The following is a 56884-nucleotide window of genomic DNA, read 5'->3' on the forward strand; positions in this document are numbered from 1 at the left end:
AGCATGGCGGCCATGGCCGCGTGCTGGACGTGTCGGTGGCGGGCGAAATAGAGGCGCTGGTCGACGCGATCGCCAAGGACATCGGCGCGATCTCGATCCTCGTCAACAACGCCGGCATCACCCGCGACAACCTGCTGATGCGCATGAAGGACGAGGACTGGCAGGCCATCCTCGATACCAACCTCACCAGCGTCTATCGCGCCTCCAAGGCGGTGATGCGCGCGATGATGAAGGCGCGCCGTGGCCGCATCATCAACATCGCCTCGGTCGTCGGCGTCACCGGCAATGCCGGCCAGGCCAACTACGCCGCCGCCAAGGCGGGCGTGATCGCGTTCAGCAAGTCGCTGGCCAAGGAAATCGGCAGCCGCGGCGTGACCGTGAACGTGGTGGCGCCGGGCTTCATCGCCACCGACATGACCCGCGACCTGCCGGAGGCTTCGAAGGAAGCGCTGGTCGGGCAGATCGCGCTGGGGCGCCTGGGTGAAGCGGACGACATTGCCCGCGCCGTCGCGTTCCTGGCCGGGCCGGGCGCAAGCTACATCACCGGCGAAACCCTGCACGTCAATGGCGGCATGTACATGCCGTGACACTGAAAGGCCAAGCGCAGGGCCCCGGGATCCGGGGGCCGCGCGCGGCAAGCAACGTCCCACCCGTTTCCCTTACACTATCCACCGCAACTGCCTCCACCGGAGCCGAATACCCATGAGCAGCATCGAAGAACGCGTCAAGAAAATCGTCGTCGAACAACTGGGCGTCAAGGAAGACGAGGTCAGCACCAGCGCCTCCTTCGTCGACGACCTCGGAGCCGACTCCCTCGACACCGTCGAGCTGGTGATGGCCCTCGAAGAAGAGTTCGAGTGCGAGATCCCGGACGAGGAAGCCGAGAAGATCACTTCGGTGCAGCAGGCCATCGATTACATCAAGGCCCACGTCAAGGCCTGATGCGTCCATTGCGGCCGTCGGCCGCAGCGTGACAACCCGGGGCCGCTGATGCGGCCTCGGGCGTTTTCGGCGCGCCGGTTGGCGGCGCGCGCAACCGTCCAGGAGTCCATATGTCCAAGCGTCGCGTCGTCATCTCCGGCCTCGGCATCCTGTCGCCGCTCGGCAATGACCTGGCATCGTCCTGGCAGGGCATCGTGGACGGGCGTTCGGGCATCGGCCCGATCACCAACTTCGACGCTTCCAGCTTTGCCACGCGCATCGCCGGCGAGGTCAGGGGCTTCGAGCCGACGCAGTGGATCGCGCCGAAGGACGTCAAGAAGATGGACCCCTTCGTGCACTACGGCGTGGCTGCGGCGATGATGGCGATCGCCGACGCGGGCCTCGACGTGGCAGCCGATCCCGAGCGCATCGGTGTCGCCATCGGCGCCGGCATCGGTGGCCTCAAGGGCATCGAGGAAACCACGCTCAAGTACGCCGAGGGCGGCGCGCGCAAGATCTCGCCGTTCTACGTGCCCAGCACCATCATCAACATGATCGCCGGCCAGGTCTCGATCATGACCGGCGCGCAGGGCCCCAACATCGCAGCGGTCACCGCCTGCACCACGGCCACGCACAACATCGGCCTGGCGATGCGCATGATCCAGTACGGCGATGCCGACGTCATGATCGCCGGCGGTGCCGAGTACGCCACCACGCCGACGTCGGTCGGCGGCTTCTGCGCGATGAAGGCGCTGTCCACCCGCAACGATGACCCGGCCGCGGCCTCGCGCCCCTGGGACGAGGGCCGCGACGGCTTCGTCATGGGCGATGGCGCCGGCGTGCTGGTGATCGAGGAATACGAGCGTGCCAAGGCCCGCGGCGCGCGCATCTATGCCGAGCTCGCCGGCTTCGGCATGAGCGGTGACGCGTACCACATGACCGCGCCCAGCGAGAACGGCGGCGGCGGCGCGCGCTGCATGCGCGCGGCGATCAGCGACGCGGGCATCGACCCGTCCGCCATCGGCTACATCAACGCCCACGGCACCTCCACACCGGCCGGCGACCTCGCCGAGACCATGGGCATCAAGAGCGTGCTCGGCGAGCACGCGCGCAAGGTCATGGTGAGCTCCACCAAGTCGATGACCGGCCACCTGCTCGGCGCGGCCGGCGGCGTCGAGGCGGTGTTCTCGGCGATGGCCCTGCATGCGGGCGTCATCCCGCCGACGATCAACCTCGACAACCCGTCGCCGGGCTGCGACCTCGACTATGTGCCGCACACCGCACGCCAGCAGCAGGTGGACATCGCGATGTCCAACTCGTTCGGCTTCGGCGGCACCAACGGTAGCCTGGTGTTCCGCCGCATCTGACGCGTCGCCGCCGCGTCCGCGGCGGCACCGGCCTGCCTGCATGCTGATTGCCCGTACCCTGCCATCCGGCGTCGACCTGCTGGCGCTGCAGCGGCGCACGCCCGCGCGCTTCCCGCTGCTGCTCGAATCGGTCGCGTCCGGCACCGCACAGGGGCGCTGGGATATGCTGCTCGCCGCCGACGGCGCCCGCATCACCCTCGGGAGCGACGGACACAGTCGACGCGAAGACGGTCGCGTGGCCGGCGCCGGCTTCCTCGACGTGCTGGATGCCGACTGGCAGGCGCTGCGCGTGCCGCGCGAGGAGCCGCTGTGGCCATTCCGCGGCGGCTGGGCGCTGCTGCTGGGCTACGAGCTGGCGGCGGAAGTTGAGCTGGTGCTTTCGCTGCCCCCCGCGGAAGGCTCGCTGCCGGTCGCGGTCGCCTGTCGCTGTCCCGCGGCGGTGCTGCGCGATCGCGCAAGCGGCGAGGTTGTGGCGGTGGCCGAGCGCGGACACGAGGCGCTGCTCGAGGCCATCGTTGCAGATGCCCTGTCTGCCGCCGTGCCGCCGCCGCTCGCCTGGCCCGGTGTGGTCGCCTGCGCGGAAGATGCCGGCGATACCTATCTGCACGGCGTCGCGCGCGCGCTCGACTACATCCGCGCCGGTGACGTGTTCCAGGTCAACCTGTCGCGCGGCTGGGACGTGCGCTTCGACGCGCCGCTCGAACCCGCGGCGCTGTACCAGCGCCTGCGCGTGGCCAATCCCGCCCCGTTCGCCGGCCTGTTCGACCTGGGCGATGCCGGAGCCGTGGTCAGCGCCTCGCCCGAGCGCCTGGTCTCGGTGCGCGGTGACCTGGTGGAGACGCGCCCGATCGCCGGCACACGTCCAAGGCTGCCCGGAGATGACGACGCCGGCCGCATCCGCGAGCTGGTCGGGCATGCCAAGGAACGCGCCGAGCACGTGATGCTGGTGGATCTCGAACGCAACGATCTCGGGCGTGTGTGCCAGGCGGGCAGCGTCGAAGTCGACGAGCTGATGGTGGTGGAAAGCTACGCCCACGTGCACCACATCGTCAGCAACGTGCGCGGCCGGCTGCGCGCCGATGCGACGCCCGGCGCCGTGCTGCGCGCGGTGTTCCCCGGCGGCACCATCACCGGTGCGCCCAAGGTGCGCTGCATGCAGGTGATCGCCGAACTCGAGGGTGTCGGCCGCGGTGCCTACACCGGTGGGATGGGCTGGTTGAACCGCGACGGCGACCTCGACCTCAACATCCTGATCCGCAGCGCCGAAGTCACCGGCGCGCAGCTGCGCTTCCGCACCGGCGCGGGCATCGTGGCCGATTCGGATCCGGTGCATGAACTCGACGAAACCCGCGCCAAGGCGCGCGGCATGCTGCAGGCGCTCGGCCTGACCGGCGATGCAGCCGGCAAGGTATCCTGAGGCCATGCTTGCCATCATCCCCGCGGGTCCCGCCGCATGAGTGCCTGGTCGGCGCTGAAGCGCATCGCACTGGCCCTGTTCCTGCTGTCCGCGCTCATTGTCGGCGGCGCGGCGTACTGGGGCTGGACGCACTACACGAGCTTCGCGTCGGCGCCGTTGCCGGGTGTCGAGGAGGGTGACAGCCTGGTGGTCGAACGCGGCGATTCGCTGCGCCGCGTGGTCACCCGGCTGCGCGGGCAGGGCAACGCCGCGGGCAGCGACATCGAGTGGCGGCTGCTTGCGCGCCAGCTGGGTGCCGGCGACCGCATCCAGGTCGGCGAGTACGCGCTGGAGCCGGGCATCACGCCATCACAGCTGCTGCTCAGGATGCGCGATGGCAAGGTGGTGCACCATCGCGTGACGATCGTCGAAGGCTGGAACATCCGCGAACTGCGCGCGGCGCTCGCCCGTGCCACGCCGCTGGTACAGACCCTGCACGAGCTCGATGATGCCGCGTTGATGGCGGCGCTCGGCCGCGAAGGCGTGCATCCCGAAGGGCGCTTCCTGCCCGAGACCTACGCCTACACCACCGGCGACACCGACCTCGACCTGCTTCGCCGCGCGGCAGCCGATCTGGACAGCGCGCTCGACGCCGCCTGGGAAGCGCGCGCCGACAACCTGCCGATCTCGTCGAAGGACGAAGCACTGGTGCTGGCGTCCATCGTGGAGAAGGAAACCGGCATCGCCGAGGAGCGCGCGCGCATCGCCGGCGTGTTCACGCGCCGCCTGCGCATCGGCATGCGCCTGCAGACAGACCCCACGGTGATCTACGGCATGGGCAGCAACTATGCGGGCAACATCCGCCGCGCCGACCTGGTCGCCGATACGCCGTACAACACCTATACCCGCGACGGCCTGCCGCCGACGCCGATCGCCATGGCCGGGCGGGATGCGCTGCGCGCCGCGACGCAGCCTGCCGAGGGCGATGACCTGTATTTCGTCGCCGTCGGCGATGGCAGCGGCCGCCACGTCTTCTCGCCGTCGCTGGATGCGCACAACACCGCCGTGCGCGAGTACGTGCGCCGCTACCGCCAGCAGCACGCGCCGCGATGAACGCGTTGCCGATGCATCCGCGGCTGGTCTCGCTGGAAGGCGGCGAGGGCGCGGGGAAGACCACGGTGCTGGTCGCACTGCAGACCGAGCTGGCCGCTGGCGGCGACGAGGTGCTGGTGACCCGAGAGCCCGGCGGCACGCCGCTGGCCGAGATGATCCGCGAGCTGCTGCTGTCGCCGCGGCACGAGCCGCCGGCGGCGGAAACCGAACTGCTGCTGATGTTCGCCGCGCGCGCGCAGCACGTGCGCGAGGTGATCAACCCGGCACTCGCACGCGGCGCCTGGGTGCTGTGCGACCGCTTCACCGATTCCAGCTTCGCCTACCAGGGTGGCGGCCGCGGGCTGGATCCCGCGCTCATCGAAACGCTGGAGCGCGGCGTTGTCGGCCTGCGCCCGGGGCTCACCCTGCTGCTCGATCTCGACGTCGCCCAGGGCCGCGCCCGGACCCGTGGCCGCGATCCGCAGCCGGACCGCATCGAACGGGAGCGCGACGAGTTCTTCGAGCGCGTGCGCGCCGCGTTCCTTGCGCGTGCGGCGGCCGATCCGGCGCGCTTCCGCGTCATCGACGCGTCGCGCGCCGTAGGCATCGTGGCGGCAGACGCTGTGGCGCGGCTGCGCGAATGGCGACACGGCGCATGATGCCGACCGACGCCATGGCGCCCTGGCAGCAGCGCGTCCACGATCACGCCGCGGCCGCCATCGATGCCGGGCGGATGGGGCACGCGCTGCTGTTCTGCGGACCGGCACGGCTGGGCAAGCGGCGCGTCGCCGAGCAGCTTGCGCAGCGCGTGCTGTGCCTGGCGCCCGACACCGGCCTGCGCCCCTGCGGTGCCTGCCGCGCATGCCGGCTGTACCTGTCGCGCAGCCAGAAGGATCCGCTGGAGGAGCGCCCCGACAAGGCGCTGGCGCATCCGTTCGGCCATCCGGCGCACCCCGATGCGGTGTTCGTCAGCTATGCATGGCGCTTCACGCCCTCGCCGCCGCGGCAGATGACGCAGATCTCGGTCGACCAGGTACGCGAACTGTCCGAACGCCTGTCGACGACGCCGCAGTACGGCACCGCCAAGGTCGCGATCATCGAGCCGGCCGACGCCATGAACGAGGCGGCCGCCAACGCACTGTTGAAGACGCTCGAAGAGCCGGTACCCGGGCGTTACCTCTGGCTCGTCACCGACAACCCGGCTCGCCTGCCGGCGACGATCCGCAGCCGCTGCCAGCGCCTGGAGTTCCGCATTCCGCCCGCGGACGAAGCCGCGGCCTGGCTGCGGGCACAGGGCCATCCCGCGGCCGCTGCCGTCGAAGCGCTGGCTGCGGCCCGCGGCCATCCCGGCCTCGCCGACGCGTGGCTGCGCGACGGAGGGATGGCGCTCCGCAAGGCGGTCGCGGCCGAGCTTGGCCGGGTGGCGCGCAACGACGCTTCGGCGCTCGAGATCGCGAAGGCCTGGACCGGCGATGACGATGCCGACAAGCGCCTGCGGCACGCGGCGGACATCGCAGTTTCCGAAGCGGCCGGCTTGACCGATCCGCTGCGAATCCGGAAGCTGGCCGCCTGGTTCGATGCCGCCAACCGCACCAGGGACCTGCTGCGCACCACGGTGCGCGCGGACCTCGCGGTCGCCGAACTGCTGCTGTCCTGGCGCAGTGCGGCCGGTGGCGACACGGCAAGGGGAGTGGCGAAATGAGTTCAACCGGTGGTGCGCGGCAAGGCATCCTGTCCCTCGCGGTCAAGGACAAGGCGCAGCTGTATGCGGCCTACATGCCGTACCTGAAGCACGGCGGGATCTTCGTGCCCACGACTCGGCGGTACTTCCTCGGTGACGAGGTGTTCGTGCTGCTGACCCTCCCGGAATCCAGCGAACGCCTGCCGGCCGCCGGCAAGGTGGTCTGGGTGACGCCGCCGGGCGCGCAGGGCAATCGCACCGCCGGCATCGGCGTGCAGTTCGCCGACACCGCCGAGGGCGAGAACGTGAAGGGCAGGATCGAGACGCTGCTCGCCGGCACGCTGACCGCGGAAAAGCCCACGCATACGATGTAGGGGTTCGGGAGCGGCGCACAAAAGCGCGGGGCGCCGGGTACCAAGGCCCTTGAGGACTCATGTCCCCCGGCGATGGCCTGCGGCCACCGCCTCCTCCTTGACTTCGCCCTCAAGGGCCTTGGCACCCGGTGCGCAGCAATCCGCGGTGCTTTGAAGAGCACAAGCACACCCCGTAACCCGGCCGATGCTTTTCGGTACCCGCGGGCTACGCGGAGCCCCGGAGTGGCCGGGAGGCCTTCGCGGGGAAGTAAAGGAGGAGGCATCCGCCGCCAGGCGGATCCGGGGGACATGAGCCGCGAAGGCCTCACGGCCACCACAGGGGCCCTCCGAGCCCCGGCTCAGTAATCACCCTTCACGCCGGTGGCGAAACCGTTCCGCGGTCACTGACCGGGGCCCCACACAAGAGGGCGGAAGGGGCCAATCCGCGCGAGCGATGGCGCCTGTCCGCCCGCCATCCGGCACCGCGTTGTCCGGTGAGTGTCGTCCGTTGCCGGAGGCCTCCCATGGACCGTCGAATCCCCGTTTCCGTGTCGTGCGCCGTAGCGGCGCTGGCCCTCGCCTGTGCCGGCTGCGGCCAGCACGCCTCCACGGCGGACGCGCCGCGGTCGTCACCCCCTGAAATGGCCCTGGTCGGCGCGGTGCTGCTTGAGGGGCTGGGCGATTACAGCTTCCCCGTGAGTACTACCCATCCCGAGGTGCAGCGCTGGTTCGACCAGGGCCTGGCGCTGACCTACGGCTTCAACCACGACGCCGCCGAACGCGCCTTCCTCAAGGCCACCGAACTCGACCCGGCGTGCGCGATGTGCTGGTGGGGCGCGTCGCTGGTGCTCGGGCCGCACGTCAACGCCGCCATGGATCCCGCCGACAACGCCGACGCCTGGAGCCGGCTGCAGCGCGCGCGCGAACTGGCGCCAAAGGCAAGCGCGCGCGAGCAGGCATTCATCGAGGCGCTGTCGGCGCGCTACGCCGCGCAGCCGCCGGAGAATCGCCGCCCATTGGACGAGGCCTATGCCACGGCAACCGGCACGCTGGTGAAGCAGCGCCCGGATGACCTCGATGCCGCGGTCCTGCATGCCGAGTCGCTCATGGACCTGCAGCCCTGGGACTACTACGACGCCTCGCTGCGGCCCAAGGGCCACACCGCCGAAATCGTGCAGGTGCTGGAATCGGTAATCGCGCGCGATCCCGAGCACGCCGGCGCGCTGCACCTGTACGTGCACGCGGTGGAGGCCTCCGCCGATCCGCAGCGCGGCGTGGTGGCCGCCGACCGCCTGCGCGAACTGATCCCGGGCTCGGGGCACCTGGTGCACATGCCCGCGCATATCTACGCCCGCGTCGGCCGCTGGCACGACGCCGTGCTCGCCAACAGGCGCGCCATCGAGGCCGATGACGCGTATCTCGCGATCTGCCGCGGCAACGTGCAGGGCGTGTATCCCCTCGGCTACGTACCGCACAACCACCATTTCCTGTGGTTCGCCGCGAGCATGGAGGGCAGCAGCAAGCTTGCCGGCGAGGCCGCGCGGCACACGTCCGAACGCACCAACCTGCCGGAGCTGATGCGCCAGCCGGGGTTCGCAGGCCTGCAGCACTATTGGATGACGCCGTGGTTCGAGCGCGTGCGCTTCGGGCGCTGGGACGAGATCGCCGCGGCGCCCAACCCGGCCCCGGACCTGCCCTACGTCACCGCGATCTGGCACTACGCGGAAGGCATGGCGGCCGTGCGGCAGTCGCGACCGGCCGATGCCGACCGCCACCTCGCTGCGTTGCGACCGCTTGCCGCGGACCCCGCGATGGACACCTTGATGGTGTGGGACCGCTATCCGCTGGCGCACTCGGCGCGAATCGCCGAGCGCGTGCTCAGCGCCGAAATCGCCGCCGCGCGTGGTGACCATGTTGCGTCGGTAGCGGCGCTGCGCGAAGCCGTGAAGATCGAAGACGGCATTCCCTATGACGAACCACCCGGCTGGCATGCGCCGGTGCGCCACACCCTGGGCGCAGTGCTGCTCGACGCGGGGCGCGCGGCGGACGCCGAAAAGGTCTATCGCGAAGAGCTGCGCCGCAATCCGGGCAATGGCTGGTCGCTGTTCGGCCTGGCCAAGAGCCTGGACGCGCAGCGCAAGACCCGCGAGGCGGCGGATGCCAGGCGCCGGTTCGCGGCGGCCTGGCAGAACGCGGATATCGAGCTGACAGCGTCGCGGATGTGATGGTGCGGAAGGGCACGCCACGTGCCCTTCCGCCGCGGGGTCAAGCCCGCAACGCCGGTGAATCCCACCCCGGTCGGGGGGCGAAACGATCGCCGTGGGTCGCCTGCAGCGCCTTGAGCCGGGCGAGGATCACGTCGACACCGGTCTCGCGCACGTACTGGATCGGGCCGCCGCGGAACGGCGCGAAGCCGGTGCCGAAGATCACCCCGGCATCGAGCAGGTCGGCGTCGGCCACCACGCCGTCGTGCAGTGCGGCGACCGCTTCGTTGATGAGCGGCAGGATCAGGCGATCCTCGAGGTCGGCGGGCACCGGGTAGTCCTTCGGCACCTCCGGCTTCTTCGCCTTGCCCTCGGCCCACGTGTACAGGCCCTGGCCGTCCTTCTTGCCGCGCTTTCCTGCTTCCGGCGGCGACGACAGCGAAGCGGGGATCGGCAGGCCAAGGAACGGCGCGAGTTCCGCGCCCACGCCCACCGCCACGTCCAGGCCCACGGTGTCGATCAGCTCGATCGGCCCCATCGGCATGCCGAACTTCACCGCCGCCTTGTCGATCACCGCACCCGGGATGCCTTCCGCGTACGCGGTCGCGGCTTCGAGCATGTACGGGAACAGCAGGCGGTTGACGAGGAAGCCCGGCGTGCCGGTCACCGGCACCGGCAGCTTGTCGATCGCCTTGCAGAATGCGGCCAGGCGCAGCTCGGTCGTCGGGTCCATGCCGTCATGGCGGACGATCTCGACCAGCGGCATCATCGCCACCGGGTTGAAGTAGTGCAGGCCGGCGAAGCGCGCCGGCTGTGCCAGGCCGCCACGCAAGTCGTCGAGCGGTATCGACGAGGTGTTGGTGGTCAGCAGTGCTTCGGCCTTCAGCCGCGGCTCCACGCTGGCATACAGCGCGCGCTTGGCGTCGGGCTGTTCGATGATCGCCTCGATCACCAGGTCCGCCGCCGGCAGGCCGTCGCCGGCCAGGTCCGCCTTCAGGCGCGCAGACACCGCGGGGCGCTTGGCCTCGTCCTTGACCTTCTTCGCGAACAGCTCCTGCGCGCGCGCCATGGCCTTGTCGATGAAGGGCTGCTCGCGGTCCTGCAGGGTGACGTCGAAGCCCTTGTAGGCCGACCAGGCGGCAATGTCGCCGCCCATCACGCCGGCGCCGACCACATGCACGCGCTGGATGCCACTGTCCTTGCCGCCCAGGCCCTTCAAGCGCTCCTGCAGGAAGAACACCCGCGTCAGGTTGCGCGCGGTGGGCGTGCCGGCCAGCTTGACCACCGACTTGCGCTCGGCCTCGAGGCGCTTCTGCACGCCGCCCCCGCTGCGCCGCCAGGTCTCGATCAGCGCGTAGGGCGCGGGGTAATGCTCCTTGCGTGCCTTGCGCGCGACCTGCTTCACCAGCATCGGCGCCAGCAGCTGTCGCGCCGGCCAGGTGTTGGTCAGCCAGCCGGTGGCGCGCTGCTTGAATGGACGCACGCGGCCGCCGAGCGCCAGCGCCACGGCCGCGTCCACCAGGCGCGCGGGCTCGACCACCTCGTCGACCAGGCCGATGCCGCGCGCGGCCGACGCCGACAGCGTGCGGCCGGTCAGCATCATGTCCATCGCCGCTGGCGTACCGACCAGGCGCGGCAGGCGCACGCTGCCGCCCCAGCCGGGATAGATGCCGAGCTTCACCTCGGGCAGCCCGATGCGCGTGGAGGGATCATTGCTGGCCACGCGGCAACGGCAGGCCAGCGCGATCTCGGTACCGCCGCCCATGCAGAAGCCGTGGATCGCGGCCACCGTGGGGCAGGGCAGGTCGGCCAGGCGCTGGAACGCCTGCTGGCCGCGGCGGATCGAGTCGCCGATGGTGCCCTTGGCATCGAACGCGGCGAACTCGCGGATGTCTGCGCCGGCGATGAAGCCGCGCGCCTTGCCGGAGCGCAGCACCAGGGCCTTGGGCGGGTCGAGCGCAAGGCGTTCCAGCAGCGCGTCGAGTTCGACCAGCACATCCTGTGCAAAGGTGTTCACCGACTCGCCGGCGCGGTCGAACGTCAGCAGCACGACGCCATCGGCACGCTGTTCGGCTTGCCAGTGGCTGAAGCGCAGACCATCGAGGCCAGCAATCATTCGGAACCATCCGTTAGGGTACGTACGGGGACCTATGATCCAGAGTCCGTTCAACCCGCGTCAAATCGGACCGCTGGACCACCTTCGCCTTGCGACGGTGGCCTGCGGGCCCCAGATCATCCGCCAGCCGGGAACTTTTCCCGCCGCACATGGTCACAAGCCCCGCCTGCAGGCCGGGCGGAAGGAGCGCCGGGCCCATGGCCGAAAGCGACACAGAACACCTCGATCACGACCTGGTGCGCCGCGTTCAACAGGGCGACACCGCGGCGTTCGACCTGCTGGTACGCAAGTACCAGCACCGCATCGCCGCCCTGATCGGGCGCTACATCCGTGACTGGAGCGAATGCCAGGACGTGGCCCAGGACACCTTCATCCGCGCCTACCGCGCGATCGGCAGTTTCCGCGGCGATGCACAGTTCTATACCTGGCTGCACCGCATTGCCGTGAACACCGCCAAGAACCACCTGGTGGCCAGCAATCGCCGCCCGCCGACGGACGACGTGGAGATCGAGGATGCCGAACATTTCGATTCCGCGATCCGCCTGCGCGACAACGACACCCCGGAGCGTGAACTGATGCGCCAGCAGCTGGAACAAACGGTGATGCGCGCGGTCGAAGCCCTGCCCGAAGAGCTGCGCACGGCGATCACGCTGCGCGAAGTCGAAGGCATGAGTTACGAGGAGATCGCGCAGCGCATGGATTGCCCGATCGGTACGGTCCGCTCGCGGATCTTCCGGGCCCGCGAGGCGATCGACGTCGAACTCGCGCCACTGATGGACAACGAAACCGCGTCCCAACGCGCGGTGCGATAGAGCATGACGATGAACCACGACGCAGAAGACCTGGAGTTCGAGCCGGCCCCGCCGGACAAGCTCTACACCCACAACCGCCGCCAGCTGTCGGCGATGCTGGATGGCGAGCTGTCGCCGGACCAGGCGCGTTTCATGCTGCGCCGGCTGCAGCACGACACCGAGCTTGCTGACTGCTGGGAGCGCTGGCAAGTCTGCGGCGACGTGCTGCGCGGGCAGGGCCATGCGCTGCTGCCCGCGGATTTCTCGCGGCGGGTGGCGGCTGCAATCGCCGCGCCGGATTCCGAATCGGTTGCCGCACACACGTCTGTCCGGACCGGCAACCGGCCGCGCGTGCTGCGCTGGGGTGGCGGTGCGCTGGCGGCCTCGATGGCACTCGTTGCACTGTTCATGGCCCGGCAGCTTCCGGACAGCCAGCTGCCTGCAGCGGGAGTCGGCGGCGACGTGGTGGCCGAGGCGACCACCGCGCCGCCCGGCGCGCAGCAGGCGCTGGAGGGTCTGGCGCGCATGCCTGAGGCAGCAGCCCGGACTGCCGTTCCAGGTGGTGATCTGGTGGCGGGTGGTGGCGCTCCCGCCTCGCCTGCTCCGGAAGGAAGCGAGGGTGCATGGGCCGCGGCAACCGGTGTGGCGGTCGCGGAGCTGCCGCGACGTGTCGCCGAGCGGCGTTCACGCGGCCAGTCGCAGCGTGCCGCCCGCCGTGTCGCGGCGGCCACTGCGCCGGCGCGGGGAATCGTGGCCACGGCCGCGTCCATGGCGCCGGCGATGGAGCCGTCAGCAACCGGCAGCGCGATGCCGCTGTTTGCCGACGCGCCTGATGCGCGCACGTTTGGCGCGCCGGCGGGTGCGCTGTTTGGCGGTCAGCCGGTCGCGCCGTCACGTCCGTGGCCGCGTGCGGTCCTGCCCGGTCTTGCCGCCGGCAGCCAACCGTTCTCGGCGCGTTACGGCTTGCCTTCGGCGCCCTCCGATGCCGCATTTGCACCGTTCCAGCCGCGGCTGGTCGAACCGTTCCCGGCCCGCCCCAATGCCGAGCCGGGCACCGAGGCCCGCGACGCGCAGCCCGAGCCCGGCACTGGCGCCGACTGATTCGCGCCCGCGGCTCCCGTCGCCGCGGGCACCCCCCTTGACCCGCCCTTTATCGAGGCCGAATCCCCGATGAAATCCCCTGTGTACGCCCTTGCCCTGGTCACTTTGACCGCCGCCGGCACTGCCGCGGTCATCCTGCCGGCGGCCACCGCCCAGTCCAACGCCGCCGCAGTGCCCGCCGCCGCGCCGTCGCCATCGATGGTCTCCGGGCTGCCCGATTTCACCCGGCTGGTCGAGCGTGTCGGCCCCGCGGTGGTCAACATCGAGGCCGTGACTGGCGGCACGGCCGCGGCCCAGCCTCAGCAACAGCAACAGCAACAGCAGCTGCCGGACGAAATGCCCGAGTTTTTCCGGCGCTTCTTCGGGCCGGGCTCGCCATTCCCCGGCATGCCGCAGGATCCGGGCGGTCGCCGCGGCATGTCGATGGGCACCGGGTTCCTGATCTCGGCCGATGGCTACGTGCTAACCAACCACCACGTGGTGGCTGGTGCCGACGAGCTGAAGGTCAAACTGTCGGATCGCCGCGAGTTCACAGCCGAGCTTGTCGGCGGTGACGAACAGTCCGATGTCGCCCTGCTCAAGATCAAGGCCGGCGGCAGCCTGCCGTACCTGCGTGCCGGCAACTCCGCGGCGCTCAAGCCCGGCCAGTGGGCGGTGGCGATCGGCTCGCCGTTCGGCCTCGACCAGTCGGTCACCGCCGGCATCATCAGTGCGGTGGGCCGGTCCAATCCCTACGCCAACCAGCGCTACGTGCCCTTCATCCAGACCGACGTCGCGATCAACCGCGGCAACTCCGGCGGACCACTGCTCAATACCGCCGGCGAGGTGGTGGGCATCAACTCGCAGATCTTCTCCAATTCCGGCGGCTACATGGGCGTCAGCTTCGCGATCCCGATCGACGTGGCCATGAACGTCGCCGACCAGCTCAAGACCACCGGCCAGGTGAAGCGCGGGCAGATCGGCGTGCAGGTGCAGCAGATCACCGCTGATGGCGCGCGCGGCCTGGGCCTGCCGGATACGCTGGGCGCGCTGGTCGCCGACGTGGTCCCGGACGGGCCCGCGTCCAAGGCCGGGCTGGAACGTGGCGACGTGATCCGCGAGATCGACGGCGTGCGGGTCACGCAGTCCAGCGACCTGCCGCCGATCGTCGGCGCCAAGGCGCCGGGCAGCCGCGCCACCCTGAAGGTCTGGCGCGATGGGCGCAGCCGCGACGTCACGGTGACGCTGGGCGAACTGGACGAGGGCGTGGCCAGCGTCCGCCCCGCACAGGGCAGCGCGCAGCCGGCCAAGTCGAGCAACCCGCTCGGCCTGGTGGGGCAGGAGCTGTCAGCAGCGCAGCGCCGGCAGCTTGAGCTGCCGGCGGGCGACGGCGTAGCCATTGCCCGCGTCGAGGGGCTGGCGGCACGCGCCGCGGGCATCCAGCCCGGCGATGTGGTGCTGTCGGTGGGCCGCAAGGGCGTGGGTTCGCCGGCGGACCTGGATCGCGAGCTGGCGACGGTCCGTCCCGGACAGACGGTGATGCTGCTGGTCCGCAACCGCAGCGGCGGGACCCAGTTCATCGCGGTGACCCCACGCGCAGCCGCCCAATAGTGCGGAGCGGGGCGGGGCCGTGGCGCAGGCCACGGTTCCCGCCGCAGCCCGGCCTGCACGGCCGGCGCGGGCCTCGGCCCACGCTGTGCGACAATCTTCGGTTTGACGCCACAGCCGCATCAGCGGCACGACCTGCCGCCCATGCCCCCCGATTCGATGCGGAACATCCGCAACTTCTCCATCATCGCCCACGTCGACCACGGCAAGTCCACGCTGGCCGACCGCATCATCCAGATCTGTGGCGGCCTGACCGCGCGCGAGATGGAGACGCAGGTCCTCGACAACAATCCGATCGAGCGCGAGCGCGGCATCACCATCAAGGCACAGTCGGTGTCGCTGCCGTACACCGCGCGCGACGGCCAGACCTATTTCCTGAACTTCATCGACACCCCCGGCCACGTCGACTTCAGCTACGAGGTCAGCCGCTCGCTGGCCGCATGCGAGGGCGCGCTGCTGGTGGTGGACGCCGCGCAGGGCGTCGAGGCGCAGTCGGTCGCCAACTGCTACACCGCGGTGGAGCAGGGCCTGGAAGTGGTGCCGGTGATCAACAAGATCGACCTGCCGACCGCCGACATCGAGCGCGCCAAGGCCGAGATCGAGGCCGTGATCGGCATCGATGCCAGCGACGCGGTGGCGATCAGCGCCAAGACCGGGCTCAACGTCGAGGACGTGCTCGAGGCCATCGTGCAGCGCATCCCGCCGCCCGCGCCGCGCGAGACGGACAAGCTGCAGGCCCTGATCATCGATTCCTGGTTCGACAACTACCTGGGCGTGGTGTCGCTGGTGCGGGTGATGCAGGGCGAGATCAAGGCCGGCGACAAGATGCTGGTCATGTCCACCGGACGCACCCATCAAGTGGACAAGGTCGGCGTGTTCACGCCCAAGCGCAAGGAGCTGGCGAAGCTCCGCGCGGGCGAGGTGGGCTGGATCAACGCGTCGATCAAGGACGTGCACGGCGCGCCTGTCGGCGACACGCTCACGCTGGCCACGGATCCGGCGCCGGCACCGCTGCCGGGCTTCCAGGAAATGCAGCCGCGTGTGTTCGCCGGCCTGTTCCCTGTGGATGCCGACGACTACCCGTCGCTGCGCGAAGCGCTCGACAAGCTGCGCCTCAATGACGCCGCGCTGCGCTTCGAGCCCGAGAGCTCCGAGGCGATGGGCTTCGGTTTCCGCTGCGGCTTCCTCGGCATGCTGCACATGGAGATCGTGCAGGAGCGCCTGGAGCGCGAGTACGACCTCAACCTCATTTCCACCGCGCCGACGGTGGTGTACGAAGTGCTGAAGACCGACGGCAGCATCCTCACCCTCGACAACCCGGCCAAGCTGCCGCCGGTGAACCTGATCGAAGAGGTGCGCGAGCCGATCATCCGCGCCAACATCCTCACGCCGCCGGATTACGTGGGCAACGTGATCACCCTGTGCGAGGAAAAGCGCGGCAGCCAGATCGGCATCAACTACCTCGGCAGCCAGGTGCAGATCAGCTACGAGCTGCCGATGGCGGAAGTCGTGCTCGACTTCTTCGACCGCCTGAAGTCGGTGTCGCGCGGCTACGCGTCGCTGGACTACCAGTTCCTGCGTTTCGATGCCGGCCCGTTCGTGCGCATCGACACCCTGATCAACGGCGACAAGGTCGACGCGCTGTCGCTCATCGTTCACCGCCAGCACGCCGACCGTCGCGGCCGCGACATCACCGAAAAAATGCGCGAACTGATCCCGCGGCAGATGTTCGACGTGGCCATCCAGGCCGCGGTCGGCTCGCAGATCATCGCCCGCACCACGGTCAAGGCGATGCGCAAGAACGTGTTGGCCAAATGTTATGGTGGCGACATCTCGCGCAAGAAGAAGCTGCTCGAGAAGCAGAAGGAAGGCAAGAAGCGCATGAAGCAGGTCGGACGCGTCGAGATCCCGCAGGAAGCCTTCCTCGCGGTACTCCAGGTCGACAACAAGTAGCCGAACCGGGGACGCCGCGATGATGAAATGGTTTGAATTGGGACTCGTGCTGCTCACCTTCCTGAGTGGCCTCATCTGGCTGCTCGACAGGCTGGTGTTCGCCAAGCGCCGGGCCGCTGCCGCCGGGCTGCTGGAACCGCAGGAGCCGGTGGTCGTCGACTACGCGCGCGCCTTCTTCCCGATCCTCGCGGTGGTGCTGGTGCTGCGGAGCTTCATCGCCGAGCCGTTCCGGATCCCGTCGACCTCGATGATGCCCACGCTCCTGGTCGGCGACTTCATCCTGGTCAACAAGTTCGCCTACGGCCTGCGGCTGCCGGTCAACAACCACAAGGTGGTCGCCATCGGCGAGCCTGCGCGTGGTGACGTGGTGGTGTTCCGCCCGCCGCAGTACCCCGACCAGGACTGGATCAAGCGCGTCGTGGGCCTGCCGGGTGACCGCATCGCCTACCGCGACAACACCGTGTTCGTGAACGGCGACGCGGTGGCGAACGCGCCCGTGGGCCGCTACGTGGGCAAGGGCCGCGGCGACGAGATGTCCGGCGCCACCCTGCTCACCGAGGACCTCGGCGGGCGCCGCCATGAGATGCTCGAGGTCGACAGTCCGCTGTTCGCCAACCACGGCGTGGGCGAGTGGACGGTGCCGGCCGGCGAGTATTTCGTCATGGGCGACAATCGTGATAGAAGCGACGACAGCCGCTTCTGGGGGACCCTTCCGGAGAGCCAGCTACGCGGCAAGGCCTTCCTGGTGTGGATGAATTTCGACAGTTCCGCCGGTGGGGTGGATTTCGGCCGCATCGGCACGCGCATTCCCTGAGCCGTCGGCACGGGGCATGGACACTGGTGTTCTAGGGGATCGAGGGGAAACTGCTATGAGGAATTCGCAACGCGGCATCACCCTGCTGGGGTTCGTCATCGTGCTGGGCGTGGTCGGCCTGTTCGCCTATGTCGGCATGAAGCTGTTCCCGATGTACTCCGAGTATTACAGCGTGCGGTCCGCGCTCAAGGGCCTGTCGCAGGAGCCGGGGATCGCCAACACCGATCCGCGCAAGATCCAGGACCTGTTCTTCCGCCGGCTGGGCATCAGCTACGCCGAAAACATCAAAGCCCAGCACGTCAAGATCACGCGCGTCGACAACGGCTGGCAGATGGACGTGAACTACGAGGTGCGCAAGCCGATGATCGCGAACCTCGATGTGGTCGGCAGGTTCGATACCACGCAGATGTTGACCAGGTCCGGTGACACCAACTGATGCCGGCGGCGTCCGCTTCGCGGGGCACGTGTTCCGCGACGGCGGCTTGCTTGCGCAGGCGCTGACCCACCGCAGCGCCGGCGCTCCGCACAACGAGCGGCTGGAATTCCTGGGCGACGCGCTGGTCGGCCTGATCGTCGCCGAGGCGCTGTACCTGCGCTGGCCCAAGGCCGACGAGGGCGTCATGACCCGCGCCCGCGCCGAGCTGGTGCGGGAATCCTCGCTGGCGCAGATCGCTCGCGACCTCGACCTCGGGCCACGCATCACCCTCGGCCCGGGCGAGATGAAGTCCGGCGGCCACCGTCGCGATTCCATCCTGTCCGATGCGCTCGAGGCGCTGGTGGGCGCCATCTACCTCGACGGCGGCTTTGACGCCTGCTGCACCGCGGTGCTGCCATGGTTCGAGCCTGCGCTCGCCGGGCTTGCCGCGGGCCGCATCGGCAAGGACCCCAAGACCCGGCTGCAGGAGTGGCTGCAGGGCCGCCAGCGCCCGTTGCCGGTCTACGATCTCCTGTCCGAGGCCGGTGACGAACACGCCAAGGTCTTCCACGTGCGCTGCACGCTGGTCGAACCCGCGCTGTCGGCACCGGGTGAGGGCAGTTCGCGCCGCGCCGCCGAGCAGGCCGCCGCGGGCGCAGTACTCGCACAACTGGAAGCAGACAAGCCATGAACACCCCCCACGACGCCGAAGCCGGCCACCGCAGCGGCGCCATCGCCGTCATCGGGCGGCCCAACGTCGGCAAGTCCACGCTGGTCAACGCCCTGGTCGGCGCCAAGGTCAGCATCGTCTCCAACCGCCCGCAGACCACGCGCCACCGGCTGCTCGGCATCGCCACCGTGCCCGGTGGCCAGCTGTTGCTGGTCGACACGCCCGGCATCCACCGCGGCGAGCGCAGCCAGTCGGCGACCGCCATGCACCGGATGATGAACCGCGCCGCGCGCGGCGCGCTGGAAGGGGTCGAGGCCGTGGTGCTGGTGGTCGAGGCCGGCCGTTGGGACGAGGAAGACACGCTCGCCTATGAATCGCTGCGCGAGGCCGCGGTGCCGGTGGTGCTGGTGGTCAACCAGGTCGACCGCATCCGCGACAAGGCGGCGCTGCTGCCGTACCTGCAGCAGGTCACCGAAGGCCGCGAGTTCGCCGGCGTGCATCCGATCTCGGCGCTCAAGCGCAAGGGCCTGGAGGCGCTGGTCGCCCAGCTCCTGACGCTGGTGCCCGAGCAGCCGCCCATGTACGCCGAGGACGAGATCACCGACAAGAGCCAGCGCTTCCTCGCCGGCGAGATGCTGCGCGAACAGCTGATGCGCCAGCTCGGCGCGGAGCTGCCGTACGCCACCACGGTCGAGATCGAGTCGTTCACCGAGGAGGCCACGAAATCCGGGCCGATGATGCGCATCGGCGCGGTGGTCTGGGTGGAGCGCGACGGCCAGAAGGCGATCGTGATCGGCAAGGGCGGCACGCGCCTGCGCGAGATCGGCAGCAAGGCGCGGCTGTCGATGGAGCGGCTGTTCGGCTGCAAGGTGTTCCTGGAGACCTGGGTGCGCGTGCGCCAGGGCTGGTCCGACGACGAAGCCGCGTTGCGTACCTTCGGCTACGACGAATAGCGCCCATACAATGCGCGGATGCGCTTGCTCGGCCAGCCCGCCTATGTCCTCCATGCCCGGCCGTGGCGTGAGACCAGCCTGCTGCTCGAGGTCCTGACCGCCGAGCACGGGCGCATGGGGCTGGTGGCGCGCGGCGTGCACGGGCCGCGGCGACAGGCACTGCGCGCAGCGCTGCAGCCGCTGCAGCACATCCGCTTCGACGCCGTGCAGCGCGGCGAGCTGGCGCACCTCAACGCCGCCGAGGCGATCGATGCCGCGCCCAGGCTGCAGGGCGAGGCGATGCTTGCCGGCTTCTACGTCAACGAACTGTTGCTGCGGCTGGCACCACGCCAGGATCCTCAACCGGAGCTGTACGCGCTCTACGGTGAGCTGCGTGCGCGGCTTGGCGCCGGCGAGCCGCTGGCCTGGACCCTGCGCCGCTTCGAGCGCGACCTGCTTGACGCGCTCGGCGTGGGCTTCGACCTTGCGCACGACGGCGACAGCGTGCCGCTGGACCCGGCGGCGCGCTATCGGCTCGATCCCGAGCAAGGGCCGCATCGCGTGCGCGGTGAGCGCGACGGCGAGCGTTCGCGCAGCGCGACCGGGCGTGCGCTGCTGGCTTTGGCGGCTGACGACGCACCGCCACCGCCGGAGGAGCTGGGCGGGCTGCGGCGCGTGCTGCGCGAGGTGCTGGTCGCCCATCTCGGCGCACGGCCGCTGACCTCGTGGCAGCTGATGGCCGACCTCGGTCGGCTCACCACTCAGGGCGGTGGCATCAGGTCCTGAGCGGCGTCCGTGAACGCCTGCAGCGCAGCGGCGGATCCGGGCGCGCCTTCCAGTGCGGCCACCGCGTCGGCAAGGCGCGCCGCACCCACGAAGCCGCAGCTCGCGCGCAGCCGGTGCAGAGCATCGCGCATGCGGCGTTCGTCGCCGTCGCGGGCCGATGACGCCACAAGGTCGCGCGCAGCCGGGAGTTCGTCGAGGAACAGGATGCGCAGCGCATCGACGTGCGCGCGCTCGCCGTTGAGCGCACGCAGCGCGGCGAAGTCGTCCCAGGTGGGCGGCGGGCCAACCACATCCGCGGCGTCGCCGGCCACGTCCTCGGCGACGCGCGGTGGCCGCCATGTGCCGATCGCATCGGCCAGCGACGCGCGCAGGGCGGACGCCGAAAGCGGCTTGACCAGCACGGATGCGAAGCCGGCGGCGCGCAGCTCGTGGTGCAGCCACGGATCATGCGCGGCGGTGTGCGCGATCGCGGGCGTGGTCAGGCCGAGTGCGCGCAGCTCGGCCAGCAGGCCGGCGCCATCGCCATCGGGCAGGCGCGCATCGACCAGCCACAGCGCGTGGCCGGCGTCGGAGGCCTTGGCAAGCGCCGCGAGATGGCTGTCGGCCATGTCCACGATGGCCGGCAGCGCTTCGATGGCGGCGGCCATGAAGGCGGCGGTGGTGGGGTCGTCCTCGACCAGCAGGATGCGTGGCTTCATCGGTGCGTGTCGTCCTGTCGTTATTCTGGCGGCCATGCCGAGGGCGATCTTACCGCTGCTTCTACTGCTGCTGCTGCTGGGTGCGGCAGATGCGGCGTGGGCGCGCACCCTGACGGCGACGATCGCTCGCGTGACCACGCCGGTGGCAAGCCTCGAGGGCGTCGAGATGCGGGTGCATTGGCCGGCGGGCGCTGCCGAAGGCGAGCTGCAGCTGCGGGCCGCACGGGTGGACGCGCCGGACCTGGGCTACCGGTTCCGGGACGTCGACTGGCGCTGCCCGCTGCGTCGCGATGGCCAGGGCTGGCGCTGCGATGGCCAGGTCCGCCAGCAGCGCGGCGCGCCGCTGCGGCTGGCATTGGCGCTGGCGCCGCGCATGGCGAACGTGGACGCATCGCTGTCCGCGGCGGGCGGAGGCGGTCCGCCGCGCCTGGCCGTGCATTACGATCGCGCCGCGCCGGACATCACGCGCATCGATCTTGCGGCCGTGCCGGTCGCCTGGGCGCAGGCCCTGGCCAGCCAGGCCTGGTCGGCTGGCCGATTCAGCGCAGGCACGCTCGATGGAACGGTGCGCGTGCACGCTCCCCGCGATGGTCCGCTGCACGTGCAGGCACCGCTCACGCTCGACGGCGTCGGGTTCGACACCGCCGACGGCAGCATGGCCGGCGAAGGGCTGGATGCGGAGCTGCGCATCGACTGGCGCGCGCTGGCCGCCGGGCCGCGCATCACCGTCGATGGCGCGCTGCGCGGCGGCGAGCTGCTTTTCGGCAACGCGTACGTCGCGCTGCCAGCGCACCCGGTGGCGGTGCACGTGGCGCTGCAGGGTGGTGCCGATGGCTGGACCGTTCCGGCATTCTCCGCCAGTGATCCCGGCGCGCTGGAGGTCAGCGGGCATGCGGCGCTGGCTGGCGATGGCGCCGTGCACAGCCTCGACCTGTCGTTGCGCAGCGATGCGGTGGCGGCACTGCCCGAACGCTATCTCTCCGGCTGGCTGGGCATAGCGGGCCTGACCGGCCTGACGCTCGAGGGCGCGCTGTCGGCCGAACTCGCGCTGCGCGACGGGAGCCTGCACGCGCTTGCGCTGCGTCCGGTCACGCTGGACGTGGCGGCGCCCGACGGACGATTCGCCTTCCACGGACTGGACGGCGAGCTGCGCATCGTCGCCGACGGCAGCGCAGACAGCGCGCTCGGCTGGCGCGGCGGTGCGCTGGGCGATATCGCGTTCGGGCCCGCACGCCTGCCCTGGCGCAGCCGTGACGGCCGACTGGCGCTGCGCGAACCGGTGCGCGTGGCGCTGCTGGGTGGAGAGCTCGCACTGTCCGGCCTGTCGCTGGCCCTGCCGCGCGACGGCAGGGGGATGGAGATGGAAGGCGCCGTGGCCGTCGAGGCGCTGGACATGGCGAGCCTGGCGAAGGCGCTCGGGCTGCCGGCATTCCCGGGCACGCTGTCGGGCGTCATCCCGCGCATGCACTATGCGGCCGAGCGCCTCGCCTTCGATGGCGGCCTGTCGATGCGTGCCTTCGACGGCGAGGTGCGGGTGTCGTCGCTGGCCATGGAGCGCCCGTTCGGCGTGGCACCCACGCTGTCGGCCGACATCGTGCTGGACGGCCTCGACATGCAGTCGCTGACCGGTGTGTTCGATTTCGGCAGCATCAGCGGGCGCCTGCACGGCCAGGTGCTGGGCCTGCGCCTGGTCGACTGGCAGGCCACCGGGTTCGATGCCGAGCTGCACACCGAAGCCAGGCGCGGCGTGCGCCAGCGCATCAGCCAGCGCGCCGTGCAGAACATCTCCAGCGTCGGCGACGCCTCGTTCGTGACCAGCCTGCAAGGGCAGTTGCTGGCGGTGTTCGACGACTTCGGCTATCGCCGCATCGGCATCTCCTGCCGGCTGGCCAACGGCGTCTGCGCGATGGCTGGGCTTCATCCGCGCGGCGCCGGGTTTGCTATCGTCGAAGGTGCCGGCCTGCCGCGCCTGGACATCGTCGGCTACAACCGCAACGTCGACTGGGAGACCCTTGTCGAACGCCTGGCGGCGGTGGGCTCCGGCGATGTCGCCCCCGTATTCGACTGATCGACCGCGTCCGAGGAGGACTGCATGCGCCACTGGATGGGATTGCCGTTTGTCGCCGCGCTGGTGCTCACCGCCTGCGTCACCATCAATGTCTACTTCCCCGCGGCGGAGGCACGCGAGGCGGCGCGCGAGTTCGTCGAGAAGGTGATCGGCGACGAGGCCGCACCCGAGGCCATGCCCGCGCCCGGCGGTGGCATGGCGATGGTCCCGGCCGAGCGTGCATCGCGCCGCGTGGCCTTCGATCCGTGGATGCTGCTCGGCATCGCGCCGGCCCACGCGCAGGCGCCGGACATCACCATCCGCACGCCCGCCATCCAGGCGATCCAGTCGCGGATGGAAGCGCGCTTCGACAGCCTGCGCCCGCACTTCGACAGCGGCGCGCTGGGCTTCGGGGGCGATGGCCTGCTGGTGGTGCGCGAGGCGGCCCAGGTGCCGCTCAAGGATCGCGTGGCGGTGAACGCGGCCGTTGCCGACGACAACCGCGACCGCAAGGCGGTGTATCGCGAGATTGCCGTTGCCAATGGCCATCCCGAGTGGGAGGCGCAGATCCGCGACGTGTTCGCGCGGCAGTGGATTGCAAGCGCGCGGCCGGGATGGTGGTACCAGCAGGGCGGGGCCTGGAAGCAGAAGTAGGCGGCGCGCCCCAGCCGCCGGGCGGCGCCCGCGCCGGCGGCTTCTGCGACAATGTGCGGCCGTTTCCGAGGGCCGCAACGCCTTGGCTCGCATCGACCAGACCCCTTTCCAGGCCGAGATCCTCGACCTCAGCCATGACGGCCGCGGCGTTGCCCGGCGCCCCGAAGGCCACGTCAACGCCGGCAAGGCGGTGTTCGTCGCAGGCGCGCTGCCGGGCGAGGTCGTCCTGGCCAGGCAGACCGCGCGCTCGCGGCATTTCGATGAAGCCGAAGCGGTCGAGGTGCTCACCGCCTCGCCGGAGCGCGTCGTGCCGCGCTGCCCGCACTTCGGCACCTGCGGTGGCTGCACGTTGCAGCACCTGGCCGAGGACCGCCAGATCGTCGCCAAGGCGCGGGTGTTGAACGACAACCTCGCGCGCATCGGCCACGTCACCCCGGATGCGGTGCTCGCGCCGCTGAGCGGTGCCGCGTGGGGCTATCGCCGCAAGGGCCGCTTCTCGGTGCGCCGCGTCGAGAAGAAGGGCAGGACGCTGGTCGGGTTCCGCGAGCGCGACCCGCGCTTCGTCGCCGAGCTGCGCGAATGCCACACCGTCATCCCGGCGCTGGGCATGCGCGTCGAGGCGCTGGCGGCGCTGGTCGACTCGCTGGACGCGCGCAGCGACATCCCGCAGATCGAGTTCATCGCCGGCGACGACACCATCGCGCTGGTGTTCCGCCATCTGCAGCCGCTGGCCGACGCCGACCGTGCGCGGCTGGTGGCGTTCGCGCAGGCGCAGGGCTTCGCCGTGTTCCTGCAGCCGGGTGGCCCCGACTCGGTGCAGCCGCTGTGGCCGGAGCAGGTGGCGCTGTCGTTCCGCCTGGCGCCATGGGACATCGAACTCGGCTTCCGCCCACTGGACTTCATCCAGGTCAACGCCGACCTCAACGAGAAGATGATCGCGCACGCGCTCGCGCTGCTCGACGTGCAGCCCGGCGAGCGCGTGCTCGACCTGTTCTGCGGACTGGGCAATTTCACCCTGCCGCTGGGACGGGTGGCCGCCGAGGTCGTCGGCGTGGAAGGCGATGCCGGGCTGGTGGCGCGCGCGCGCGAAAACGCCGAGCGCAACGCCATGCCGCACGTCAGCTTCCACGCGGCGGATCTGTCCACCGATCTCTCGGGCGAGCCGTGGATGCGCGCCGGCTTCGACAAGCTGCTGCTCGACCCGGCACGCGCCGGCGCGATCGACGTGCTGAAGCAGCTGCCGCTGAAGGGCCTGAAGCGCATCGTCTACGTCAGCTGCCATCCCGGCTCGCTGGCGCGCGATGCCGGCTACCTGGTCAACGAGCGCGGCTGGCGCCTGCGTTCGGCCGGGGTGATGGACATGTTCCCGCATACCGCCCACGTCGAATCGATCGCCGTGTTCGAACCGGCATGACGCGGCCCGGCGTCGCACACACACACGCAGGAGTTCCCGGTGGCAATTGAGATCGAACGCAAGTTCCTGGTGGCCGGCGACGGCTGGCGCGCCGCCGCGCACGCGGTGGTGCCGATGGCGCAGGGCTACATCAACGACCAGGCGGCGATGGACGAAGGCCGCCAGAACGCCTCGGTGCGGGTGCGCATCGCCGGCGAAGAAGCCTTCCTCAACCTCAAGTCGCGCGAGCTCGGCCACACCCGCCAGGAGTTCGATTATCTGATCCCGGTCGACGACGCGCGCGCCCTGCTGGCGCTGTGCGTCGGCGGCGTGGTCGACAAGCGCCGGCACCTGGTCTGCCATGGCGATCACCTCTGGGAGGTCGACGAATTCCTCGGCGACAACGCTGGCCTGGTGGTGGCCGAAGTCGAGCTTGGCAGCGCCGATGAACCCTTCATGCGCCCGGACTGGCTGGGTGCCGAAGCCACCGACTGTCCGCGCTACTACAATCTGGCCCTGGCCTCGCGCCCGTACTCGCAATGGAGCGAGGCCGAGCGCGCCGGCCCGGAAGCCTGAAGGAGAAAGTCCATGCTCGTCATCGGCGTCGAAGGCACCGAACTCACCGCGCGCGAGCGCGACTGGCTGCAGCACGACGCCTGCGCCGGCGTGATCCTGTTCACCCGGAACTTCGCATCGCGCGAGCAGGTCGCCGAGCTGTCGGCGGCGATCCGCGCCGCCGCGCCGCGGCCGCAGCTGGTGTGCGTCGACCAGGAAGGCGGCCGCGTGCAGCGCTTCCGCGAGGGCTACAGCGCGCTGCCGTCGCTGCAGGGCTTCGGGCGCGAGTACGCCGTCGATCCGCAGGCCGCGCTGGAGCGCGCGCGTGAGCACGCCTGGCTGATGGCCAGCGAGGTGCGCGCTTCCGGCGTGGACCTCAGCTTCGCGCCGGTGGTCGACCTTGGCCGCGGCAACCTCGCCATCGGCGACCGCGCGTTCTCCGACGATCCGCAGGTGGTTGCCGCGTTCACCCGCGCCTACGTCGAAGGCATGCACGCTGCCGGCATGGCCGCCACGTTGAAGCACTTCCCGGGCCACGGCTCGGTGCGCGAGGACACGCACTTCGACGACGCGGTCGACGACCGCACGCTGGACGCGATCCGCGCCGACGACCTCGTGCCGTTCGTGGCCGGCATCGACGCGGGCGCCGACGCGGTGATGCTGGCGCACGTGGTCTACCCCCAGGTCGCGCCGGAACCGGCGGGCTACTCGCCGCGCTGGATCAACGAGATCCTGCGCAGCGAGATGGGCTTCCGCGGCGTGGTGTTCTCCGACGACATCGGCATGGCCGCGGCGTTCTCGGCGGGCGGCGTGAAGCAGCGCATCGATGCGCACCTCGACGCCGGCTGCGACGTGGTGCTGGTCTGCCACCCGGACCTGGTCGAGGAGTCGTTGGCTGCCGTCGAAGGCCGCACGCTCAACACCATGGCGCTCACCGGGCTGCTCGGCCGCGGGGCACTCGGCTGGGACGGATTGCTCGCGGATGCGCGCTACAGCCGCGCGCGCAGCGGCCAGGGCGGCGGGGTGGCGGCATGAGCGCGGCGCTGCTTGCCGACGCGCTCGCCGGCGCCGACGTGATCCACGATCGCGCCGCGCTGGAAGCCGCGATCGAAGGCATGGCCGATGCCATCGTGCCGGACTACGCCGGCGAGGCGCAGCCGCCGCTGTACATCACCATCATGCACGGCGGCATGCCGTTCGCCGCGCAGCTGGCGTTCGCGCTGGGCGAGCGCGGGCTGGACCTCGAATTCGATTACCTGCACGCCACCCGCTACCGCGGCGCGACCAGTGGTTCGCGGCTGGCGTGGCTGCACCGCCCCGCAACGCCCATGCGCGGCCGCCGCGTGCTGCTGGTCGACGACATCCTCGACGAAGGCCACACGCTCAACGCCGTGATCCGCTGGTGCCAGGACGAGGGCGCGGTCGACGTGCGCGTGGCGGTGCTGGCGACCAAGATCCACGACCGCTGCGTCGAAGGCGTGTGCGCGGATTACTCGGGTGTCGAAGTCCCGGACCGCTACGTGTTCGGTTACGGCATGGATTACAACGAGCAGGGCCGCAACCTGCCGGCCATCTACGCACTCGCCGACTGACCGGAGACAGCGCATGAGCCCGACGATTCCCGACCTCGCGCTCGCCGTCATCGGCGGGACCGGGCTGTACCAGCTGGCCGGCCTCGAGGACGTCGAGCCGCACCAGCCGGTGACGCGTTTCGGCGCGCCGTCCGGACCGGTCCGCATCGGCACCCTGGACGGGCATCGTGTCGCGTTCCTCGCGCGCCATGGCGAAGGTCATTCCGTGCCGCCGCACCTGGTGAACTACCGCGCCAACCTGGTGGCGCTGCAGGCGCTTGGCGTGCGCCGCGTGCTCGCGCTGAACACCGTGGGCGGCATCACCGCGCGCTTCGGTCCGCGCGTGCTGGCCTGCCCGGACCAGCTGATCGACTACACCTGGGGCCGCGTGTCGACGTTCTGCGAGGAGCCCGGCAGCGAGGTGCTGCACGTGGACTTCGGTGATCCGTACACGCCGTCGCTGCGCCACGCGGTGATCGCCGCGGCCGCCAGGTCCGGCGTCGCGCTGCTCGACGGGGGGTGTTACGGCGTTACACAGGGGCCGCGCCTGGAGACACGCGCCGAGATCACGCGCTTGGCGCGCGACGGCTGCGACCTGGTCGGCATGACCGGCATGCCCGAGGCCGGGCTGGCGCGCGAGCTTGGCCTCGACTACGCATGCCTGGCCATCGTCGCCAACTGGGCGGCCGGCGCAGGTCCGGTGCACGACGAGGTGATCACCATCGAAGAGGTGGTGGCCAACGTCGAAGCGGCGTCCTCCGGATTGCCCGGCCTGGTCTCGGCCCTGCTCGCGGGGTGATTGAAGTCGGCCGGGTTGCTTTGCATACTCGGGCCGTGTGTCCAGGCGCCTTGCACGCAGGCCACACGCAATCGCATCCAGACGAGGTGGACAGAGTCATGCAATACGGCACAGTGAAGTGGTTCAACGACGCCAAGGGCTTCGGTTTCATCGCACCGGAGGACGGCAGCACGGATGTCTTCGTGCACTACTCGGCAATCTCATCGGAAGGCTTCCGCAGCCTGCAGGAAGGGCAGCGCGTCAGCTACGAAGTCACCCAGGGGCCGAAGGGCGCGCAGGCGACCGGCGTCGCACCGGTCGCGTAAGCGCGACGATCAGGAAAAGAAAGCATTTTCCCTGTTCCGGGGCCTCGTGATGCGGGGCCCCTTTTTTCTGGGGGGAGTGCGACAAGCTGTACTGGATCCCGCTGGCACTGGCCATGGCCGCCTCACCGATGCCCACCACCGCTGGTCAAACCGAAGTTCAGCCGCCCGCACCGCTGGTGATCGCGCACCGCGGCGCCAGCGCGGTGCTGCCCGAGCACACCCTGGCCGCATACGCGCGCGCCATCGAGGACGGCGCCGACTACATCGAGCCGGACCTCGTCGCCACCCGCGACGGCGTGCTGGTGGCGCGGCACGAGGGCGAGATCGGTGGCACCACCGACGTCGCCGCGCACCCGGCCTTCGCCGACCGCAGGACGACGCGCCGCGTCGACGGCCGCGAGATCGAAGGCTGGTTCGTGGAGGACTTCACGCTCGCCGAACTGCGCTCGCTGCGTGCCCGCGAACGCCTCCCGCAGCTGCGCGGCACCGCGCACGACGGCCTGTACGCAGTCCCGACCTTCGACGAGATCGTGGCGCTGGTGGCGCGTGAATCGGCCGCGCGCGGGCGCGAACTCGGCCTGATTCCCGAGCTCAAGCATTCCACCCACTTCAGTGCGCGCGGACTGCCGCTCGAGGACCGCCTGCTCGACGCGCTGGCTGCGCACCCCTACACCCGCAGCGCAGCGGTGGTGATCCAGTCGTTCGAAGTCGGCAACCTGCGCGCGCTGCGCGCGAAGCTGGGCGAGGGCAGGGCGAACATCCGCCTGCTGCAACTGCTCGGCGCGGCGGATGCGCGACCTGCCGACATCGCCGCTGGCGGACCGACCTATGCCGACATGGCGACTGCCGCAGGCCTGCGCGAAGTCGCCACCTATGCCGACGTGCTCGGCCCGCAACTTGGCTACGTGGTGCCGGTGGGTGCCGACGGTCGGCTGGGCAAGCCCACCACGCTGGTCGCCGACGCGCACGCCGCCGGACTGCAGGTGATGCCGTATACGTTCCGTCCGGAGAACCGGTTCCTGCCGCGCAGCCTGTGGCAGGGCGAAGACCCGCGCAGCCGCAACGAGGAGGGTGCCGTGGCACATATCCGCGCCCTGCTCGATGCCGGCATCGATGGCTTTTTCACCGACGATGTCCGTGTGGGTCGCAGGGCTGTGGATTAGGCGGCGAGCGGTGACGTTCGGCAGGGTGCATTCCGCCGCATGAAATCCCGGGTCGCCAAGTGTCTGATTTGCCTCGGCCGCGGTAGCGGCTACAACAATGGGGAACGCCATGAAATGGGTAAAGCGCATCGCGGTTGTTCTGGGGCTTCTTGCGTTCGCCCTGACGGCGTACGCCGTCAGCACAGCCAGAGATTCGGACAGGCCGGTCGGCTTCCAGACCGCACGAGTTGAAAGCGGGAGCGGCCCGATCGCCGTAGCCCTGTGGTATCCCACATCCGGAACGCCCCGCCCCACGACGTTCGTGAGTGGCAATCTGCTCAACGTCGCCAGGGACGCGCCTGTGCTCGGCACGAAGCTGCCCGTGGTGCTGGTCTCGCATGGCAATGACGGAAGCGCCCTGAGCCATGTGGACCTCGCGATGGAACTGGCGAGTGCGGGCTACGTCGTGGCGGCGCCCACCCATGCCGGCGACAACTACGCCGACCGTAGCCGCCAGAGTTCGCCGGCGCTCTTCAGCCAGCGTGCGGAGCAAATGCGCGCGACCCTGGATTTTGTCCTGGAGGGATGGCCCGGCGCGTCCAGCGTCGACGCGTCCCGCGTGGGTGCCTATGGCCTGTCCGCAGGCGGCTTTGGCGTGCTCACCCTGGTCGGTGCCAGGCCGGATATGGCCGCTGTCTCGGAGCACTGCCGGCGGACGCCGGAGTTCATCTGCAAAGTCCTCGGGCATGTGAAGTCCCCTCTGCTCGACAGCGGCGAGGGATCGGGAGTGTTCCTGAAGGACCCGCGAATCCGTGCGGCCGCGGTAGCCGCGCCAGGGCTTGGCTTCACGCTGGCGGGAAATGGCTTGTCCGACGTGGACGTTCCCGTGCAGGTATGGAGCGGCGAAAAGGACGACCTCGTGCCTTTCGCGACGAATACCCGGATCGTGCTGGATGGGCTGGGGCCCCGGGCCCTGGCGAGGCAAATGGCTGGCGCCACACACCTGTCGTTCCTGGCGCCCTGCGGCTTGCTGAAGCCTCCGGCCCTCTGCAGTGATCCCGAGGGATTCGACCGGCTTGCCGCCCACAAGGCCATGAACGCGGAGCTGGTTTCCTTCTTCAATTCGCACCTGGGGGCTCCCGTGCAGCACACGGCGCCCGCTCCATGACGACTGTCGCGCCCATGCGCCTTCTCCCCCTGTTGCTGCTGGTCGCATGCGTCTTCGGCGCCTGGCGCTGGTGGGATGGCCGGGAGGCTGCAGGCGCCGATAGCGCCGACAGCGGCGCCGCCATCAGCGAGAACGGCTTTGTATCCGTGCGCATGCCGGATGGCGCATCGCGGCACGCCGTGCTCGTCCTTGCACCGAAGAACTGTCCGTCCGACCAGGCACGGCGCAGCGAGGCGCTGGTCGCGTTCCTTGAAGACAAGGGCGTGCCCGTGGTCCGGGGCAACTCGATCGCGTTCTCGATGGACGATCCCACGCCCGAACAGGTCGCGGGCGCGAACCGCGCGATCGAAATCTTCAAGCGCGGCGCACCGGCTGTCTTCATCAACGGCATGGCCATGTCCGATCCGACGCCGGCGCAGGCGGCGGCAGAGTACCGGAGGCTTCGCGCGACGGGGCGCTAGTTGCGCCATGCGTGAGGATCGGCTCGAAAAAGCAGGGTTGGGTATCCTTGCAAGGCTGACGCCCGCGGGCGTCCGTCCACCCGCCAGGAGTTACGATTTGAAGACCAGCCTGCTCTCCGCCGCGACCGCGCTCGCACTTGCGATCGCCGCGCCCGTTTCCGCCCATGACGCCCGCGATGCCGCCGGCTGCCTGGACATCGCCTGCGACACCACCCTGCTGTATGCCGCGGACGATTCGGGTGCCGGCAGCACCGGGGCGAACGTCGCAGCCGACCGCTTCGGCACCTGGGGCATCGATACCGCGGGCATGGATCGCGATGTATCGCCGGGTGCGGACTTCTTCGGCTACGTCAGCGGCACGTGGGCCGCGAACACCGACATTCCCGCGGACAAGTCGATGTACGGCTCGTTCCTGGTCCTGCGTGACCTGTCAGAGGCGCGCGTTCGCGGCTTGGTCGAGGGCTACGTCGGGCAGGGCGGCGCCGCGACCGGCGACGCCGCCAAGGTCGCCACGCTGTACCGCAGCTTCCTCGACGAGGCCGCGATCGAGGCCCTGGGCGCGGAGCCGCTGGCGCCGCACCTCGACGCCATCCGCGCCGCGGCCGACAAGGACGCACTTGCCGACCTCATGGGCGCGGCTTCCGGCGGCGTCGGCGCCACCCTGTTCCGCCTTGGCGTGTCCGACGACCAGCGTGATCCCGACCGCTACACGCTCTACATGAGCCAGTCCGGCCTCGGTCTCGGCGACCGCCAGATGTACCTGGACGAGAAGTTCGCGCCGCAGCGCGAGCGCTACGTCGCCTATATCGCGCAGCTGCTGCAACTCGCCGGTTGGGACGATGCGCAGGGCAATGCGCAGCGCGTGTTCGATTTCGAGAAGGCGGTGGCCGAAGCCCACTGGACCCGCGCCGAGAGCCGTGACCGCAGCCGCACCTACAACCCGGTCGAGCGCGCCGACTTCGCCGCCACCGCGCCGGGCGTCAACTGGGAGCGCTTCTTCGCCGCCGCCGGCGTCGAACAGGCGTCGCGCGCGGTCGTGCGCCAGGACAGCGCGATGCCGAAGCTGGCGAAGCTTTTCGCCGCTGCCGACCTCGATACGCTCAAGGCCTGGCAGGCCTTCCACGTCACCGACCAGGCGGCGCCGATGCTGTCGAAGGCCTTCGTCGACGCCCACTTCGACTTCCGCTCGAAGTTCCTCTCCGGCCAGCCCGAGCAGAAGGAACGCTGGAAGCGCGGCGTGGCGCATGCCGAAGAGGCGATGGGCGAGGCCATCGGCCGCGACTACGTGCAGCTGTACTTCCCGCCGGACTCCAAGGCCAAGATGGACGAACTGGTGGCCAACGTGAAGGCGGCCATGGGCGCGCGCCTGGACCAGCTGGAATGGATGGGCGAAGACACCAAGGCGGAGGCCCGCGCCAAGCTGGCCGGCTTCGGCCTGAAGATCGGCCACGCGGAGACCTGGCGCGACTATGCCTCGCTGGAGGTCAGGGACGGCGACGTGCTCGGCAACGCGCTGCGTTCGGCCGCCTTCGAATGGGACTACGACCGCGCGCGCATCGGCCAGCAGGTCGACAAGGCCGAGTGGGGCATGACCCCGCAGACGGTCAACGCCTACTACTCGTCGGTGAAGAACGAGATCGTGTTCCCGGCCGCGATCCTGCAGCCGCCGTTCTTCGATCCCGACGCCGATCCGGCGGTGAACTACGGCGCCATCGGCGGCGTGATCGGCCACGAGATCATCCATGGCTTCGACGACCAGGGCCGCAAGTCGGACGGTGCCGGCCTGCTGCGTGATTGGTGGACGGCCGACGACGCCGCCAAGTTCGAGGTCCAGGCCGCGAAGCTCGGCGCCCAGTACGAGGCCTTCGAGTTCCCGCAGCTGCCGGGCATGCACATCAACGGCAAGGTCGCGATGGGCGAGAACATCGGCGACCTGGGCGGGCTGACCATCGCACTGGAGGCCTACCGTCGCTCGCTCGACGGCAAGCCGGCGCCGGTGATCGACGGCTTCAGCGGTGAGCAGCGCCTGTTCATGGGCTGGGCCCAGGTATGGCGCACCCTGTGGCGCGACGACGCCCTGCGCCAGCAGCTGGTCAACGGCACGCACTCGCCGGGCCACATCCGCGCGTTCGCGCCGCTGCGCAACATCGACGCCTGGTATGACGCGTTCGACGTCAGCGAAGGCGATCCGCTGTGGATCGCGCCCGAGGATCGGGTCCGCATCTGGTAATGCGGGAGTGATGCGCGCACGGGTCGCCGACGGTGACCCGTGCGCGGCGTCTATGCCAGGCCGGCCGGCCGCAGTTCGATGCCCAGCGCCGGCGCGATCGCACGCATCGCCTCGTCGTCGCGGCTGAGCGCAATCCAGCCGGCGGTGGTCTCGGTGCCGGTTTCCCACACCCACAGGGTGTAGCCGTAGGCGCGCAGCGCGTCGTAGGCCACGTGCAGCAGGTCGGCGATGCTGGCGTCGGCGAGGAACTCGTCGTCGGTCGGATCCTCGACGCCCCAGTCGAGCTCGAGGTTCCAGCGCGAGACGAGCTCGGTGATGCTTTCCACGAACGCGGCGGCATCGTCGTCGTGCACCTGGAAGCCGGACTTCCAGTCGATGATGTCCTTCAGCACCCAGGCCGGCTCGAACTCGTCTTCGCCGGCATCGGCGGTCGCGTCCTGGTAGGCGGCGAACTGCTGCAGCGCGGTCTCTTCGTCGCCGGGGTTGAGCAGCAGCAGCAGCTGCCAGACCAGCGTCTCGTTGCCGGCGTCCTCGTCGATTTCCAGGTCGGGGTCGAATCCACCCGCGTAGTTGTCGTCGGGGTCGAATTCGCTGTCGGGAGCGTGCATGGCGGGTGGTCCGGTGCGGGGCGCACAGGATAAGCGCAGCGTGGTGGCCAGGGCGTCGCGTCTCCGCTCCGCGCGCGCTGGCGGCGGCCATGGGACCATGGCCGGCCCATGCTGCCAGACCCGCCCATGCCGCCCGAACCCGGCTCCGCCGCGCCCGCGCCCGACGAGGCCCAGGTGTTCACGTTCAGCCCGATCGCCTACGTGCGCTCGCCGTATGCGCGCCGCATCGACGCGCCGCACCAGGCCACGGTGGTCGAAGGCACCGAGACCGGCGATGCGGTCGACGCGCATATCGAATTCATCGACACGCTGCCGGCGGCCGCGTTCCGCGACCTGGCCGGCTTCGCGCGGATCTGGCTGGTGTTCGTGTTCGACCGCAGCGAGGGCTGGAAGGCCGAGGTGAGGCCGCCGCGCGGCGGCGGCAAGCGCAGCGTGCTCGCCACCCGCGCGCCGCACCGGCCGAACGCGATCGGACTGTCTGCGGTGGAGCTGGTGGCGGTGGAGGCGCGCGCGCTGCGGGTGCGCGGGCTGGACCTCCTTGATGGCACGCCGGTGCTCGACATCAAGCCCTACGTGCCCTACGCCGACGCGTTTCCGGGGGCTGCGGCCGGCTGGATCGACGCGATCGACGCCCGCACCGGCCGTCATTCCGCGCCCGGGCCGCGGCGGCCGCGGACCCGCTGAACCGGCAGCCTGCCACTCCGCCGGGGCCGTGCAGGCGCGGCTCGCTGCGATCTTCAGGCGCCGGCGCTGTCGTTTGCGGCGCCCAGCCCGCAAACTATGCGCATGACCACGACCTCACCGGGCGCACCTGACGCCCGCGCCGACCTGCCCGGCGATACGCTCGAAGCGCGCCTGCGGGACGCCACCGATACCCTCGAAACCGTCGCCGCCGACCACGCGCTGCTCGACGCGCTGGACGACGCCACCCGCGAGCGCCTGCACCGCGCGCTGGCCGCGATCAGTGCGCCGGTCGATCCCGTGGCGCGCCGCCAGCGCCGCAAGCAGGCCAAGCGCAGCCGCGTGCTGGAAAAGAACCAGCGCGACGACGCGATCCTCGATGCCACCGGCATCCGCACGCTGCGCCGCCAGCCGGTATTCACCACGCCCAACTATTTCCCGCCGAGCGGTTTCAAGCCCCTCGACCTCGATGCCGATGTGCCGCCGCACCACGAGGCGCTCGAGCCGCAGCACTGCTACGTGTGCAAGCAGAAGTACACGCGCATCCACCATTTCTACGACCAGCTGTGCCCGACCTGCGCGGACTTCAATTTCGCCAAGCGCACCGAGCTCACCGACCTGACCGGGCGCGTGGCGCTGCTGACCGGCGGCCGGGTCAAGATCGGCTACCAGGCCGGCCTGAAGCTGCTGCGCTGCGGCGCGCGGCTGATCGTGACCACGCGTTTCCCGCGCGATTCCGCGGCGCGCTACGCCGAGGAGCCCGACTTCGCCGAATGGCACGACCGCCTGGAGATCTTCGGGCTCGACCTGCGCCACACGCCGAGCGTGGAGGCGTTCTGCAGCGAGCTGCTGGCCACGCACGACCGCCTCGATTTCATCATCAACAACGCCTGCCAGACCGTGCGCCGCCCGCCGGAGTTCTACGCGCACATGATGGCGGCGGAAACGGCCGCGCTGCACGACGCGCCCGAACACCTGCGCGCGCTGCTCGGGCGCTATGAAGGCCTGCGCGCCGAAGCGCTGCTGCCGGAAGGCGACAAGACCGCGTTGGCCGGTCGCGACCTGCGCCACGCCGCCGCCGCCGGCCTGACCCGCGCCGCCGAGCTGTCGCAGGTGCCGCTGCTGGCCGAGGAGCTGCTGGGCCAGTCGCATCTGTTCCCGGAAGGCCGCCTGGACCAGGACCTGCAGCAGGTCGACCTGCGCGGCCGCAATTCATGGCGGCTGCTGATGGACGAGGTGCCGTCGGTGGAGCTGCTGGAAGTGCAGCTGGTCAACGCGATCGCGCCGTTCCTGATCAACGCGCGGCTCAAGCCGCTGATGCTGCGCACCGCCGACGGCAGCCCGCCCACGCGCGACCGACACATCGTCAACGTGTCGGCGGTCGAAGGGCAGTTCTACCGCAACTTCAAGACCACCCGGCACCCGCACACCAACATGGCCAAGGCCGCGCTCAACATGATGACGCGCACCTCGGCCGCCGATTACCACGGCGACGGCATCCACATGAATTCCGTCGACACCGGCTGGGTGACCGACGAGGATCCGGTGGAAATCGCCGCGCGCAAGACGATCGAAGAGCGCTTCCATCCGCCGCTCGACATTGTCGACGGCGCGGCGCGCATCGTCGATCCGATCATCGCCGGGCTCAATACCGGCGAGCACGTGTGGGGCCAGTTCCTGAAGGACTACAAGCCGACCGACTGGTAGCAGCCGGTCGCGGGGGACGCCGGGTTGCGCGGTTCGGCGCGCCCCGGCCGGGTCCCGGGTGGACGTGCCTCAGCCCGGCGCCGTCGGCGCGCGCAGCACCGATTTCAGGCCGGTCTTGAGCTTGGCATGCGCCGTGATGCCGGCGGCGGCGAACGACGACTTCCATTCCTCGTACTGTTCGTCGAACTCCGCGAGTTCCGCAGGCGTGAACAGGTCACGCGCGGAGGCGAACATCTCCTTCTCCTCCTCCTTCGCGTGGTGGTCGATGAATTCGCCCAGCACCTTGACCGAGCCGGCGAACTGGCGCGAGGTCTTTTCGGACGCGTGCAGGTCGGGCAGCACGGTCAGCTCCACCGCGCGATGCTCCTGGATCGCTTCGGCATGCTGCAGCAGCTGCTCGTGCGAGGCACGCTTGGCGAAGGCGGGGTAGAACACCAGCTCTTCCCACTTGGCGTGCGGAATCAGGTTGGCCTCGATCTTCTCCAGCAGGTCGGCACGCGTCTTTTCGGCGCGGTCGGTGGTGGCATTGATCTGGTCGAAGAGGCCGCGGAGGGCGTCGTGCTCCTTCTTCAACGTCGCGAGGATGCTGCGCATTGGCGTCTGCTCGTGCGGGAGGGGTGGATATCGAACCGCTCCGGGGCGGATGCCGGCGTGAAGAAGTGGCCCCGCCGCCCGCGGCGGATCACTCGGCGACGTACAGCCGCTGGCAGGTGTCGCACCAGAAGGCGCGCCGCTGCGCACGGCCGAGGTGCTTTCGGAAGGTCAGCGGAGTGCCGTCGCGCGGGCAGCTCCGCCTGGTGTGAACCTGGTAATTCTTCTTCAGCACGAAGGCCTTCTTCCAGCGGTAGAAGTCGAAGCTGTATTCACGCGCCTGCGTGACCAGCTCCGACAGCTTGCGCGCGGGCAGGGCGCCGACCGTGCTTTCCGGGTGCACGCGGATCCGGTGCAGCACCTCGTTCTTGATGATGTTGCCCACGCCGGCAAACACGTCCTGGTCGAGCAGCACGTCCGAGGCCAGCGCCTCCGGTTGCGCGCGCAGCTTGCGCCGCGCCAGCGCCGGGTCCCAGGCGTCGTCCATGACGTCGCCGCGCCAGTCATAGCTGTCGTCGAGCGCACCTTCGACGAAGCGCACCGAACAGGCATAGAAGTTGAGTTCCTCGCCCTTGCTGAAGCCCAGGCTCAGGCGCGGCGGCGTGGCCTTGCCCGCGTTGATGCGGTAGCTGCCGAACAGCAGGAGGTGGATGCGCAGGCTGAAGCCGTGGAACTCAAGCAGGAAGTGCTTGCCCCAGCTGCGCACGGCAATCAGCTTGCGGTTGCGCATGCGCTCGATGTCCTGCGTGCTGTTGCCCGAAACGCGCAGCACCTTGCGGCCGGCGAAGCGCGCGGCATCCTCGCGCAGCAGGACGATGGAAGGACCTTCCGGCATGGCGGCGAGTATCGCCACGGTGGGTGACACGCATGTCAACGCGTGGTGCCTGCCCGTGCGCCTGGCAGCGGCACGTCGCCGCATCCGCGGCTTCACCGAGTCACGGGAGGACGGATGTTATCGGTTGTGCCGACGCCTCTCGATCCGGTCCGCGCATGCCACGTTCCCCTGCCGCCAGCACCGCGGTCCGCACCGGCACCGCCGGCTGGTCGATCGCCGCCGGCCATCGCCAGCTGTTCGCTGCCGGTGACAGCATGCTCGCCACCTACGCGAGCCGCTTTGCGATGGCGGAGATCAACTCTTCGTTCCACCGTCCGCACCGAAGGGCCACATACGAGCGCTGGGCGGCCACGGTGCCCGCAGGCTTCCGGTTCTCGGCCAAGCTGCCGAGGACGATTACCCACGACCATCGCCTGCAGGCCGCTGGCCCGCTCCTCGATGCCTTCCTCGACCAGGCCGGTGGGCTGGGCGGCAAGCTCGGCTGCCTGCTGGTGCAGCTGCCGCCGAGCCTCGCGTTTGATGGCCGCGTGGCGGCCACGTTCTTCGCCATGCTGCGCCGGCGCTGGGCGGGCGGCATCGCCTGCGAGCCACGCCACGCCAGCTGGTTCGCGCCGCGCGTCGACGCGCTGTGGCAGCGGCACCACATCGCACGGGTTGCGGCGGATCCGGCGCCGGTCGCGGCCGCCGCGGAACCGGGAGGCGACCCGGCGCTGCGCTACTGGCGCTGGCACGGCGCGCCGAGGATGTACTACAGCGACTACGACGCCGATGCGCTGGCGGCGCTTGCGAAGCGGGTCGCCGCCGCGACGCCGCGCGGCAGCGCGGCCTGGGTGGTGTTCGACAACACCGCGCACGGCCATGCCACACCGAATGCCGCCGCGTTCCAGGCGCTTGCGGTCAGCTGACGCGTCGGGGCGTGCATGCCTTCACCGCTGCGACTACGCTGTGCATCGTTTCCGAACCCAGGCGGACAGCCCCCATGGCGATCCCTGAATCCGACATCCAGCCCGGCTGGATCTACAGCACCACCCGCAAGCAGGAGCGCCTGGTGCTGGGCCGCGACCGCGACGGCCGCATCGTCTACGTGTCGAAGGGCCGCAACATCGCCGGGCCGTTCCTCAACTGCCACGTGCGGATCACCGCCAGGCAGTTCGCGGAGCGCGCGACCGGCAAGCTGCGTTTCATCGACGACGTGAAGCCGTACATCATCGCCAACAAGGCGACCACGGTCGTCGTGGGGCCGCAGCCGCGCCGCGGTGGCGTGGTGCCGGAGCACATGCTGACCTCCCCGGCGCGCGGGACCGGCGCAGCCGACTGACCCGTAGCACCCGGAGGGGAGCGCGCCATGGGCACGCACGTCGTCGACAACCAGCCGCCGGAGTTCGCGCCGCGCGACCTCTGGGCGGATGACGCCGTCCTGCGCGAAGCGCTGGCGCGCGAGGGCGCGGCGTCATTCGCGTCGCACGTGGCCGGGTATGGCGCGATCGCCGGCGGCGAGCTGCTGGCGCTGTCGCACGACGCCCATCGCGACCGCCCGCGGCTGCGCACGCACGACCGCTTCGGCCAGCGCATCGACGTGGTGGAGTTCCACCCCAACTACCACCGGCTGATGCAGGTCGCGGTGGAGCACGGTGTCGCCGGCCTGTCCTGGGCGCAGCCCGGCGCGGGTGCGCACGTCGCGCGCGCGGCGCTGAGCTACCTGCACCATCAGGTGGAGCCCGGTACCAGCTGCCCGCTGACCATGACCCATGCCGCGGTGCCGGCCCTGCGCCAGGCCCCGGCGCTGCGCGGGTGGGCGGACAAAGTGGCCAGCTGCCGCTACGACGCATCGGATGTCGCAATAAGCGCCAAGCCGGGCGTCACCATCGGCATGGGCATGACCGAGAAGCAGGGTGGCAGCGACGTACGCGCCAACACCACCACCGCCACGCCGCTGGCCGATGGCGATGCCGTGGCGGGCGATGCGTACGCGCTGCGCGGGCATAAGTGGTTTTTCTCGGCGCCGATGTCCGACGGCTTCCTGGTGCTGGCGCAGGCGGCGGGTGGATTGAGCTGCTTCCTCATGCCGCGGCGCCTGCCCGACGGTGGCCGCAACGCATTCACGCTGATGCGCCTCAAGGACAAGCTCGGCGACTGGTCGAACGCGTCGTCGGAGGTGGAATTCCAGGGTGCGACCGCGTGGCGCGTGGGCGACGAGGGCCGCGGCGTCGCCACCATCCTGCAGATGGTGATGCTCACGCGCCTCGACTGCATGCTCGGCTCGGCCGCCGGCACGCGCATGGCGCTGGCGCAGGCGATCCACCATTGCCGGCACCGCAGCGCGTTCGGCAAGCGCCTCGCGGAGCAACCGCTGATGCGCAACGTGCTGGCCGACCTGGCGATCGAATCCGAGGCCGCGCTGGCGCTGGCGATGCGCGTGGCGCGGGCCGTGGATGCGGCGCCTCACGATCCGCGCGAGGCCGCGTTCGCGCGCGTCGCCACCGCGGTCGGCAAGTACTGGATCTGCCGCCGCGCGCCGGCGCTGGTCAACGAAGCGCAGGAATGCCTGGGCGGCGCCGGCTACATCGAGGAATCGCTGCTGCCGCGGCTGTACCGCCAGGCACCATTGAATTCAATCTGGGAAGGCAGCGGCAACATCCAGTGCCTCGACGTGCTGCGTGCGCTGGCGCGCGAACCGGAGGCCGGCGCGGCGTTGCTGGCCGAGATCGACGCCGCGCGTGGCCTGCACCCGGCGCTGGACGCCGCACTCGTGGTCTTGCGCGAGGCCCTGCCGGACGCGGGCGAGGCCGGCGCACGCCTGCTGGTCGAACGCATCGCGCTCGCGCTGCAGGCGTCGGTGCTGCTGCGCGCCGGCAGCCCCGCGGCCGAGGCGTTCTGTCGCAGCCGCCTGGGCGGTGCGCACGGCTTGGCGATGGGTACGTTGCCGGCAGGGCTGGCGACGCACGCCGCCATCGAGCGCGCGCTTCCAGGTTGAGATCCTCGCCGTGCGTGCCGCGCTTCGGCGCGCGCATCGATACCGGCTATGCGTCGACGGACGCGCCCTGGACATCCAGGAACTGCAGCCGCGCAAGCTCCGCGTACAGCCCGTTCTGCGCCATCAGCTCGGCGTGGGTGCCCTCGGCGACGATGCGCCCGGCGTCCACCACCACGATGCGGTCTGCCTTGAGCACTGTCGCCAGGCGATGCGCCACCACCAGCGTGGTGCGGCCGGCCATCAGCCGCTCCAGCGCGTGCTGCACGGCGCGCTCGCTCTGCGCGTCGAGCGCGGAGGTGGCTTCGTCGAGCAGCAGCACCGGTGCGTCGCGCAGCAGCGCGCGAGCGATGGCGATGCGCTGCTGCTGGCCGCCGGAGAGGCGCGCGCCGCGTTCGCCCAGCTGCTCGTCGTAGCCGGCCGGCAGGGCGGTGATGAAGTCGTGCGCCTCGGCGGCACGCGCGGCGGCTTCGACTTCGGCGTCTGTCGCCTCCAGGCGGCCGTAGCGGATGTTGTCGCGCGCGCTGGCGGCGAAGATCGTCGGCTGCTGCGGCACCACCGCGATCGCGCCGCGCAGCTCGATCGGGTCGAGCGTGCGCAGGTCCACGCCGTCCAGCGTCAGCGCGCCGGACTGCGGGTCATAGAAGCGCAGCAGCAGGGAGAACACCGTGCTCTTGCCGGCGCCCGACGGGCCGACCAGCGCGACGGTCTCGCCCGGCGCCACGGCCAGCGTGAAGCCGTGCAGCGCCGGCATGTCCGGGCGCGACGGATAGTGGAAGGTCACGTCGCGCAGCGCGACTTCGCCGCGCACCGGGCGGGGCAGGGCGGCGGGCGTGTCCGGGGTGGACACCAGCGCGCGCTCCTCGAGCAGTTCGCTGATGCGCCCCATGCCGCCGGCGGCCTTCTGCAGTTCGTTCCAGACCTCGGCCAGCGCGCCCACCGAGCCACCGCCGAACAGCGCGTACAGCACGAACTGGCCAAGCGTGCCAGCGGTCATCGAGCCGGCGGCCACGTCGTGCGCGCCCGACCACAGCACCAGGGTGATCGCGCCGAACACCGCGGTGATCGCGACCGCGGTCACCATCGCCTGCACGGTGATGCGGCGGCGCGCGGTGGCGACCGACATGGCCACGGCCGCGCCGAAGCGCGCGCGCTCGTGTTCCTCGCGGGCGTGTGCCTGCACCGTGGACACCGCGCCCAGGGTTTCATTGGCCAGTGCGTTGGCATCGGCGATGCGGTCCTGGCTCTGCCGCGAGATGCGCTGCAGGCGGCGCCCGCCCAGCACCAGCGGCAGCACGAAGAGCGGAATACCGACCAGCGTCCACAGCGCCAGCCTGGGGCTGGTGACCACCATCATCGCCACGCTGCCCAGCACCATCACCGTGCTGCGCAGGGCCACCGACATGCTGGTCGCCACCACGCTGCGCAGCAGCTCGGTATCAGCCGTGAGGCGCGAGACCAGCTCGCCGGAGCGGCTGCGCGAGAAGAAGGCCTGGTCCAGCCCGATCAGATGCCCGTACAGCTGGTTGCGCAGGTCGGCGACCACCCGCTCGCCGAGCAGCGACACGAAGAAGAACCGTGCCGCCGTGGCCAGCGCCAGCGCCACCGCGACTGCCAGCAGCAGGCCGAAGGCGGCGTCGATGCCGGAGCCGCTGGCAAAGCCGCGGTCGATCATGAAGCGCACCGCCACCGGCAGGCTGAGCGTGGCGGTGCTGGACGCGATCAGCGCGAGCAGCCAGGCCACCAGCAGGCCCTTGTGCCGCGCCAGGAACGGCAGCAGGCCGCGCAGGCTTGCGAACGGCGCCTTGCGGTCGCCGACGGGCGTCGTGTCGCCGGGTGGCGCGTTGCTGCCGTCGGCTGCGGGGGGTGGGCTTGCCTGCCGGGACGTTTGCGAGAATCGGGCCATCAGCCATTGTCGCCGATGCGCACGCGGTCGCGGGTGGCGTCGCGCAGGCGCGTACGGAAGCCTTCCACGGCATCCGCAGGCAGCCGCAGATGGAAGTGCGCGCCGTCGGCGTCGAAGGTCTCCGCCAGCTTTTCGACGGCGAATGCCGCAAGCGCCGCATGCACTTCCCCGCAGTCGGCGAAGCCGCAGGCCACGCGCAGCTCCACCATGTCGATGACGTCGCGCCGCGGCGCCGTGCGCAGGCACTCGGCGGCCGCGCCGCCATAGGCGCGCACCAGGCCGCCGGCGCCGAGCTTGATGCCGCCGTACCAGCGCGTCACCACCACCGCCACGCCGTCCAGCCCCTGGCCATCGATGGCGGCGAGGATCGGGCGACCGGCGGTGCCGGCGGGTTCGCCGTCGTCGCTGGAGCGGTAGCCGGCGCCGATCCGCCACGCCCAGCAGTTGTGGGTGGCATCGAGCACCGACACGGCGGCCATGAACGCGACCGCTTCGTCGGCCGATTCCACCGGCGCGGCGTGGGCGAGGAAGCGGCTGTGGCGGACGAGGATCTCGTGGGTCGCGGGCGCGGCCAGGGTGGTGCGCATTACGGCAGCAGCACCCGCAGGTCGCGCGGCACGGCCACGTCGGGATAGCGGCGGCGGAATTCGTCGAAGCTGGCGCGTGCCTCGGCATAGCGCTCTTCGGCCACCAGCTCGCGGATGCGCGCCAGCCACGCCTCGCGCACTTCCGGGGCGTCGGCCGAGGCCGGAGGGGCATCGTCCAGCGGCTGGTCGTACGCGTGGTCGTCTTCCACCGGCGGCGGAGGCGCGGGCGCTGCTTTCGCGGCTGCCGCCGCGGCGGGACGTGCCGCGTCCTGTGGCGTGCGCATCGCACGCCGTTGCGCGGCGTCTGCAGCTTCGTCCTCGGCCCGGCGCAGGCGCTCGGCGTCGGCCTGCTGTCCGGCTTCGCGTCGTGGAGCGACAGCGGCGGCCGTGGGCTCCGGCGCGTCGAACACGACAGGCGCCGGCGGCGGTGGCGCTGGCGGAGCAGGCGGCATCTCCATCACGGGCGTTGCGTCATCGGGCGGTGCGGAAGGTGTGCCGGATGCGGCCATCGACCGCGCGGCTGCCGGTCGCGGCTCGGCGCGCGACGCTGCGTCCTGGGTGGTGTCGGCTGGTGCGCTGCTGGCGGGCGCCGCCACCTGCATCTCCGCGGCAGGCGCCGGGCGTGACTGCGCATCGCCCATGTCGCGGGACGCAGCCGCGCGCGGCGCTTCGTCCGGTACTTCGATCGCGTCGCCCTGCGGACGGATCTGCCAGGCCACGCCGACGGCAAGCACCAGCGACGCCGCCAGACCCGCACCGGTCGCCCACGCCATGCGCGGGCGACGGGTACGGCGTGGCGCCACGGCAGTCTCGTCGCGCGCCGCCTTGCGTGCCGTTGCCAGGATCGCGGCATCCAGCGTGGGCGACGGCCCGGTGGACGGCCGGTCGCGCGCGAGCAACGCCGCGAACTCGCGCTCCTCGTGGTCCAGCGGGGTTCCGGGTGGAGGGACGCGGCTCATGCCGGGCGCTCCTGCGCGGCAACGGACGCGGCAGGGCCGTCACCGCCATCGGCGGGTTGCAAGCGCTGGCGCAGCTTGTCCATGGCGTAGCGCAGCCGCGACTTGACGGTTTCGCGGCCGACGCCGGTGATCACGCCGATCTCCTCGAGGCTGAGTTCCTGCTCCAGGCGCAGCACCAGGACCTCGCGTTGTTCGGGCGGCAGGGCATCCAGCGCCAGCTGCAGGCTGCGGCGCGATTCGAACGCCGACAGATTGCGTTCCGGCGTGTCCGGATCCTCCACGCGTTCGGTGCGCAGGTCTGCATCCGCAGGCGCGGGCGGGCGATGCTGCATCGACCGCCAGTGATCGTTCATGCGGTTGTGCGCGATGCGATAGAGCCACGTCGAAAAGCCGGCATCGGGCCGCCAGTCCGGGCGCGCGGCGATCACGCGCTGCCAGGTGTCCTGGAACACTTCGTCGGCCAGCCCGGGGTCGCGCAGCAGGCGCAGCAGGTAGCGGTGCAGGCGCTGGCGATGGCGCGCGTACAGACGTTCGAACGCAGCGACATCACCGCCTGCCCAGGCCAGCATCAGCAACTCGTCGCTGCCTTCGGAACCGTCGTTGGCGGCGCGCTCGTCCATCGCCGCGAGGGTACGGGTTGCACGCCGCGGCGGGAAGCCCGTGCGGCTCGCCGCGCGACCATGCATCATGCGCGGACCGGTCGTGGGGGGCGGCCTGGATGCCTTGCCGGCCGCGGGCGCGTTCAGCGTTCTTCCTGAAGGGTTCTCGTGTGGGAGGAGAGGTCGCGCGTGCAGGCAGTGCTGGATCTTCCGATAGTGGCCACGCCGCGCGAGGGCGACCTTGCGGGGCTCGCGGACGTGCTCGCGCAATCGCTGCCCACCGGGTCGGGCGTGGTGGTGTGCTGGAGCGATCCGCGCATCGGCGTCGGCATGTCGGCGGTCGAGGGGGTGCCGGCGGCGCTGCGCGCCCACGCGCTGGCATTGACCGGCGGTGAAGCGCACGCCGGCGACGCCGCGGCGATCGACGAGGCATGGAGCAGCGGCGGGGCCTCGCTGGCCATCGCCGCACGGCTGCCCGAACCGCTCACGCCCGCCTCGCTCGACGCCTGGCGGGCGCTGGCGCGGCGCGTGGTCACCGCCACGCTGTCGGCGGCCCAGGGCGAAGCGCGCATCGCATCGCTGCAGAAGTCCGAACGCCTGCAGCAGGCGCTCTACGAGATCGCGGACGTCGCCGGCTCCGGACTGGACATGCAGGACGTACTGGCGCGCATCCACGGCGTGGTCGGCGGCCTCATGTCGGCCGAGAATTTCTACATCGTGCTCTACGACGATGTCCGCGAAACCGTCCGCTTCCTGTACTTCGCCGACCAGCGTGATCCCTGGGTGGCCGAGCCGGACACCGAGATCGCGCTGTCCGACATCCCCAACAGCCTGACGGTGGCCATGCTGCGCCATGGCCAGCCGCTGCTCGGGCCGTCGGCGCGCATCCGCCGCCAGCTCAACGTCGATCGCGACCAGTTCCATGGCCCCGACAGCGCGGACTGGCTGGGCGTGCCGATGCGCCGCGACAGCCGCGTCAGTGGCGCGATCGTGGTGCAGAGCTACGACAAGCCCGATTGCTACAGCGACGAGGACCGCGTGCTGCTGGAGTTCGTGGCCCAGCACATCCTGACCGCGCTGGACCGCAAGCACGCACACGCCGAGCTCGAGCGCCGCGTCGACGCGCGCACGCGCGAACTGCAGCGGGCCAACCAGGTGCTGCAGGCGGAGATCGTCGAGCGCCAGCGCGCCGAGCGCCTGCAACGCGCGCTGTTCCGTATCAGCGAGCTGTCCGTCACCGCCGGCAGCGTGGAAAGGTTCTACGCCGACCTCCACGCCGTGGTGGGCGAGTTGCTGTACGCGCGCAACTTCTACATCGCCATGGTGTCGGCCGACGGCAAGCACATCGAGTTCCCGTACTCGGTCGACGAACGCGACGTCGTGCGCCGGCGGCGGCGGATGACCAAGGGGCTGAGCGAGTACGTGATCGAACACGGCCGCGCGCTGCTTGCCGACCGCGCCAGGATCGCGGAGCTCGAAGCCAGTGGCGAGCTCCGCCACCACGGCAGCCTGGCCTACTGCTGGCTCGGCGTGCCGCTGTCGCGCGACGGCGTGGTGGTGGGCGTGATCGCGGTGCAGAGCTATTCGCCCGACATCGGCTTCAGTGGGCGCGACCAGGGGCTCCTGACCTTCGTCGCCGACCACATCGGCGGTGCGCTGGCGCGAAAGCGCACGCAGGAGCACCTCAAGGCCGCGCACGCCGAGCTCGAGTCGCGCGTGGAGGCGCGCACCCGCGAGCTCGAGAGCGCCAACCGCGAGCTGCGCGCGCAGGTGGGCGAGCGCCTGCGCGCCGAAGAGCGCCTCATCCACCAGGCGCGTCACGACCACCTCACCGGCCTGCCCAACCGCACCTACCTGCTGGAATCCCTGGACACCGCCGTCGCCGAGACGCGCAGCCAGGCGCGCGGGCCGTTCGCGGTGCTGTTCCTCGACCTGGACCGCTTCAAGCTGGTCAACGACAGCGTGGGCCACGCCGCCGGCGACGAGATGCTGGTGGAAGCCGGCCGGCGCATCGGCAGCATGCTGCGCGACGGAGACGTGGTCGCGCGGCTCGGGGGCGACGAGTTCGCGGTGCTGCTGGCCGACGCCGCCGACGGCGACGTGGCGCAGGGCGTCGCGGCGCGCATCCTCGCCGCGCTGGGCGAGCCGATGTGGATCGCCGGGCGCGAGCTGTTTCCGTCGGCCAGCGTCGGCATCGCCCTGTGGCAACCACGCTACCGCCACGGCGAGGACCTGCTGCGCGATGCCGACGCGGCGATGTACCGCGCCAAGGCGCGCGGGCGCGACCGCAGCGAGCTGTTCGACGAGAACATGCGCGCCGAGGCGACGCGCCTGCTGGACCTCGAAGCCGACCTGCGGCGCGCGATCCTGACCGACGCATTCGAGCCGTACTTCCAGCCGATCGTCGACCTGTCCAGTGGAGAAGTCGTTGGCCACGAAGCGCTGCTGCGTTGGAACCACGAGCAGCGCGGCCCGCTGCAGCCGTCCGAGTTCATCGGCGTCGGCGAGGACAGCGGCCTGATCGAGCAGGTGGACTGGCTGCTGTACCGGCGCGTGTTCGAATGGATGACCTGCGTCCAGCGCGGCCACGTCTCCATCAATGTCTCGCCGCGCCACTTCCACTCGGAGAATTTTGCCGAGCGCCTGCTGCAGATGCTCGACGACGCCGGCGCCGACCCCGCGCGGCTGCGCATCGAGATCACCGAGGTCGCGCTGCTCGACGACGCGCCGCGCGCGCTGCGCATGCTCAACAGCCTGCGCGAACGCGGCGTACTGGCGTTGCTCGACGATTTCGGCACCGGGTTCTCGGCACTGTCGTACCTGCACCGCTTCCCGATCCACGCGCTGAAGATCGACCAGAGCTTCGTGGCGGGCCTCGACGGCGAGATGCATCCCGAGAGCCTGGCGCTGGTGCGCGCGATCCTGGTGCTTGCGCGCACGCTGGGCATCCAGACCGTCGGCGAAGGCGTGGAAACCACCGCGCAGGCACAGACGCTCAAGCAGCTCGGCTGCACCTATGGCCAGGGCTATCTGTTTGGACGCCCGCTGCCTGCACCGGCCACGGGGCACCGGCCGCGCTGAGCGTGGACGGTCGGTGCCCGCGGCCATCGCTTCAGTCGGCCGGGCGCGCGACGTCGCCACCGGTGGCGATGCGGCCGGCTTCGACAAGCTCCGCGAACTCCGCGCGCAGGCCCCAGCGGTCTTCTCCGCGGCTGGCGCGCGCGCTGCGCGCGATGGCATCCCAGTCCCAGCCATCGATATTGCGCCCGCCGCGCAGCGCGTCGGCGAACGCCGCCACGGTGGCCGCGAAGCGCAGCGACGCGCTGGCCTCGGCGCGGATCGCGTCGCGACGCACGGGCACGTCGATCAGGCGGCTGTCGTCCTCGCCCGGGCGCTTGTAGCGCAGGCGCAGGTGCGCGAGTTCGTCGCCGCGCGCGGGCTGCGCCTGCGTGGCACCGTAGCGCAGCGCCGGCAGCCGTTCGGCGCCCGACCCGACCAGGGTGACCTCGTACAGCGCGGTGACCTCGTGGCCGGCGCCGATGTCGCCGGCGTCAACCCGATCGTTGGCGAAGTCCTCGCGCTGCAGCATTCGGTTCTCGTAGCCGACCAGGCGGTACTCGGAGACCACCGCCGGGTTGAACTCGACCTGCACCTTGACGTCGCGCGCGATGGTCAGCAGCGTCGCCGACATCTCCTCCACCAGCACCTTGCGGGCCTCGAGCACGGTGTCGATGTAGGCGTGGTTGCCGTCGCCGACATCGGCCAGACGCTCGGCCATCGCGTCGTTGTAGTTGCCCTGGCCGAAGCCGAGCGTGGTCAGCGCGATGCCGGACTTGCGCTGGTCGCCGACCAGCGTCTCCAGCGCCGCGCGATCGACCGTGCCGACGTTGAAGTCGCCGTCGGTGGCCAGGATCACGCGGTTGGCGCCGCCGGCCACGAAGCCCTGGCGCGCCATCGCATAGGCGAGCGTGATGCCTTCGCCGCCGTTGGTGCTGCCCCCGGCCTGCAGGCGCTCCAGCGCGGCGATGATCTCGCCCTGGCGGTTGCCGGGCGTCGGCGGCAGCACCAGGCCGGCGGAGCCGGCGTAGGCCACGATCGACACCCTGTCCTGCGCGCGCAGCTGCGCGGCCAGCGCCGCGAATGCCTGCTTCAGCAGCGGCAGCTTGTCTTCGGAATGCATCGAGCCGGAGGTGTCGACCAGGAACACCAGGTTGGCGGGAGGCAGCTCCGCCTTCGGCACGTCATAGCCCTTCAGGCCGACCATCATCAGGTGGCGCTTCGGGTTCCACGGTGCCGGGGCGATCTCGATGGTCGCGCGGAACGGCACGTCGCGACTGGCGGGAGCCGCATGGCCATGACGGAAGTAGTTGATGAACTCCTCGGCGCGCACCGCGTCCGCCGGCGGGCGCACGCCCTGGCGCAGCATGCGGCGCACGTTGCTGTAGCTGCCGGTGTCGACATCCACCGAGAAGGTCGACACCGGCTGTTCCGACACGCGCTGCACCGGGTTGTCGGTGCGCGCGGCGTACTGCTCGGTGTTGGCGGGCGGAGGAGCGAACATCGGCGGTGCAGGGGGCGGAGACGGGATGTACGCGCGCTGTGCCGCCGCCGCGGTGCGCTCGACGCGCTCGCGGGCCATCGCATCGGCCGCCATGGCCCGCTGCTGCCCGCTCTCCATCGCCGTGGTCGGGGCAGGCGCATCGAAGATCACCGGTGGTGCCGAGGGCGCGGCCGCCTCGTGCTTCGCCGACTGGCAGGCCGCGAGCAGCAGGGTGGCGGCCAGTGCGGTGGCCAGGGTGTGTCGGTTCATGGGCGGCTCCTGAGGTGGACCCCCAAGCCAACGCGCACCTGGCGTGAACGGGGTTGGGCGCCTCAGGCGGGCTCGCGGATCACCAGCAGGCGCGGCTCGGTCATGTCCTCGATCGCGCTGCGCACGCCCTCGCGGCCAAGGCCAGAGCCGCGCACGCCGCCATAGGGCATGTTGTCGACGCGGAAGCTGGGCACGTCGCCGACCACAACGCCGCCGACTTCGAGCGCATCCCAGGCGCGCATGGCGTGCGCGAGGCTGGCGGTGAACACGCCCGCCTGCAGGCCGAAATCGCTGTCGTTGGCGCGTGCCAGCGCGTCCTCGAACTCGTCGAACGGTTCGATGCACGCCACCGGCCCGAACGCCTCCTCGCGCATGAGTTCGGCCGTCCGCGGAACGTTCTCGAGCAGCGCCGCGGGCAGCATGTTGCCGACGCGCGCGTCGCCGGCCAGCTGCTTCGCGCCCGTCTTGCGCGCGGACTGGATCCACGCGTCCACGCGCTTCGCCGCCGCCTCGTCGATCATCGGCCCGATCACGGTGCGCTCGTCGCGCGGGTCGCCCATGCGCAGCGCCGCCACCGCGGCCTTGAGCTTGCGGCGCAGCGCCGGATACAGCGAGGCATGCACGTAGATGCGCTGCACGCTGATGCAGCTCTGCCCGGACTGGTAGTAGGCGCCGAACACGAGGCGCTCGACGATGTGGTCGAGGCTTGCGCCAGGGTCGGCGTCGACGATGCAGGCTGCGTTGCCACCGAGTTCCAGCGTCACCTTCTTGCGTCCGGCGCGCGCCTTGAGCTCCCAGCCGACCAGGCCGCCGGTGAAGCTCAGCAGCGCGATGCGCTCGTCTTCCACGAGCGCCGAGGCCGCCGCGTTGTCGCAGGGCAGCACCGAGAACGCGCCCTTGGGCAGTTCGGTTTCGGCCAGCACCCCGGCGATGATCAGCGCGCCCACCGGCGTTTTCGCCGCCGGCTTGAGCACGAACGGGCAGCCTGCGGCGATCGCCGGCGCCACCTTGTGCGCGACCAGGTTGAGCGGGAAGTTGAACGGCGTGATGAAGCTGCAGGCGCCCACCGGCACGCGCTTGACCATGCCGCGGTAGCCGCGTGTGCGCTCCGACACCTGCAGCTCCAGCACCTCGCCTTCAATGCGCGTGGCTTCGCCGGCGGCGATGCGGAAGGTATCGATGAGCCGGGTCACTTCGCCGCGCGCGTCGCGGATCGGCTTGCCGGCTTCGATGCACAGCGCCTGCGCCAGCTCGTCCGCGCGCTCGCCGAAGCGCCGCACGCAGTGCTCGAGGACATCGCGGCGGGCGTCAGGCGGGAACGCGGCCATCGCCGGGCGCGCCTTGTGGGCGGCCACGATCGCCTTGCGCACGGTGCCGGCATCGGCCAGCGCCACGCGCGTGGCGCGCGTGCCGGTGTACTTGTCGAGGACATCGAGATCGGTGTTGGCCGCCACCGCGCGGTTGGCGAGGTAGTAGGGATAGCTCGCGGCGAGGCCTTCGCGCTGCTTGCCGCCCGCGGCCGCGCCGTGCTTGCCGGATTTCGCCACCGTCGTTCTCCTCTGATCGCCCGTGCGCACGCACTGCAGGCGATTATGCGGAACCGCGGTGAGCACCGGGTCAGGCCGGCGCGGTGCTCATGTGTCCTCGCGCGGCTCCACGCGCACGCGCAGCGCGCCATCGACCAAGCGGGCATCGAGCACGTCGCCCGCGGCGGCATCGCCCGTGGTGCGCACCACGCGGCCGTCGGCGTGCTGGAGGATCGCGTAGCCGCGCGCGACGGTGGCCAGCGGACTCACGGCCTGCAGCGAGCGCGCCAGGCCGTGCAGGCGCAGGGCGTCGTCGCGCAGCCGTCGCGCCACTGCGGCCTGTGGGCGCGGCGCCAGGGTGGCGAGGCGTTCGCGCAGCGCCGCGAGACGTCGCGCCGGATGGGTCGCGCGCAGCACGGCATCGGCGTGGCGCAGGCCGGAGCGCCACTCCGCATCGCGCACGCGCCACGCGGCCTGCAGGCGTCGCAGTGCGTCCTGCTGGCGCTGGCCCAGTGCCAGCAGCCGCGCCTGCGGGCGCATGGCATTCAGGCGCAACGCGGCGCGGTCGGTGCGCTGCATCGCGTTGCGCAATTGCTGCAGGTGCAGGGCGCCCAGCCGCTGGTGCAGGCCACGCACGCGGGTGCCAATGTCGACGCGGTCGGGTACCAGCAGTTCGGCAGCCACCGACGGCGTCGGTGCGCGCAGGTCGGCGGCGAAGTCGGCGAGGCTGAAATCGGTCTCGTGGCCGACCGCGGACACCACCGGTACCGGCGAGGCGGCGATCGCGCGCGCCAGGGCCTCGTCGTTGAACGCCCAGAGATCTTCCAGCGAGCCGCCGCCGCGTGCCAACACGAGGACGTCGTAGCGGCCGCTCGCGCCCGCGCGCTCGAGCATGGTGCGGATCTGCGCTGCCGCGGCCTCGCCCTGCACGGGCACGGGCAGGACATCCACCTCGACCAGGGGGAAGCGCCGGGCCAGCACGCTGAGCACGTCGCGCACCGCGGCGCCCGACGGCGAGGTGATCACGGCCAGGCGCTTCGGGTAGGCGGGCAGCAGGCGCTTGCGGGCGTCGTCGAACAGGCCCTCGGCCTGGAGGCGTGCCTTCAGTTCTTCGAAGGCGCGGCGCAGGGCACCTTCGCCTGCTTCCTCCAGCGAGTCGAGGATCAGCTGGTAGTCGCCGCGCGCTTCGTACAGCGTGAGCCGGCCGCGCGCGATCACCTTCAGGCCGTCGCGGGGCTGGAACTTCAGCCATTGGCTCTTGGGCTTGAACAGGGCGCAGCGGACCTGGGCGCGGGCGTCCTTGAGGGTGAAATACAGGTGCCCCGAGGCGGGCCTGGAGACGTTGCCGAGTTCGCCTTCGACCAGGACGAACGGGAAGGCGTCCTCGAGCAGGCTGCGGGCAAGGGTGTTGAGCTGGGTCGGGGTAAGGATGTTTTCGGACGCGGCGGGCATGGCGTCAGGATACCGTGCAGCGGGGGCGCGCCTGAGCGCTGTTGGCTGGCAGGCCGTGGCCACCGGTTGTGGCAATGGCAGGGCCGTTGGCTGGCTGGCGGTTGGCAAGAACAGCGTCCTTGGCTGGCTGGCTGGCGGATTGGTGGGTACTTCGTGGGCGACCCCCTTTTGGATCGCTTGGTGTTTCCTCGGGACTTTGGTCGCAGCGAGGGTCTTTATGCCCACTGCGCACCCACCAACCCGCCATTGCGCGCTTCTCGCGGCCGCGGGAAAAGCACAGCCGCTCTGCCCCGGCATGCGTCAGCCGCGAGAAAGACTCGATCTTTGCGACGCTTTCCCTCAAGCCGCAGCGCCGGTGGCAGCGGAGGGTGTACGGGTACGCAGCCGGCATAAAGGGACCGCGCTGCGGGACCGCCGCGCAGTACCCGCCCACCTCCCAACCAGGCCAAGACCCATGCAGCGGGGACCAGCCGGCGGAGTTCCCGTACACCCTCCGGACCCGCCAACCAAGAGAAGGCCCCGGAACAATCACGTCGCCTGGGACTAAAATGCCCCAATGAACGCCATTCCCAGCATCCGTCACGCCGGCAGCGCCGGCAGCCTTGAAGAGTGGGCATTCGGCCCGGCGCCGCGCCGCGCCACGCGGCAGGTGCGGGTGGGCAACGCGCTGATCGGCGGGGATGCGCCGGTGGTGGTGCAGTCGATGACCAACACCGATACCGCGGATGTGGCGTCCACCACGAAGCAGGTGGCGGAGCTGTGGCGCGCGGGTTCGGAGCTGGTGCGGGTCACGGTGAACAATCCCGAGTCGGCCGCGGCGGTACCGCGGATCGTCGAGAAGCTGGCGATGATGGGCATCGAGGTGCCGATCGTCGGCGACTTCCACTACAACGGGCACCAGCTGCTGGCGGCGGAGCCGGCATGTGCCGAGGCCCTGGCCAAGTACCGCATCAACCCGGGCAACGTCGGGTTCGGCAGGAAGCGTGACACGCAGTTCGCGCAGCTCATCGAGTTCGCGATGCGCTACGGCAAGCCGGTGCGCATCGGGGTCAACTGGGGTTCGCTGGACCAGTCGCTGGCGGCCGCGTTGATGGATGAGAACGCGCTGCGCGCCGAGCCCTGGGACGCAGGACGCGTGCTGCGCGAGGCGCTGATCCGCTCGGCGCTGGATTCGGCGGCGCGCGCGGTGGAGCTGGGCCTGGGTGCCGACAGGATCGTGCTCAGCTGCAAGGTCAGCGGCGTGCAGGAACTGATCGCGGTGTATCGCGACCTGGCGGTGCGCAGCGATTTCGCGCTGCACCTCGGCCTCACCGAGGCCGGCATCGGCAGCAAGGGCATCGTCGCCTCCGCCGCGGCGCTCGCGGTGCTGATGCAGGAAGGCATCGGCGACACGATCCGCATCTCGCTGACGCCCGAGCCGGGCGCGCCGCGCACGCAGGAAGTGGTGGTGGCGCAGGAACTGCTGCAGACCATGGGCCTGCGCGCGTTCACCCCGATGGTCACCGCCTGCCCGGGCTGCGGGCGCACCACGTCGGAGTTCTTCCAGGAGCTGGCCAAGGTCGTGCAGGAGCATGTGCGCGCGAAGATGCCGGAGTGGAAGATCAGCCACCCGGGCGCCGAGCACATGACGCTTGCGGTCATGGGCTGCGTGGTCAACGGCCCGGGCGAGTCGCGGCATGCCGACATCGGCATCTCGCTGCCGGGAACCGGCGAGGCGCCATCGGCGCCGGTATTCATCGATGGCGAGAAAGCGCTCACGCTGCGCGGCGGCAACATCGCCGCCGAGTTCGTCGGCCTGATCGACAGCTACGTCGACCGACGCTATGGCCGCGCCCCGCACGCCGGCTGAGGCGATCGGGAACCTGCTGTCGGACGCCCGCTTCGGCGCGGGTTTCCTGCAGCGCCACGGCTGGCGCCTGGTGCTGGTGTTCGTCGGTCTGCTGCTTCCGCTGTGGGGCTTCGCCGAGCTCGCCGACGAGGTGCTGGAGGGCGAGCCGTTCGATTTCGACGAGCCGATCCTGCTGTTCGCGCGCGAGGCGGCGGCGGGCGGGCTGGACCGGCTGTTCCTGCTCGCCTCCAAACTGGGCTACGAGTGGGGCGTGGTGCCGGTCGACATCCTGCTGGTGCTGGGCCTGGCCCTGGCGCGGCGGCACCGCGAGGGCCTGTTCGCGGGGGTCGCGCTGGCGGGCTCCGCGCTGCTCAACATCGCCGCCAAGCAGGCGTTCGCCCGCGACCGCCCTTCGCTGTGGGAGTCGATCGCGCCCGAGCACAATTTCAGCTTCCCGAGCGGCCACGCCATGGGGTCGATGACGCTGGCGATGGTGCTGGTCCTGCTCTGCTGGCACACGCGCTGGCGCTGGCCGCTGCTGGCAGCGATGGCGCTGTTCGTGACGCTGGTCGGGCTGTCGCGCGTCTACCTGGGGGTGCATTACCCCTCCGACATCCTCGCGGGATGGACGGCCGCGCTCGCGTGGACGGCCGCGACCTGGCTGCTTGTCAACCGCAGGGTGGCGCCGGCTGACGCACAGGGCTTGCGACAGCCCGCGGAGTAACGGATGCTCGGCGGCGGTGGACCGTGACGACAGTCACGATCAGCCGATGCCGGGGGGCACCGCATGGGCCGGGTCACAGCAACGCGGCCGCGTGGACGAGTGTCGACACACACGTATCCAGACCACGTTCCAGGGGAGAAGTCATGACCACGAAGCCATCAGTGGTGGCGGCAGTTGCCGTTGCCATCGTGGTGTCGGCTGCGGCCGCCGCCACCATCGGATCGAAATCCAGGCCAGCGACGTCGGCCACCGTACAGTCTGCGGTCCTCGCGGGCGCGCCGGTCGCCGGTGCCGCGGCGCGCGCGCCAAAGGACGCGGCTGAGCCGCACATCGTGCTGTTCAACGAACCCGCCCTGGCCGCCTATCGCGGCGGGGTGCGCGGCCTCGCGGCCCCGGCGCGAAGCGCTGGCGGGCGCCTCGACGCCGCCAGCCGTTCGGCCGTTGCCTATGTCGAATACCTGCGCAGCCGCCAGGCGGCGCGTGAGTCCGACATCGGCCGTGCCCTCGGCCGCAGCCTGCAGGTCGGCCATCGCATGCAGCACGCGGTGAACGGCATCGTGGTCGCCTTGACGCCCGCCGAAGCTGCACAGGTGGGACGGATGCGCGATGTGCGCCTGGTCGAGGGCTACCGCGAGTACGCGCTCGATACCGACACCGGTCCCGCCCATATCGGTGCACGGTCCGTGTGGTCCGGCAGCGCGGCCGGCGGCGCGTTCCAGGGTGAAGGCATGGTGGCCGCCATCCTGGACTCGGGCATCAACTTCGGCAGCCCGTCGTTCGCGGCGGTCGACCCGGTCGACGGCCATGTGCACGTCAACCCGCTTGGCGCCGGCAACTACCTCGGCACCTGCGCACCCGGCGGCATCGACGAAGGTCGCTGCAACGACAAGCTGATCGGCGGCTACGACTTCGTGTGCGCGGCGCCGGGCAATGCCTGCTCCAACCCGGGGTTCCGCGAGGAGCCCGGCTTTGGCGACACCAACTCGCACGGCAGCCACGTTGCGTCGACCGTCGCCGGCAACCGCCGCGTGGTCGCGATCAGCGGCGCGCAGGCGTCGATTTCCGGCGTCGCGCCGCGTGCCGGCGTGGTGGCGTTCGACATCTGCTACACCAACATCTCCACCGGCCAGGGCCTGTGCCCGAACGTGTCGGCGGTCGCGGCGATCGACCAGATCGTGATCGACGGCGTGGCGGACGTCATCAACTACTCCATCGGCGGTGGTGCGCAGCCGTGGGGCGAGGCGGTCTCGCTGGCCTTCCTCAACGTGGTGGAAGCGGGCGTGTTCGTGGCGGCCTCCGCCGGCAACAGTGGTCCCGCGGCCGGCACGCTCGGCCACGTGGAGCCGTGGGTGTCCTCGACCGCGGCGGCGCGCCACGGGCGCGAGGGCTACTCGTTCCTGATGCAGGTCACCGGGCCGGGCACCGTGCCCGAGCCGTTGACGGCCATCGAGCTCTCCACCGGCGCCAACGGTGTCGGACACACCGCGGCGTACCCGGCCAGCACGCCGCTGCGCGTCAGCCCCGCGATCGATGCGGTCGACGACGGCTGCGCGGGCTACCCGGCCGGCACCTTCAACGGTGCGATCGCCGTGGTCCGCCGTGGCAGCTGCAGCTTCACCATCAAGACCAATGCCGCGTCCGCGGCGGGTGCGGTGGCGGTGGTGATCGCCAACAACCTGCCGGAAGTGCTGGTGCCTTCGGTGCCCGACACCACCGTGCCGGCATTCGGCGTGACCCAGGCGGAGGGCAACGCACTGCGTGACTTCAACGTCGCCAATCCGCCGGCCACCGCGACCATCGGTTATCCGGCGGCGCCGCTGCCGAACACAGCCGACGCACTGGCGGCGTTCAGCTCGCGCGGCCCGGCAGGCACCTTCAGCCTGATCAAGCCCGACGTC

51 protein-coding genes (2 of these 51 only partly in view) are annotated in these 56884 nt (G+C 70.7%); 39 read left to right on the forward strand and 12 right to left on the reverse strand.

The window, feature by feature from the left end:
- The 9 genes from fabG to JHB91_RS00620 all read left to right on the forward strand — a co-directional run.
- Positions 1-587 carry the 3' portion of a 3-oxoacyl-ACP reductase FabG gene (gene fabG / locus JHB91_RS00580; RefSeq protein ID WP_199470791.1) on the forward strand. Its footprint begins 157 nt before the window's first position, so 587 of the gene's 744 nt are visible here — the last part of the coding sequence; its start codon lies off the left edge, out of view; its stop codon occupies positions 585-587.
- A gap of 115 nt (positions 588-702) precedes the next feature.
- Positions 703-942 carry an acyl carrier protein gene (gene acpP, locus JHB91_RS00585; RefSeq protein WP_182820475.1) on the forward strand — a complete coding sequence of 80 codons (240 nt, stop codon included), beginning with the start codon at positions 703-705 and terminating at the stop codon, positions 940-942.
- A 110-nt stretch (positions 943-1052) separates the two neighbouring features.
- A complete protein-coding gene (gene fabF / locus JHB91_RS00590) occupies positions 1053-2288 on the forward strand; it encodes a beta-ketoacyl-ACP synthase II (RefSeq protein WP_199373079.1) in 1236 nt (411 codons plus the stop codon).
- A gap of 40 nt (positions 2289-2328) precedes the next feature.
- Positions 2329-3705, forward strand: coding sequence for an aminodeoxychorismate synthase component I (locus JHB91_RS00595; RefSeq protein WP_199470792.1), 1377 nt, complete (start codon positions 2329-2331; stop codon positions 3703-3705).
- A gap of 36 nt (positions 3706-3741) precedes the next feature.
- Positions 3742-4797, forward strand: a complete 1056-nt coding sequence (gene mltG / locus JHB91_RS00600; RefSeq protein WP_199470793.1) for an endolytic transglycosylase MltG — start codon at positions 3742-3744, stop codon at positions 4795-4797.
- Complete coding sequence (gene tmk / locus JHB91_RS00605) at positions 4794-5435, forward strand: dTMP kinase (protein WP_233398488.1); 642 nt, start codon at positions 4794-4796, stop codon at positions 5433-5435. Before mltG ends, tmk begins: the two co-directional genes overlap by 4 nt.
- Positions 5432-6478: a DNA polymerase III subunit delta' gene (locus JHB91_RS00610; RefSeq protein WP_199470794.1), complete on the forward strand. Its 1047-nt coding sequence runs from the start codon at positions 5432-5434 to the stop codon at positions 6476-6478. The genes tmk and JHB91_RS00610 overlap by 4 nt, the downstream gene beginning before the upstream one ends.
- The gene (locus JHB91_RS00615) at positions 6475-6831 is read left to right on the forward strand and encodes a PilZ domain-containing protein (RefSeq protein WP_199373075.1); all 357 of its coding nucleotides are present in this window, start codon (positions 6475-6477) and stop codon (positions 6829-6831) included. The genes JHB91_RS00610 and JHB91_RS00615 overlap by 4 nt, the downstream gene beginning before the upstream one ends.
- A 503-nt stretch (positions 6832-7334) precedes the next feature.
- Positions 7335-9035 carry a hypothetical protein gene (locus JHB91_RS00620; protein ID WP_199470795.1) on the forward strand — a complete coding sequence of 567 codons (1701 nt, stop codon included), beginning with the start codon at positions 7335-7337 and terminating at the stop codon, positions 9033-9035.
- Between the two features lie 40 nt (positions 9036-9075).
- Here JHB91_RS00620 and JHB91_RS00625 read toward each other — a convergent pair whose 3' ends face one another.
- The gene (locus tag JHB91_RS00625) at positions 9076-11130 is read right to left on the reverse strand and encodes a 3-hydroxyacyl-CoA dehydrogenase NAD-binding domain-containing protein (protein ID WP_199470796.1); all 2055 of its coding nucleotides are present in this window, start codon (positions 11128-11130) and stop codon (positions 9076-9078) included.
- Between the two features lie 197 nt (positions 11131-11327).
- Here JHB91_RS00625 and rpoE point away from each other — a divergent pair, with 197 nt between their 5' ends.
- The 9 genes from rpoE (at position 11328) to recO (ending at position 20179) form a co-directional block, all read left to right on the forward strand.
- Positions 11328-11942 carry an RNA polymerase sigma factor RpoE gene (gene rpoE, locus JHB91_RS00630; protein WP_199373072.1) on the forward strand — a complete coding sequence of 205 codons (615 nt, stop codon included), beginning with the start codon at positions 11328-11330 and terminating at the stop codon, positions 11940-11942.
- A gap of 9 nt (positions 11943-11951) precedes the next feature.
- Positions 11952-13022 (forward strand): sigma-E factor negative regulatory protein, encoded by a 1071-nt coding sequence (locus JHB91_RS00635; RefSeq protein ID WP_199470797.1) that lies wholly within the window; start codon positions 11952-11954, stop codon positions 13020-13022.
- A gap of 69 nt (positions 13023-13091) precedes the next feature.
- Complete coding sequence (locus tag JHB91_RS00640) at positions 13092-14612, forward strand: DegQ family serine endoprotease (RefSeq protein ID WP_199470798.1); 1521 nt, start codon at positions 13092-13094, stop codon at positions 14610-14612.
- A gap of 156 nt (positions 14613-14768) precedes the next feature.
- On the forward strand, positions 14769-16562 hold the full coding sequence (gene lepA / locus JHB91_RS00645; protein ID WP_199373262.1) for a translation elongation factor 4: 1794 nt from the start codon (positions 14769-14771) through the stop codon (positions 16560-16562).
- A gap of 22 nt (positions 16563-16584) precedes the next feature.
- Positions 16585-17376, forward strand: a complete 792-nt coding sequence (lepB, locus tag JHB91_RS00650) for a signal peptidase I (RefSeq protein WP_199470799.1) — start codon at positions 16585-16587, stop codon at positions 17374-17376.
- Positions 17377-17431: 55 nt separating this feature from the next.
- A complete protein-coding gene (locus JHB91_RS00655) occupies positions 17432-17812 on the forward strand; it encodes a DUF4845 domain-containing protein (protein ID WP_199470800.1) in 381 nt (126 codons plus the stop codon).
- The gene (rnc, locus tag JHB91_RS00660) at positions 17799-18482 is read left to right on the forward strand and encodes a ribonuclease III (RefSeq protein ID WP_199470801.1); all 684 of its coding nucleotides are present in this window, start codon (positions 17799-17801) and stop codon (positions 18480-18482) included. Before JHB91_RS00655 ends, rnc begins: the two co-directional genes overlap by 14 nt.
- On the forward strand, positions 18479-19414 hold the full coding sequence (gene era, locus JHB91_RS00665) for a GTPase Era (RefSeq protein WP_199470802.1): 936 nt from the start codon (positions 18479-18481) through the stop codon (positions 19412-19414). Before rnc ends, era begins: the two co-directional genes overlap by 4 nt.
- Positions 19415-19432: 18 nt before the next feature.
- Positions 19433-20179 (forward strand): DNA repair protein RecO, encoded by a 747-nt coding sequence (gene recO, locus JHB91_RS00670; RefSeq protein WP_199470803.1) that lies wholly within the window; start codon positions 19433-19435, stop codon positions 20177-20179.
- Here the strand turns inward: recO and JHB91_RS00675 are convergent.
- A complete protein-coding gene (locus tag JHB91_RS00675) occupies positions 20155-20877 on the reverse strand; it encodes a response regulator (protein ID WP_233398489.1) in 723 nt (240 codons plus the stop codon). The two genes, recO and JHB91_RS00675, sit on opposite strands and share 25 nt — an antisense overlap.
- Positions 20878-20911: 34 nt before the next feature.
- Here JHB91_RS00675 and JHB91_RS00680 point away from each other — a divergent pair, with 34 nt between their 5' ends.
- From JHB91_RS00680 to JHB91_RS00735, 12 genes are all read left to right on the forward strand, one after another.
- A complete protein-coding gene (locus JHB91_RS00680; RefSeq protein ID WP_199470805.1) occupies positions 20912-22945 on the forward strand; it encodes a hypothetical protein in 2034 nt (677 codons plus the stop codon).
- 24 nt (positions 22946-22969) lie between these two features.
- On the forward strand, positions 22970-23578 hold the full coding sequence (locus JHB91_RS00685; RefSeq protein ID WP_199470806.1) for a YdbL family protein: 609 nt from the start codon (positions 22970-22972) through the stop codon (positions 23576-23578).
- A gap of 82 nt (positions 23579-23660) precedes the next feature.
- On the forward strand, positions 23661-24992 hold the full coding sequence (gene rlmD, locus JHB91_RS00690) for a 23S rRNA (uracil(1939)-C(5))-methyltransferase RlmD (protein ID WP_233398490.1): 1332 nt from the start codon (positions 23661-23663) through the stop codon (positions 24990-24992).
- Positions 24993-25031: 39 nt separating this feature from the next.
- The gene (locus JHB91_RS00695) at positions 25032-25547 is read left to right on the forward strand and encodes a CYTH domain-containing protein (protein WP_199470808.1); all 516 of its coding nucleotides are present in this window, start codon (positions 25032-25034) and stop codon (positions 25545-25547) included.
- 12 nt (positions 25548-25559) lie between these two features.
- Complete coding sequence (gene nagZ, locus JHB91_RS00700) at positions 25560-26561, forward strand: beta-N-acetylhexosaminidase (protein ID WP_199470809.1); 1002 nt, start codon at positions 25560-25562, stop codon at positions 26559-26561.
- Entirely contained in the window at positions 26558-27118 is a 561-nt protein-coding gene (locus JHB91_RS00705) for a hypoxanthine-guanine phosphoribosyltransferase (RefSeq protein WP_199470810.1), read from the forward strand. The genes nagZ and JHB91_RS00705 overlap by 4 nt, the downstream gene beginning before the upstream one ends.
- A gap of 13 nt (positions 27119-27131) precedes the next feature.
- Positions 27132-27896 carry an S-methyl-5'-thioinosine phosphorylase gene (locus JHB91_RS00710; RefSeq protein ID WP_199470811.1) on the forward strand — a complete coding sequence of 255 codons (765 nt, stop codon included), beginning with the start codon at positions 27132-27134 and terminating at the stop codon, positions 27894-27896.
- A 98-nt stretch (positions 27897-27994) separates the two neighbouring features.
- On the forward strand, positions 27995-28201 hold the full coding sequence (locus JHB91_RS00715; RefSeq protein ID WP_199373056.1) for a cold-shock protein: 207 nt from the start codon (positions 27995-27997) through the stop codon (positions 28199-28201).
- Between the two features lie 128 nt (positions 28202-28329).
- The gene (locus JHB91_RS00720) at positions 28330-29364 is read left to right on the forward strand and encodes a glycerophosphodiester phosphodiesterase (protein WP_233398491.1); all 1035 of its coding nucleotides are present in this window, start codon (positions 28330-28332) and stop codon (positions 29362-29364) included.
- Between the two features lie 109 nt (positions 29365-29473).
- Complete coding sequence (locus JHB91_RS00725; RefSeq protein ID WP_199470813.1) at positions 29474-30511, forward strand: dienelactone hydrolase family protein; 1038 nt, start codon at positions 29474-29476, stop codon at positions 30509-30511.
- Positions 30508-30972, forward strand: coding sequence for a hypothetical protein (locus JHB91_RS00730; protein ID WP_199470814.1), 465 nt, complete (start codon positions 30508-30510; stop codon positions 30970-30972). The genes JHB91_RS00725 and JHB91_RS00730 overlap by 4 nt, the downstream gene beginning before the upstream one ends.
- A 97-nt stretch (positions 30973-31069) precedes the next feature.
- On the forward strand, positions 31070-33202 hold the full coding sequence (locus JHB91_RS00735; protein ID WP_233398492.1) for a M13-type metalloendopeptidase: 2133 nt from the start codon (positions 31070-31072) through the stop codon (positions 33200-33202).
- A 50-nt stretch (positions 33203-33252) separates the two neighbouring features.
- Here JHB91_RS00735 and JHB91_RS00740 read toward each other — a convergent pair whose 3' ends face one another.
- Complete coding sequence (locus tag JHB91_RS00740) at positions 33253-33810, reverse strand: hypothetical protein (protein ID WP_199470816.1); 558 nt, start codon at positions 33808-33810, stop codon at positions 33253-33255.
- A 126-nt stretch (positions 33811-33936) separates the two neighbouring features.
- Between JHB91_RS00740 and tsaA the strand changes: the two genes are divergently transcribed.
- A complete protein-coding gene (gene tsaA / locus JHB91_RS00745; RefSeq protein ID WP_199470817.1) occupies positions 33937-34494 on the forward strand; it encodes a tRNA (N6-threonylcarbamoyladenosine(37)-N6)-methyltransferase TrmO in 558 nt (185 codons plus the stop codon).
- Positions 34495-34596: 102 nt separating this feature from the next.
- Positions 34597-36198 (forward strand): SDR family oxidoreductase, encoded by a 1602-nt coding sequence (locus JHB91_RS00750; protein WP_199470818.1) that lies wholly within the window; start codon positions 34597-34599, stop codon positions 36196-36198.
- Positions 36199-36267: 69 nt separating this feature from the next.
- Here JHB91_RS00750 and JHB91_RS00755 read toward each other — a convergent pair whose 3' ends face one another.
- Positions 36268-36792 carry a hemerythrin domain-containing protein gene (locus JHB91_RS00755; protein ID WP_199470819.1) on the reverse strand — a complete coding sequence of 175 codons (525 nt, stop codon included), beginning with the start codon at positions 36790-36792 and terminating at the stop codon, positions 36268-36270.
- A gap of 88 nt (positions 36793-36880) precedes the next feature.
- Complete coding sequence (locus tag JHB91_RS00760; RefSeq protein ID WP_199472600.1) at positions 36881-37624, reverse strand: DNA-formamidopyrimidine glycosylase family protein; 744 nt, start codon at positions 37622-37624, stop codon at positions 36881-36883.
- 155 nt (positions 37625-37779) lie between these two features.
- On the opposite strand from JHB91_RS00760, the gene JHB91_RS00765 reads away from it, so the two are divergent.
- The 3 genes from JHB91_RS00765 to JHB91_RS00775 all read left to right on the forward strand — a co-directional run bounded on the left by JHB91_RS00765 (position 37780) and on the right by JHB91_RS00775 (position 40598).
- Complete coding sequence (locus tag JHB91_RS00765) at positions 37780-38529, forward strand: DUF72 domain-containing protein (RefSeq protein ID WP_199470820.1); 750 nt, start codon at positions 37780-37782, stop codon at positions 38527-38529.
- A 74-nt stretch (positions 38530-38603) separates the two neighbouring features.
- Positions 38604-38942 (forward strand): hypothetical protein, encoded by a 339-nt coding sequence (locus JHB91_RS00770; RefSeq protein ID WP_199470821.1) that lies wholly within the window; start codon positions 38604-38606, stop codon positions 38940-38942.
- A gap of 27 nt (positions 38943-38969) precedes the next feature.
- Entirely contained in the window at positions 38970-40598 is a 1629-nt protein-coding gene (locus JHB91_RS00775; RefSeq protein ID WP_199470822.1) for an acyl-CoA dehydrogenase family protein, read from the forward strand.
- Between the two features lie 46 nt (positions 40599-40644).
- Here the strand turns inward: JHB91_RS00775 and JHB91_RS00780 are convergent, their stop codons facing one another.
- Genes JHB91_RS00780 through JHB91_RS00795 form a run of 4 tightly spaced genes read right to left on the reverse strand, consistent with a single transcriptional unit; the run spans position 40645 to position 44667 of the window.
- Positions 40645-42501 (reverse strand): ABC transporter transmembrane domain-containing protein, encoded by a 1857-nt coding sequence (locus tag JHB91_RS00780; RefSeq protein ID WP_199470823.1) that lies wholly within the window; start codon positions 42499-42501, stop codon positions 40645-40647.
- On the reverse strand, positions 42501-43088 hold the full coding sequence (locus JHB91_RS00785; protein ID WP_199470824.1) for a YigZ family protein: 588 nt from the start codon (positions 43086-43088) through the stop codon (positions 42501-42503). The genes JHB91_RS00780 and JHB91_RS00785 overlap by 1 nt, the downstream gene beginning before the upstream one ends.
- Positions 43088-44047, reverse strand: a complete 960-nt coding sequence (locus JHB91_RS00790; protein WP_199470825.1) for a hypothetical protein — start codon at positions 44045-44047, stop codon at positions 43088-43090. The genes JHB91_RS00785 and JHB91_RS00790 overlap by 1 nt, the downstream gene beginning before the upstream one ends.
- The gene (locus JHB91_RS00795; RefSeq protein WP_199472601.1) at positions 44044-44667 is read right to left on the reverse strand and encodes an RNA polymerase sigma factor; all 624 of its coding nucleotides are present in this window, start codon (positions 44665-44667) and stop codon (positions 44044-44046) included. Before JHB91_RS00795 ends, JHB91_RS00790 begins: the two co-directional genes overlap by 4 nt.
- 195 nt (positions 44668-44862) lie before the next feature.
- On the opposite strand from JHB91_RS00795, the gene JHB91_RS00800 reads away from it, so the two are divergent.
- A complete protein-coding gene (locus JHB91_RS00800) occupies positions 44863-47727 on the forward strand; it encodes an EAL domain-containing protein (RefSeq protein WP_343225031.1) in 2865 nt (954 codons plus the stop codon).
- 31 nt (positions 47728-47758) lie between these two features.
- On the opposite strand, the gene JHB91_RS00805 is transcribed toward JHB91_RS00800, so the two are convergent.
- The 3 genes from JHB91_RS00805 to xseA form a co-directional block, all read right to left on the reverse strand.
- On the reverse strand, positions 47759-49456 hold the full coding sequence (locus tag JHB91_RS00805) for a VWA domain-containing protein (RefSeq protein ID WP_199470826.1): 1698 nt from the start codon (positions 49454-49456) through the stop codon (positions 47759-47761).
- Between the two features lie 62 nt (positions 49457-49518).
- Positions 49519-50910 (reverse strand): aldehyde dehydrogenase family protein, encoded by a 1392-nt coding sequence (locus JHB91_RS00810; RefSeq protein WP_343225079.1) that lies wholly within the window; start codon positions 50908-50910, stop codon positions 49519-49521.
- A 180-nt stretch (positions 50911-51090) separates the two neighbouring features.
- Positions 51091-52434, reverse strand: coding sequence for an exodeoxyribonuclease VII large subunit (gene xseA, locus JHB91_RS00815; RefSeq protein ID WP_199470828.1), 1344 nt, complete (start codon positions 52432-52434; stop codon positions 51091-51093).
- A 556-nt stretch (positions 52435-52990) separates the two neighbouring features.
- On the opposite strand from xseA, the gene ispG reads away from it, so the two are divergent.
- The 3 genes from ispG to JHB91_RS00830 all read left to right on the forward strand — a co-directional run.
- Positions 52991-54283, forward strand: a complete 1293-nt coding sequence (ispG, locus tag JHB91_RS00820; protein WP_199470829.1) for a flavodoxin-dependent (E)-4-hydroxy-3-methylbut-2-enyl-diphosphate synthase — start codon at positions 52991-52993, stop codon at positions 54281-54283.
- Positions 54258-54986 carry a phosphatase PAP2 family protein gene (locus JHB91_RS00825; RefSeq protein ID WP_199373037.1) on the forward strand — a complete coding sequence of 243 codons (729 nt, stop codon included), beginning with the start codon at positions 54258-54260 and terminating at the stop codon, positions 54984-54986. The genes ispG and JHB91_RS00825 overlap by 26 nt, the downstream gene beginning before the upstream one ends.
- A 143-nt stretch (positions 54987-55129) precedes the next feature.
- A protein-coding gene (locus JHB91_RS00830; RefSeq protein WP_199470830.1) for a S8 family serine peptidase crosses the window boundary here: on the forward strand, positions 55130-56884 show its 5' portion. The gene runs 1548 nt beyond the window's last position; 1755 of the gene's 3303 nt are visible here — the first part of the coding sequence; the start codon lies at positions 55130-55132; its stop codon lies off the right edge, out of view.

The sequence above is a fragment of the Luteimonas sp. MC1828 genome, assembly GCF_016461615.1.
Taxonomy (GTDB): domain Bacteria; phylum Pseudomonadota; class Gammaproteobacteria; order Xanthomonadales; family Xanthomonadaceae; genus Luteimonas.

Excerpts from the sequence above, each read along its gene's own strand:
- acpP (WP_182820475.1), top strand. The coding sequence starts at position 703 with ATGAGCAGCATCGAAGAACGCGTCAAGAAAATCGTCGTCGAACAACTG.
- fabF (WP_199373079.1), top strand. The coding sequence starts at position 1,053 with ATGTCCAAGCGTCGCGTCGTCATCTCCGGCCTCGGCATCCTGTCGCCG.
- JHB91_RS00595 (WP_199470792.1), top strand. The coding sequence starts at position 2,329 with ATGCTGATTGCCCGTACCCTGCCATCCGGCGTCGACCTGCTGGCGCTG.
- mltG (WP_199470793.1), top strand. The coding sequence starts at position 3,742 with ATGAGTGCCTGGTCGGCGCTGAAGCGCATCGCACTGGCCCTGTTCCTG.
- tmk (WP_233398488.1), top strand. The coding sequence starts at position 4,794 with ATGAACGCGTTGCCGATGCATCCGCGGCTGGTCTCGCTGGAAGGCGGC.
- JHB91_RS00610 (WP_199470794.1), top strand. The coding sequence starts at position 5,432 with ATGATGCCGACCGACGCCATGGCGCCCTGGCAGCAGCGCGTCCACGAT.
- JHB91_RS00615 (WP_199373075.1), top strand. The coding sequence starts at position 6,475 with ATGAGTTCAACCGGTGGTGCGCGGCAAGGCATCCTGTCCCTCGCGGTC.
- JHB91_RS00620 (WP_199470795.1), top strand. The coding sequence starts at position 7,335 with ATGGACCGTCGAATCCCCGTTTCCGTGTCGTGCGCCGTAGCGGCGCTG.
- JHB91_RS00625 (WP_199470796.1), bottom strand. The coding sequence starts at position 11,130 with ATGATTGCTGGCCTCGATGGTCTGCGCTTCAGCCACTGGCAAGCCGAA.
- rpoE (WP_199373072.1), top strand. The coding sequence starts at position 11,328 with ATGGCCGAAAGCGACACAGAACACCTCGATCACGACCTGGTGCGCCGC.
- JHB91_RS00635 (WP_199470797.1), top strand. The coding sequence starts at position 11,952 with ATGAACCACGACGCAGAAGACCTGGAGTTCGAGCCGGCCCCGCCGGAC.
- JHB91_RS00640 (WP_199470798.1), top strand. The coding sequence starts at position 13,092 with ATGAAATCCCCTGTGTACGCCCTTGCCCTGGTCACTTTGACCGCCGCC.
- lepA (WP_199373262.1), top strand. The coding sequence starts at position 14,769 with ATGCGGAACATCCGCAACTTCTCCATCATCGCCCACGTCGACCACGGC.
- lepB (WP_199470799.1), top strand. The coding sequence starts at position 16,585 with ATGAAATGGTTTGAATTGGGACTCGTGCTGCTCACCTTCCTGAGTGGC.
- JHB91_RS00655 (WP_199470800.1), top strand. The coding sequence starts at position 17,432 with ATGAGGAATTCGCAACGCGGCATCACCCTGCTGGGGTTCGTCATCGTG.
- era (WP_199470802.1), top strand. The coding sequence starts at position 18,479 with ATGAACACCCCCCACGACGCCGAAGCCGGCCACCGCAGCGGCGCCATC.
- recO (WP_199470803.1), top strand. The coding sequence starts at position 19,433 with ATGCGCTTGCTCGGCCAGCCCGCCTATGTCCTCCATGCCCGGCCGTGG.
- JHB91_RS00675 (WP_233398489.1), bottom strand. The coding sequence starts at position 20,877 with ATGAAGCCACGCATCCTGCTGGTCGAGGACGACCCCACCACCGCCGCC.
- JHB91_RS00680 (WP_199470805.1), top strand. The coding sequence starts at position 20,912 with ATGCCGAGGGCGATCTTACCGCTGCTTCTACTGCTGCTGCTGCTGGGT.
- JHB91_RS00685 (WP_199470806.1), top strand. The coding sequence starts at position 22,970 with ATGCGCCACTGGATGGGATTGCCGTTTGTCGCCGCGCTGGTGCTCACC.
- nagZ (WP_199470809.1), top strand. The coding sequence starts at position 25,560 with ATGCTCGTCATCGGCGTCGAAGGCACCGAACTCACCGCGCGCGAGCGC.
- JHB91_RS00705 (WP_199470810.1), top strand. The coding sequence starts at position 26,558 with ATGAGCGCGGCGCTGCTTGCCGACGCGCTCGCCGGCGCCGACGTGATC.
- JHB91_RS00710 (WP_199470811.1), top strand. The coding sequence starts at position 27,132 with ATGAGCCCGACGATTCCCGACCTCGCGCTCGCCGTCATCGGCGGGACC.
- JHB91_RS00715 (WP_199373056.1), top strand. The coding sequence starts at position 27,995 with ATGCAATACGGCACAGTGAAGTGGTTCAACGACGCCAAGGGCTTCGGT.
- JHB91_RS00720 (WP_233398491.1), top strand. The coding sequence starts at position 28,330 with ATGCCCACCACCGCTGGTCAAACCGAAGTTCAGCCGCCCGCACCGCTG.
- JHB91_RS00725 (WP_199470813.1), top strand. The coding sequence starts at position 29,474 with ATGAAATGGGTAAAGCGCATCGCGGTTGTTCTGGGGCTTCTTGCGTTC.
- JHB91_RS00730 (WP_199470814.1), top strand. The coding sequence starts at position 30,508 with ATGACGACTGTCGCGCCCATGCGCCTTCTCCCCCTGTTGCTGCTGGTC.
- JHB91_RS00740 (WP_199470816.1), bottom strand. The coding sequence starts at position 33,810 with ATGCACGCTCCCGACAGCGAATTCGACCCCGACGACAACTACGCGGGT.
- tsaA (WP_199470817.1), top strand. The coding sequence starts at position 33,937 with ATGCCGCCCGAACCCGGCTCCGCCGCGCCCGCGCCCGACGAGGCCCAG.
- JHB91_RS00750 (WP_199470818.1), top strand. The coding sequence starts at position 34,597 with ATGACCACGACCTCACCGGGCGCACCTGACGCCCGCGCCGACCTGCCC.
- JHB91_RS00755 (WP_199470819.1), bottom strand. The coding sequence starts at position 36,792 with ATGCGCAGCATCCTCGCGACGTTGAAGAAGGAGCACGACGCCCTCCGC.
- JHB91_RS00760 (WP_199472600.1), bottom strand. The coding sequence starts at position 37,624 with ATGCCGGAAGGTCCTTCCATCGTCCTGCTGCGCGAGGATGCCGCGCGC.
- JHB91_RS00765 (WP_199470820.1), top strand. The coding sequence starts at position 37,780 with ATGCCACGTTCCCCTGCCGCCAGCACCGCGGTCCGCACCGGCACCGCC.
- JHB91_RS00770 (WP_199470821.1), top strand. The coding sequence starts at position 38,604 with ATGGCGATCCCTGAATCCGACATCCAGCCCGGCTGGATCTACAGCACC.
- JHB91_RS00775 (WP_199470822.1), top strand. The coding sequence starts at position 38,970 with ATGGGCACGCACGTCGTCGACAACCAGCCGCCGGAGTTCGCGCCGCGC.
- JHB91_RS00780 (WP_199470823.1), bottom strand. The coding sequence starts at position 42,501 with ATGGCCCGATTCTCGCAAACGTCCCGGCAGGCAAGCCCACCCCCCGCA.
- JHB91_RS00785 (WP_199470824.1), bottom strand. The coding sequence starts at position 43,088 with ATGCGCACCACCCTGGCCGCGCCCGCGACCCACGAGATCCTCGTCCGC.
- JHB91_RS00790 (WP_199470825.1), bottom strand. The coding sequence starts at position 44,047 with ATGAGCCGCGTCCCTCCACCCGGAACCCCGCTGGACCACGAGGAGCGC.
- JHB91_RS00795 (WP_199472601.1), bottom strand. The coding sequence starts at position 44,667 with ATGGACGAGCGCGCCGCCAACGACGGTTCCGAAGGCAGCGACGAGTTG.
- JHB91_RS00805 (WP_199470826.1), bottom strand. The coding sequence starts at position 49,456 with ATGAACCGACACACCCTGGCCACCGCACTGGCCGCCACCCTGCTGCTC.
- xseA (WP_199470828.1), bottom strand. The coding sequence starts at position 52,434 with ATGCCCGCCGCGTCCGAAAACATCCTTACCCCGACCCAGCTCAACACC.
- ispG (WP_199470829.1), top strand. The coding sequence starts at position 52,991 with ATGAACGCCATTCCCAGCATCCGTCACGCCGGCAGCGCCGGCAGCCTT.
- JHB91_RS00825 (WP_199373037.1), top strand. The coding sequence starts at position 54,258 with ATGGCCGCGCCCCGCACGCCGGCTGAGGCGATCGGGAACCTGCTGTCG.